Source organism: Serratia sp. DFXYC6 (assembly GCF_057196085.1).
This window is the reverse complement of the sequence record NZ_JBXUNV010000001.1, coordinates 1,069,954-1,123,728: the sequence shown is the minus strand read 5'-3', so window position 1 is coordinate 1,123,728 and position 53,775 is coordinate 1,069,954. Positions and strand designations below refer to the sequence as shown.

The following is a 53,775-nucleotide window of genomic DNA, read 5'->3' as shown; positions in this document are numbered from 1 at the left end:
CCCACGCGACGGCGGCATGGTCTTCCGCAGCGACAACCTGCCGCTGCACGAAAACGGCATGCAGATCCACGCCTTCGCCGGCGATAAAGAAGTGTACAGCAAGACCTATTACTCTATCGGCGGCGGTTTCATCGTCGACGAGGAGAATTTCGGCAAGGCCGCCGAGCAAGAACTGCAAATGCCATATCCGTTCAACTCCGCGCGCGAAATGCTCGACCACTGCCGCGAGACCGGCCTGTCGCTGTCCGGCATGGTGATGCAGAACGAACTGGCGCTGCACAGTAAGCAAGAGATCGAGACCTACTTCGGCAACGTCTGGCAAACCATGCGCGCCTGTATCGACCGCGGTCTGAACACCGAAGGCGTACTGCCGGGGCCGCTGCGCGTACCGCGCCGGGCCTCCGCGCTGCGACGCATGCTGGTGGCGTCGGACAAACTGTCCAGCGATCCGATGAACGTGATCGACTGGGTCAACATGTTCGCGCTGGCGGTTAACGAAGAAAACGCCGCCGGCGGCCGCGTGGTCACTGCGCCGACCAACGGCGCCTGCGGCATCGTGCCTGCGGTGCTGGCTTACTACGATCACTTCATCGAGTCCGTCAGCCCGGATATCTACATCCGCTACTTTATGGCGGCGGGTGCGATCGGCGCGTTGTACAAGATGAACGCCTCCATCTCCGGCGCCGAAGTCGGTTGCCAGGGTGAAGTCGGCGTTGCCTGCTCCATGGCGGCGGCCGGTCTGGCCGAACTGCTGGGCGGCAGCCCTGAGCAGGTCTGTGTGGCGGCGGAGATCGGCATGGAACACAACCTGGGTCTGACCTGTGACCCGGTCGCCGGCCAGGTGCAGGTGCCGTGCATCGAGCGCAACGCCATCGCCTCGGTCAAGGCGATCAACGCCGCCCGCATGGCCCTGCGTCGCACCAGCGAGCCGCGCGTTTCGCTGGATAAGGTGATCGAGACCATGTACGAAACCGGCAAAGACATGAACGCCAAGTACCGCGAAACGTCACGCGGCGGCCTGGCAATCAAGGTGCAATGCGACTGACAGACAACCCCGCCACCCGGCGGGGTTTTTTATGGGTAATCAATTCACTGGCCGCTTTTTGTGACAATGTCACCAGAAAAAATCCTGCATTTCTCTCATCGATCCGGTGGTTAGCCTGCAAATTGACCTTCTGTTTTGCCAAATCGAAATAATTTACTGAGTTACCATCAATCTTGTATAACCTCAGGCTAGAATTAGCCGAGCGCAACTTAAGGATCTATGACCTGACCGTGACTCGGGGCTGGATTACCGAACAAGGATTTACCGGATGTTGATGACCCACCTCGCCGCGTCCCGATATCGTTATTACCGTTGGCTGCTGGCCGGAGCGGTGGGCGCGGCTATTCTGTTGGTATCGCTGTATACCCGTTACTATCAAGAGGTCAAAAGTATCGAGCTGAGCCAACAGACATTGGCCACCCGCACCGTCGGCAAGCTCAACCAGTTGTTGACGCCGGCTCAGCTGCAGGCGGAGCGCAGCATGGACATGCTGGACCAGCCCTGCGAGAACGTTTCGTCGACCCTGCGCTTTCGCGCCGCGCAGAATCAGGCGCTACGCGCCATGTTGCTGGTAAAAAACGGCATTATTTACTGCTCCAGCCTGTTTGGTTCCCGTCATTATCAGCTGGCCGCGGTAATGCCGACCTTCGTCAACAGCAACGCCAGGCTGGCGCTGCGCCCCTCGCTGGCGGTGAGCAAAGGCCTGCCCACGCTGGTGATGTGGACGCCATCCCCCCACGATAAAACCAGCGGCGTGCTGCACGTGTTTAATATCGAGCTGCTGTCCAACTTTTTACTCGAGCCGCAGGAGCCTTACGTTCAGCGCGTGGTGCTGAACGTGGCTGACAGCAGCCTGGAATACGGCCGACGCGAAATCCTGAGCCGTGACACCCTGACCAACGATCTGCGCTACACCGCCGGCTCTGCGCTATACCCGTTCTCGATTTCGCTGTTCGGCCCGCAGATCGGCATGCTGGCGCTTTCCGCACTGCCGCGCCATATCCCGCTCGCGCTGCTGATCAGCCTGTTGGCCGCCTATGTGGTCTATCTGCTCACCGCTAACCGCATGAGCCTGTCTTATCACATCGGCCATGCCATCACCCATCGCGAGTTCCGCGTCTATTGCCAGCCCATCATCCATAGCGACACCGGGCGCTGCGCCGGCGTCGAGATGCTGCTGCGCTGGAAAAAGAAGCGGCAAGGGTGGATCTCCCCCGACGTGTTTATTCCGCTGGCCGAGCAGCATGAGCTGATCATTCCGCTGACCCGTTATCTGATGAACACCGTGACGGAAAATCTGCAGCTGTTCCCGCCGCGACCGTCGTTCTACATCAGCATCAACGTCGCCGCCGAACACTTTAAAACGCTCAACATCATCGACGATATCCGCCGGATTTGGCTACCGGCGCATCCGATGCCGTCACTGATGCTGGAGCTGACCGAACGCACCGCGCTGTCGGCGATCCAGCATGACCAGATCCGGACGCTGAAAGACATGGGGATCATGCTGGCCATCGACGATTTCGGCACCGGCCACAGCTCGCTGAGCTACCTGAAGAACCTTAGCCCGGACGTGTTAAAGATCGACCGCGGGTTTACCGCGGCCATCGGTACCGACGCGGTCAACGCCACGGTGACCGATACCATCATTACGCTGGCGCAGCGGCTGAAGCTGAAGCTGGTGGCTGAAGGAGTAGAAACGGCGGAACAGGCCGACTATCTGCGCTCGCGTGAGGTCAATGCCCTGCAGGGGTATTATTTCGCCAAGCCGATGCCGATCCACGTTTTCCCTCTGTGGTTGCAGCAGTACGAATCGCGCGTCAGGAAAACAGAAGAGAATACGCCGGAGGCCTGAGCCTCCGGCGGGTGGGTTACGAATGCGCCGGTTCGTCGAAGACGACGCGGGTGACACGCACCAACTCGATGCGATAGTCGGAGACCTCGACGATATCGAAACGCAGGTGGTTCAGTTCAATGGTGTCCCCCACCACCGGCATCTGGCCGTAGTGGGCTAACAGCAGCCCCGCCAGAGTGGCGTAGTCTGCGGTTGGGCTGACCAGGTCATCGCAGGCCAGCGCCTGTTCCAGCGAGTGCAGGTCGGTCCCGCCTTTGACCAGCCAGCCGTCGCCTTCCGCCACGATGTCCGGCGTTTCATCTTCGTCCGGGAACTCGCCGGCAATCGCTTCCAGCACATCCAGCGGCGTCACCAGCCCCTGCACCACGCCGAACTCGTTGGTGACCACCACCAGGCGCCCTTTGGCGCGGCGCAGCACCGCCAGCAGCTTGATGACATCCATGGTTTCCGGCACCACGATCGGCGGCGTGCGGGCGGCAAACTCGGCGATATCTTCCCCTTGCTCCAGCGCCACCAGCAGATCCTTGGCGCGTACCACGCCGACGATCTCATCCACAGAGTCGCGACACACCGGGAACAGGCTGTGCGGCGTATCCAGCAACTGTGCGCGCACCTCATCACGGGAGCGCTCGCAGTCGACCCAGGAGATGTCAGTGCGCGGCGTCATCACGCTGCGCAATGAGCGCGAGGCCAGCGTCAGCACGCCGCTGATCATATAACGCTCTTCCGCCGCAAAGGTTTCATCCCTCGGCAACGCCACCGCGTCGTCCGCCTGCTGCGCACGCTGCTGCCCCATCAGGCGCATGATCGCTTCCGCGGTGCGCTCGCGCATCGGGCGACGCGCCTGATGCTTGATAAAGTTGCGACGCGCGATCTGGTTGAACAATTCAATCAGGATCGAGAAGCCGATCGCGGCGTACAGATAGCCTTTAGGAATATGCAAGCCGAAGCCTTCGGCGATCAGGCTCAGACCGATCATCAACAGGAAGCTCAGGCACAGCACCACAATGGTCGGGTGCGCATTGACGAAGTTGGTCAACGGTTTGGACGCCAGCAGCATCACCGCCATCGCGATCACCACCGCCGCCATCATCACCGGCAGATCGTTCACCATGCCCACGGCGGTAATCACCGCATCGAGCGAGAACACCGCGTCAAGGATCACGATCTGCACCACCACCGCCCAGAACTTGGCGTAACCGCGGTTGGCGCCATCCTGGTGCGTCTGCCCTTCCAGCCGTTCATGCAGCTCCATGGTGGCCTTGAACAGCAGGAATACCCCGCCGAACAGCAGGATCAAATCGCGGCCGGAGAAGCTGAAATCGCCGACGCTGAACAGCGGCGTGGTCAGGGTTACCATCCAGGAGATAACAGACAGCAGGCCCAAACGCATCAGCAATGCCAGCGACAGGCCGATGATGCGCGCTTTATCGCGCTGCTTCGGCGGCAACTTGTCGGCCAAAATGGCGATGAACACCAGGTTGTCGATGCCCAGCACGATTTCCAGCACCACCAGCGTAAGCAACCCCGCCCAAATAGAGGGGTCCATTAAAAATTCCATATCAGACTCCAGAAAAAAGTGGGAATGAGCGCACGCCGCTCAGACATGACGATGCCGCCGCTGCATGGGCGCAGTCGACAATAGCAAAGTGACGGGATGGGATTACCGGGAGATGGCCGAAGGGCCGAACAGCATATGCAACGCCAGCAGGTGGCGGGTGAAACCTGGAAAAACAGTTACTTCGGTGACAGTCCATAGGGAGGGCTGAGGCCCTTCACTCCTTAGTGATGAAAGAGGAAATTACTGTATCAGGATTTTTCTGGGGGACAAAGCGGCTTTTTCAACGGCGGTTTAGGGTGACGCCACGCCATATCGTCTGCGACAGCTAAGATTTCTCCGAGCATTCAATAGCGGAGCAGCGTCACAAAAAATATTTTTTCACTCACTAAAATAAATCTCGCGTTCGTGAAGTATCACGCACAGGCATTTGATACTGCGTGAGAAATGTTAGGCGTGCGTTTCTTTTTTTCTACCATAATGTATCTGAACCGCGGAAGTGACTGCCAAGACGGCGCGGAGAAACGACACAAACCGCGCCTGGAGTTCAACGAGGAGGTAGCGAGTGGCAATAGCTATTATCATCGGCACACACGGGGCTGCAGCGGAACAACTGCTGAAAACGGCGGAGATGCTATTGGGCGAGCAGGACAACGTCGCCTTTATAGACTTCGTTCCCGGTGAGAATGCCGAAACGTTAATCGTCAAGTACAACGAAAAAATCAGTGGGTTGGATACCAGCGGCGGCGTGCTGTTCCTGGTGGATACCTGGGGCGGCAGCCCGTTCAACGCCGCCAGCCGCATTGCGGTCGACAAAGAAAACTATGAGGTCGTCACCGGGGTCAACATCCCGATGCTGGTGGAAACCTTCATGGCGCGGGACGACAACCCCGCTTTCGATGAACTGGTGGCGCTGGCGTTGGAAACCGGCCGAGAAGGCGTGAAAGCGCTGAAAAAACCGCAGGAAGAACCCGCAAAACCCGCGGCGCCCGTCGCCAAAGCCGCTGCCCCTCAGGCGCCGCTGGGGCCGAACGACCACATGAAAATCGGCCTGGCGCGCATCGATGATCGCTTAATCCACGGCCAGGTCGCCACCCGCTGGACCAAAGAGACCAACGTCAGCCGCATTATCGTCGTCAGCGACGAAGTCGCCGCCGATCATGTACGCAAAACCCTGCTGACTCAGGTTGCCCCGCCGGGCGTCACCGCCCACGTGGTGGACGTGGCGAAGGCTATCCGCGTGTGGAACAACCCCAAATACGCCAACGACCGTGTGATGCTGCTGTTTACCAACCCGACCGACGTCTGGCGTCTGGTGGAGGGCGGCGTGGATATTCAATCCGTCAATATCGGCGGCATGGCGTTCCGTCAGGGGAAAACCCAGGTGAACAACGCCGTTTCCGTTGATGAAAAAGATATCGAAGCGTTTAAGAAACTGAACGATCGCGGTATCGAGCTGGAGGTGCGTAAGGTCTCGTCCGACAGCCGGCTAAAAATGATGGACCTGATTAACAAACTCAATTAGTGGCGCCAGCCGCTGATTATTTTACTCAGAGCTTTTTTGGTCATAGGAGAAGTGCAATGGAGATCACCACTCTTCAGATTGTGCTGATATTTATCGTTGCCTGTATCGCCGGGATGGGTTCCGTCCTCGACGAGTTCCAGTTCCACCGTCCGCTGGTCGCCTGTACCCTGATCGGCTTCATTCTCGGCGATATGAAAACCGGCATCATCATCGGCGGTACGCTGGAAATGATCGCCCTCGGCTGGATGAACATCGGTGCGGCGGTCGCGCCGGATGCCGCCCTGGCGTCCATCATCTCGACCATCCTGGTCATCGCCGGCGGGCAAAGCGTCGGCGCCGGTATCGCCCTGGCCATTCCGCTGGCGGCGGCCGGCCAGGTGTTAACCATCATCGTGCGAACCCTCACCGTGGCCTTCCAGCACGCGGCGGACAGCGCGGCGGAGCGCGGCAGCCTGCGCGCCATTAGCTGGATCCATGTCGGCGCCCTGCTGCTGCAGGCAATGCGTATCGCCATCCCGGCGGTCATCGTCGCCATCTCGGTGGGCACCGCCGGGGTGCACGCCCTGCTAAACTCGATCCCGGAAGTGGTCACCAGCGGCCTGAACATCGCCGGCGGCATGATCGTGGTGGTCGGTTACGCGATGGTGATTAACATGATGCGCGCCGGCTACCTGATGCCGTTCTTCTATCTAGGTTTCGTTACCGCCGCCTTCACCAACTTCAACCTGGTGGCGCTCGGCGTCATCGGCGTGGTGATGGCCGTGCTGTATATCCAGCTCAGCCCGAAATACAACAAGTCTCAGGTTGTCCAGGCCGGCCCGGCTAACGCGAACGATCTCGATAACGAACTCGACTAGGAATAGGTGAGAGAAATGGTTGATACAACTGCTCAAAAGAAACTCACGCCGGCCGATATTCGCGGCGTATTCCTGCGCTCGAACCTGTTCCAGGGTTCATGGAACTTCGAACGCATGCAGGCGCTGGGTTTTTGCTTCTCGATGGTGCCGGTGATCCGTCGCCTGTATCCGGAAAACAATGACGACCGCAAACAGGCGATCAAGCGTCACCTGGAGTTCTTCAACACTCACCCTTACGTGGCGGCGCCGGTGCTCGGCGTGACCATGGCGATGGAAGAGCAACGCGCCAACGGCGCACCGATCGACGACGCCGCAATCAACGGCATCAAGGTTGGTTTGATGGGGCCGCTGGCGGGCGTCGGTGACCCGATCTTCTGGGGCACCGTGCGGCCGGTATTCGCCGCGCTTGGGGCGGGCATCGCCATGAGCGGCAGCCTGCTCGGACCGATCCTGTTCTTCGTGCTGTTCAACCTGGTGCGCCTGCTGACCCGCTATTACGGCGTGGCCTACGGTTACCGTAAAGGGGTGGATATCGTCAACGACATGGGCGGCGGCTTCCTGCAGAAACTGACGGAAGGAGCGTCCATTCTCGGCCTGTTTGTCATGGGCGCGTTGGTCAACAAGTGGACGCACGTGAATATCCCGCTGGTGGTGTCCAAGATCACCGACCAGACCGGGCATACCAACGTCACCACGGTGCAGACCATCCTCGACCAGCTGATGCCGGGCCTGGTGCCGCTGCTGTTGACCTTCGCCTGTATGTGGTTGCTGCGCAAGAAAGTCAACGCGCTGTGGATCATCATCGGCTTCTTCGTCATCGGTATCTTTGGCTATTGGATTGGCCTGCTGGGCCTGTAATCGTTCGAAACGGCCGGGGGGCAACCCCCGGCTTTTTTATGTGTGGAGCAAGAGATGTCACTGACCGACGCCGTACTGATGCTGTTTATCGCCCTGCTGTTGCTGTATTCGCTGTACGACGAATTCGGCATGGATCTGCTGAAAGGCAAAACGCGGCTCAAAGTGCCGCTCAAACGCCGCAACCGCCTCGACAGCCTGATTTTCGTCGGCCTGATCGCCATTCTGATTTACCGTAACGTCACCGCCAACGGCGCGCTATTAACCACTTATCTGCTTATTTCTTTGGCGCTGCTCGCCATCTATATTGCTTATATCCGCTCGCCCAAAATGGTGTTTAAAGCGCACGGTTTTTTCTTCGCCAATGTTTTTGTCGAATATAACCGCATTAAAGCCATGAATTTATCGGAGGACGGCATTCTGGCCATCGACCTGGAGCAGCGCCGGCTGTTGGTTCAGGTGACGCAATTGGATGACCTGGAGAAGATATACAATTTTTTCGTTGATAATCAATAAATAAAGTGAAATTAATTTTATTCTCGCTCAAACCTTGCGCTGTCTGTGGATAATTAATCGGCAGCGCCATTTCATTTCTGACTATTATTTCTGCAACATTGTTACCCGTGTCTACATTATATTCCCGCATGAACTCAGATTAATGAAAACGAGTCTCAATTAAGAACAAAAATCGCGCCAGAATAAAGTTGTCGGTACCGGAAATAATATGGTATGGTTGCGCCGTCATTGGGGAGTAGCCGGTTTCTGGAGAATAAAGCGCCAGAAACGCCCGTATCAACATACTCGTTTCGCCGTATGAAACGTGGTGCGGGCAGCCAGGTAAGGTTGGCGAGACCATAGACACGTAACTCCGTCGTTTGGTTGGGGGTGGGTTACGTGTATATGGAGCCACCCGGCCGAGGCTATTTCACATGAACCTTTCAGCAACGCTTATTCTCGCTTTCGGCATGTCCATGGATGCGTTCGCCGCTTCTATCGGCAAAGGCGCCAGTCTGCATCAGCCCCGTTTCCGCGAAGCGATCCGCACCGGCCTAATCTTCGGCGTGGTCGAAGCAATCACCCCGCTCATCGGTTGGGCCATCGGCCTGTTCGCCAGCCAATACATCATGGAATGGGATCACTGGGTCGCCTTCTCGCTGCTGTTCATTCTCGGCATGCGCATGATTGTCGAAGGGGTGCGCAACAGGCCCGACGAAGAAGAGAAGGTCAAACGCCACGGCTTCTGGATATTGGTGGCCACCGCTATCGCGACCAGCCTGGACGCCATGGCGATCGGCGTCGGTCTGGCCTTCCTGCAGGTGAACATCGTGCACACCGCAATGGCCATCGGCTGCGCCACCATGATCATGGCAACGTTGGGCATGATGATCGGCCGCTTTATCGGCCCGCTGCTGGGCAAACGCGCCGAAATCCTCGGCGGCGTGGTGTTGATCGGCATCGGCGTCAACATCCTGCTGGAGCACCTCGGCTACCTGGCCTGAGGCGACCGAACTGCAAAAAAAACCTGCCGCGGCAGGTTTTTTTGTTTCTGAGTTCCAGGCCCCTTAAGCGCGACGTCGGTACAACGCCAACACGAAATCCGTCTCGCACACAAACTCGCCGCCCTCGGCCAACCGCTGTTGCACCTCCGGCGTAGCGCGCCAGGCGAACGGCGTCATCTGCAGCAGATTGGCGGCCTGCGCGCCCGGTAGGGTCATCGTATAGGCCAGCGCCTCTTTGCGCTCGCAGTCGAATCCGTCGAACTGTTCATCCTGTTCGGCATGCAGCTGCACCTGCTGGTACACCTGCTCTTTCAGCTGGTACAGATGACGCGGGCCCGGCGAAACCGTCAGCACCACGCCGCACGGCTTCACTACCCGCGCCAGCTCCTCCGCCTTGCAAGGCGCATAAATGCGCAAGACCGCGTCCAACGCCCCGTCGGCGAACGGCAAACGGTGACTGGAGGCAACGCAGAACGAGACCGCCGGATAACGTTTGGCGCCATAACGGATCGCCACCTTGGCGACGTCCAGCCCATAGACCGCCATATTGCGCTCCTGAGCCAGCCGTGCGGCCACGGCGGCGGTGTAATACCCTTCCCCGCAGCCTATGTCCAATAACGCGCCTGCATCGGCCGCCAGCGCCGAATCCAGCCACTCGGCTACCTGCGCTTGCAACGGCTGATAATATCCACCGTCGAGAAACGCGCGCCGTGCCTGCATCATTTCCGCGCTGTCTCCCGGCTGCTTCGATCGTTTGTGCTGCACCGGCAGCAGATTCACGTAACCTTCTTTGGCTTGATCGAACTGATGATTGCCGTCACAACGCCAGTGTTGTGATGAAAAATGCAGCGGTTGATGACACAGGGGGCAGTGATAAGACATGAATGGGCTTCCAGAAAGACAGGGCGCGGCTAGTCTAAAGAAGGCGTCGGCTTGATGCAAGGCGCATCCCCGCTCGCTTTCGCCGCCAACAACATCTGGTCAAGCGGGGAAAAAGCTGGCTACACTGAGAGTCTGTTTTCTCATGCAGGTGAACATAACTTATGAGCGATCGTTCCGCGCTGCTCGATGCGGTGCCCCACATTCAGCACGGCTTCGGCAGCAAACTCGCGCTGCTGCCCGGGCATCTGCTGCCCTACAGCGCCACGCTGCCGGAAAAAAAACAGGTGCACGGCACCCGCATCGTCGATGTGCTGCAGCCGGCGCAGGCATGCGGCGAGGCCGATGGTTTCTATACTCGCCAGCCCGGCATTCTGCTCAGCGTACTGACGGCGGACTGTTTGCCGGTGCTGTTCAGCCGCCGTGACGGCGGCGCCATCGCTGCGGTGCACGCCGGCTGGCGCGGGCTGCTGGACGGTATTCTGGAACAGATGGCAGCACGCATTCGCCAGGACGGCGACACCGCCGATTGGGTCGTCTCCATCGGCCCTGCCGCCGGCCCGTGCTGCTACGAAGTCGATGAAGCGCTGGTGGAGAGTTTTAAACAGCGCCTGCCGCTGCCCGCCACGTTGATCAGCCCGCATTACCGGCATCTCGATTTGGCCGCAATTGCCGAATACAAGCTGGCGGCGCTCGGCTTCGCCGCCGTTGACCGCGCCGGCAGTTGCACCATCTGCACGCCGGACGTCGACCCACAGCGACCGCAGCGCTTCAAATACACCAGCTATCGCCGCAACAGCCACCGGCGCGCGCAGGATCCGACGCATCCGGGGATCAAAGGCCGCAACCAGTACGCCGGCATCATCATCGCCGCCGGATGACGGAAACGAAAAAGCCCGCGCGAAGGCGGGCTTTTTGTACAGCTGACGCTGATTAGATAGCAGTAACGTTTACTGCAGATGGGCCTTTCTGGCCATCTTGGATTTCGAACTCAACGTTCTGGCCTTCAGCCAGGGTTTTGAAGCCGTTACCCTGGATTGCAGAGAAGTGTACGAACACGTCTTTGCTGCCGTCAGCCGGGGTGATGAAACCGAAACCTTTAGACTCGTTGAACCACTTAACTTGACCTTTGATCTTTGCCATCTTGAGTATTTCCTTTGGATTGTTTAAACCGCCCGAGGGCGTTACATAGACAAACTAGAGTCGTTACTGCTTGAGGCACTAAGATAAGGATCGGCAGAGAAGCGGTATTCAACGCTAACGTCTTTACTCAGAACTTCTTTACTGAAAATGCCACACATATACAGAACTGTACCTCGTTTTACCCAGATGCGTTATCACATACTCTGTATGCGATGGCAAGCCATTTTTAATCACTGAACGACATGTCGCACATATTTGAAACGGTCGAGCGCAACATTTGCTTAAATAGGCCAAAAGATGTTGAAGCATCGGCTATTTTCTGCTTGCCAAAATCACTGCGCCAGACCCCGCATTCTGCTGGAGTTTTAACAAAACTTTCATCGTATTGACGCCTTTGCGTCTCATCATTTCCGCTTTTTTGCCGCTTATAGCGTTAAAAAATTTGAATCTTTATGGAATTTGATATGCAACATCTGAATATCGATGAACGGGGGCCAATTTATTCATCGCTCCTCCGACCATTTACCGCCGGAAAGCCCATTCCTCATCGGCTTTCCGCCCTGCCGCCAAACGGCGCGGGCGAGAACGGCGCACGGGTCGGCGGCAACGTCTCCACCCTGCACAACGGATGCATAAGCATGCAAAGCGCCGGCACATCTTCCGCTGCCTGTGGTTTCATCATAAATAATCCGAATGTCATTAACCTCAATAGCCGGAATAATCTTATCAATAACGAAAGTTCAACGTTGAATTAAATCCTGAAAATACGGGGGTTATTTGAATCACCACCCGCACTTATCAATTCTGCTAATTACAGCTGCGCTTTCAAACCATTGACTTTATTCATCCCGCTGCGCCGCCGGGTGATTAGGTAACGCAGGCGATGAGCCCTGCAACGCGATGCGCTCGCCAATCTTCAGCGGGAGGAATTGATGCTGCTCCAACCCCGCCTCGCTCAGGGCCAGGTTCAGCTGCTGCGGCGGTTCGTCCAGCGATTCATCCGCCAGTTCGAATACTCCCCAATGGATAGGAATGGCTCGCGGCTGATTCAGTTCGCGATACAGCGCCACCGACTGCTGCGGATCCATATGCTGCTCCTGCATAAACCAGCGCGGCGCATAGGCGCCGATCGGCAACGCAGCCACGTCGAACGGCCCCAGCCGTTGACCGATCTCCGCCAGCCGTTCCGAATAACCGCTGTCGCCGGAAAAATAAAACCGTAGCGCCGGATGGTGGATTACCCACCCGCACCACAGCGAGCGATTGCGATCCCACAGCGTGCGCATGCTCCAGTGCCGCGCCGGCGTGGCGTAGACCGTCAGCTCGCCCAGTGACAGGCTCTGCCACCAGTCCAGTTCATGCACCTTCAGCCGGTAGCGGCGAAACCAGCGCTTCAACCCCAACGGCACGATGAACTCGGCCTGTGGGAAACGCCGCGCCAATTGCCGCACCGTGCGCCTGTCGAGGTGGTCATAATGGTTATGGGAGATCAGCACCACATCCACCGCCGGCAGTTGCCCCACCGTCAACGGCGGCGGCGTTCTGCGCTTTGGGCCGTAAAAGCTCAGCGGCGATGCACGTTCGGACAATACCGGATCGATCAGGATATAGCGGCCACTCAATCGCAATAGCATCGAGGCATGCCCCAACCACCAGACGCTGTCGTCGCTGCCACTGAGATCGGCAGGTTGCCACCAGCGCTGGGTAAATTGCGCATAACCCTGCTGCGGCGGCCTGGGCAGCCCCTGTCGCTTGCGTTCATCTTGCCAACGCCGAAGATCGCCCTCCTGACGCCGCGAAGGTTCCAGGTTGCGAAATCCCTCCGGCGTATGATGCGCCTTGGCCGCGTCGTAATAACGGTTGATTCTTTTCATCCTGCCTTTTCTCCCGACCACAGCGCCCTGCACGGGCATGACTTTCAGTGTAACAAACCCGATGAAGCTCGCACTTTGTCAGCCGTGCGCTGCATCTCGGGACCTTTTGCCGTATGCTGTTGTCTCACTCCAGTGGAAAGCCAGGGCCGCCAAGAGCCCGTTAAGACTCTCTTAAGATCTTTGTGATTGACTTGTAGGGCATACAGAAAAGGAGAAGTTATGAGTCGTTCTACATCCCGCAAATCAGGCATCGGCCTGGGGCGTCGTATTCGCAGCGCGCTGCTCGCGCAGAAGCAATACTGGAAAATGTATTTCGCCATGAAGCTGCGCCGGCTGCGCGTGCCTGCACCGTTGGTGCTGCTGGGCGGTTCGCTGCTTGGGTTCTTCATGCTGACTCTGCTGATGCTCAGCGTAGTCGCCATCGACGTCATCAGCACCCTGCTGCTGCTGTGCCGGAAACTGCTGGGACGGGGTGACGGTGAGGGGCGCGCCTTTATGCCGCGCGGCTGACGAGAAGAGCGCGGAGGCGCAATACGCCTCCGCGCGCAGATTAACGCTTGGCGCCTTTGCGGCGCGTCAGCATGAACCCGCCCCACAGCACCGCAACCCATACCGGCATCAGCAACACCGAAATGCGGATCCCTTCGCTGAAATACATAATCACCAAAATCAGGCCGAGGAACGCCAGGCACAGATAGTTGCCGAACGGATACCACAGCGCCTTAAAGCTCGGAATGACGCCCTGACGGTTCTTGGCGGCACGGAACTTCAGGTGCGCCAGGCAGATCATCACCCAGTTGATCACCAATGTTGACACCACCAGCGCCATCAGCAGCTCAAACGCCTTGCCGGGCATCAGGTAGTTGATCAGCACGCCGATCGAAGTAATCAACGCCGACAGCGCGATGGACAGCACCGGCACGCCGCGTTTATTCACGCGCGTCAGCACCTGCGGCGCATTGCCCTGGCTGGCCAGCCCGAACAGCATGCGGCTGTTGGCATAAACGCCGCTGTTGTAAACCGACAGCGCGGCGGTCAAGACCACTACGTTGAGCACCGTTGCCACCAGATTGCTGTTCAGCGCATGGAAGATCAGCACGAACGGGCTGCCGCCCTCCACCACTTGCCCCCACGGATAGAGCGAAAGCAGCACGGTCAGCGAGCCGATATAGAAGATCAGGATGCGGTACACCACCTGATTGGTGGCTTTGGGAATGCTGCGGCGCGGATCGGCGGCTTCCGCCGCGGTGATGCCGACCATCTCCAGCCCGCCGAACGAGAACATGATCACCGCCATCGCCATTACCAGCCCGGAGAAGCCGTGCGGCATAAAGCCGCCCTGCTGCCAGAGGTTGGTGATGCTGGCCTGCGGCCCGCCGTTACCGCTGGCCAACAGCCAGGCGCCGAAGACGATCATGCCGACAATCGCCACTACCTTGATGATGGCGAACCAGAACTCGGTTTCGCCGTACAGGCGCACGTTCACCAGGTTAATCAGGTTGATCAGCACGAAAAACAGCGCGGCGGAGGCCCAGGTGGGGATCTCCGGCCACCAGTACTGAATGTAGATGCCGACGGCGGTCAATTCCGCCATGCCGACCAGAATGAACATTGCCCAGTAGTTCCAGCCGGAAAGGAAGCCGGCGAAATCGCCCCAGTATTTATAGGCAAAGTGACTGAAAGAGCCGGCGACCGGCTCCTCCACCACCATTTCACCCAGCTGGCGCATGATTAAAAACGCGATAAAACCGCCGATGGCGTAGCCCAGCAGCACGGCGGGGCCGGCCATTTTAATGGTTTGCGCAATGCCGAGAAATAAACCGGTACCGATGGCGCCCCCGAGGGCAATAAGCTGTATGTGTCTGTTTTTTAAACCGCGTTTTAGCGGAGTATCCTGATGCTGACCGCCCATCTTATCCTCATATGGCGTATACCCTTGCCGCTATCGGCCAAGATTTCACCAATCAATAAATGTATCTGCGGGCGGCTTTTTAACACTTAACCCCGTGAGCATCAAGGAGAAGCGCCCCGAGACGGCAGGCCGGAGCGCGATTTTTTTACCGCGAGAAAGCGGATAACGGCAGCGTTTAGCCAGGCATACCGCACAGTTTGGTCAGATTGCGCGCGCCGATCATCAGCGTGGCGACATAAGATTGGCTACGCGTGACCACTTCCACCGCCACGCGATCGTTTTGATATTTTATCAGGTAGGTCGAGGGCCAGCCCTGACGGCGCTGGCCGAAGCTTTCGGCATGACGATCGATCGCCGCATGGGCAATCACCAGATGAGACAAGTTTTTATCACCTTTGATAATGCGCTTCATAAACAGCCTCCGCCAACGACAGCTCTGTTATTAGAAAAAGGAGAAACTCTTACCAATCACCGGTATTGTTCGACTCAGTTAGCCTGTCGGCTCATCAGGAAGCAGATCATCGCCGCGCGCAGCGGACTGGCGCTGTCCGCCTGCCATTCACCGCCCTGAGTGCTCATGCGCGCCTGCCACTGCGGGCTGTCGCTTTGGTTATCGGGGTTCAGACTGATTTTGTTGGCGCAAATGATCGGCCAGGCATCGGAGGGATTCTTGCAGTAATCTTTACCTTTCACACCACCGTAGGGATACCACTTGTCCGGGTTCTCTCCGGTCAGCAGCGCAATGCTGCGGTTCACTTCGGCATCGCTTTCTTCGTACCATTTAATCATCGGCTTCATCCATCTTTCGTAAGGTTCGCGCTACATTACGATGCCTGTACGACAGTTTTATGACAGCGCCGCCGGTTTTCACATTATCTCTACTAATGCTTTGTCCCCTTTATCTTTCCTTAGCGTCTGCGTAAACTTTTCTCCCTGTTCAGCGCCCGGAGAACGCATGCATGTTGACCGGCCTTAACCATCTGACGCTCGCCGTCAGCAATCTCGATCGCAGCTTCGATTTTTATCGGCATCTGTTGGGATTTATCCCGCACGCCCGCTGGCAAGGCGGCGCCTATCTGTCGTTAGGGCCGTTGTGGCTATGCCTGTCGCTGGATGAAACGCGCATGCAACAACGCGAGCGCGATTACACCCATTACGCCTTCAGCGTCGCGCCGGAACACATTGAGCAGGTCAGCGAGCGGTTGCGCCAGGCCGGCGTCGAAGAGTGGAAAAGCAATCGCAGCGAAGGCGAATCACTCTATTTTCTCGATCCCGATGGGCATCAATTGGAGATCCATGCCGGCGATTTGGCCAGCCGCCTGGCGGCATGCCGGGAAAAGCCGTATCAGGGCATGGTGTTTTACTGAGGCGCCCCGGCGACGCTGCCGTCGGCCGGGGCATCATGCTCAACGTTCGGGGATGAAACCTTTGAAATCCAGCGCGGGGTTGAGATCGTCGTCAGCAGCAGCGGCGCCGTCTGCGCCGGCGCGGTGCGCCATACGCTTCAACAGCGCCGTTTGCTGGCGTTGTTGCTCGGCAATCTCCTGCAGCAGGCGAATCTGCTCATTGGCGCGCACGCTGGCGCGGTTCACCAGGAACCAGAGCCACAGCCCGGCCAGCAACGCCACGGCGGCGAGGGCCAGCGACAACAGGCCGTTCTGGCCAAAACCTAAATCGTACATGGACAACCCTATCTACTGCGAAATTCAGGCCGCCATCTTAACACTCGCGGCGGCCGTGCGAACATCCCTGCCAAAAATTGCTTACCAGGGCACGAAGCGGGTCACCGAACAGATGCCCAACGCAAAATTTCCACCATCGTCGCAATAGCTGTCCAGCGCCAGCAGGTAGAAAAACAGGCAGGCAGCGACGGCCGTCATTATCACGAGGATTTTTTTTCGCAACAAATTTAGCAGCCTCATTGTTATCTTGGTAATCTATCGCGCATGTTATCACAGCGAAGTTAAACGAAGTTTAACTTTCCGTTTAGATTTCTGGCTATCGCCCGGTTTTCAGACTGTTACCCTTGCCCTCGCATAGGCGCCGTGGCTAGATGAACCCTCAGGGATAACGAGGAAATACGATGAGCAAATTGATTAGGTGGGTATTGGTGTTGGCGGTCATTTACGGCGGCTTTTTGATCTCGGGCTACGGCGTGCTGATCGGCAGCAACAAAAACGTTGGCGGGTTAGGGTTGCAGTGCAAATACCTGACGGCGCGCAACGTGGCGATCGCCCAGTACGTGAATGGCGACAACGGTTTCATCGGCATAGCCGACTGCCCGCTGTTCAAGAAAATCGAAACGGTGGTGGATTAACCGCCACCGCCCGACGCCGCCGCTTTGCGGCGGCCCCGCCTCAGTTGCGGGTAAACTTCATCTCGATCAGCGCAATCGCCTTGTCAATCGCTCGGCGGGTCACCGGATCGGCGCCGGCAGGATGCGTGGAGAAATCGATGCTTTTGAGCTGACCCGCCATCTTGTCGCGCACTTCGGTCGGCGCAATCACGTCGATAACGTCCAGAATCTGTTTGATGACCAGTTGGCAAGCGACCAGATCGGAAGCCAGTTCCTGCTCGTTGCTCAGCATGTCAGACATAATAAATTTCCTTCTTGATTCAAACGCCGCACAGAATAGCATGGCGTCCGCGCCATTGCCCGCACTCCCCGTCTTTTTCCCCATTCTGCGCACCGGCGGGCAAAAGCCTGCGGCGGATTGGCCTATACTTGCTGCATGGCGGTGGTAAAAACCACCCGCAAGCCACAACCAACAGGAGAAAGTTATGGCGAATCACAATGTGAAATCCTGGGCGACAGTGCGTGAAACTTCGGTGGAAATCGCCGAAGCCATTTTTGAGCTGGCAGGGAACGATGAAGTGTTGGCGCAGAAAATCTGGGAAGAAGGCAGTGATGAGGCGTTGGAAAAGGCCTTTGCCAAAACCACCGCCGACCAGCTTTATTGGGGAGAGGAAACCGTCGAGCGGAAAAACGTTTGAGCGGTTACGCAACAAAAAGCCCGGGTTTCTGACCCAGGCTTTCCCGATTAGCGCTCGCCCCGCTTAGCGGCGTGCATATCTTCTTGCTCTCACGGTTCTTCACCTCCCACACCTTCCGCATTCTTCATGCTCATCACCGGCGTCGCCATAAAAGCGCCGACGCCCACGATTACAACCAGAGTAATAATCACTGTCATTAACATGCGATCACCCCATCAACGTTGAGTTGTTACGGCTGACTCTGTTTTGGCGGTTCTTGCTGCGGCTTTCTTTGCGTCCCCCACCGCGGCGGCGACAGTCTCAGATTAGCCGTTTTTCCTTTCGGCTGACAAGCGGCGGTCAAACGGTTTTTCCGAATAATTGCCCCCCGTCACCGGCGGCATTTTTGTCGACGGCGGCAAGTTGTGTATACTTCACCGCTATGTAGGTCTCACACTGACGCACTGATGATACAAGAACACCACCTCTCGTTGGTCTGCGCCCTCAGCAAATGGGTCGAAACTCACCTCGGACGAGTGATCCATCTCGAAGAGCTGGCCGAGTACTCCGGCTACTCGCTGTGGCACATGCAGAAGCTGTTCAAAGAAGCGACAGGGATTTCGCTCGGTAAATACATTCGCGAACGCCGTCTGGCCGGCGCGGTCTATCAACTGCGCAGCAGTGAAGCGTCGATCTTCGACATCGCCCTGGACTTTGGCTTCGGTTCACAGTCCCACTTCACCTACATGTTCAGAAAGCGTTTTAATATCACACCCTATGATTTCCGCCAGGATTTGAGCGTTGATCTGCACATCGATCCGCCGTTGCACGTCATTCACCAAAAATCCGCCTGAAGCCCGCCGCAAGTCGGCGGGTTAACGCGCCCCCCAGACCGCCAGCATCGCGATCGCGGCCGGCAGCGCCTGCACCCACAGAATTTTGCGGCTGGCGCTCAACCCGCCGAACACCCCGGCCGCCAGCACGCACCCGAGCAAGAACAGCTGCAGTGCCATATCCCCACGCCAGTAGCTCCATACCAACCCCAACGCCAGAAAGCCGTTGTACAACCCCTGATTGGCGGCCAACACCCGCGTGGCTGCGGCGAACTCCGCCGTTGTGCCAAATGCGCGCCTGCCGAGGGGCGTACGCCACAGGAACATTTCCAGCACCAGGATATAAAGATGGAGCGCTGCGATGAGCAGCAGCAAAATATCGGCAAAGAACTTCATGATGGTTCCAGTCGTTTATTGAAGATGCCATCAATTATAAACGCCTTCGCTCACCTCCCCATCGGCGGAGATAAAAAAACCCGCCGAAGCGGGTTTATGCAGGAGTCATTTTTTGAGGTTAGTTTAATACGGCGACCAACAATGCCGCGACAGAGACCCAAAACAGCGCCGTGGCAACCACGACATGGGACAATCTTGCACGATAAAGTACCTGGCTCATAATGACCTCACTGACATCTGACTAACGGGAGACAACCTGACTTCCTGAGGATTATCCTAAACTTCTTCTCACTGTCGTTATATGCGCCAGATCACTTTTCCGCCGAGAAACCTTATATTGTCGTAAAGCTGGAGCCGCGATCACATTAATTACGCCTTATTAGAGCGAAATAAGCCGAATAATCGCGGCGATTATATCCTAACGCTATCAAACATCGTTCCAGGGCAGGCGCGGTGCGGTCATGCGCTCACCAGAATAACCGCTAACCGGCGGGAAACGCGGCGCGCCTTGTTCCCAATCATGCTGAGCCCGAGTAATTTCAGCCTTGGTATGGCCAACGAAATTCCACCAGATAAGGATCTCTTCGTTTAATGGCGCCCCACCGATGAGTAATCCCCGGCTCCCCTTCCGTGCATTTAACCCAATAGAGTTATTCTTTATGCCCAAATAGGCGAATTCATCAGGTGAAAAGGTTTCACCATTAAGTTCAAATGCACCAATAAGGGGCAAAAAGCCGATTTCATAATCATCGTGCAACGGCAATTCGATTCTTGCCGCTTCTTCCCATTCCAGATCAATGGCGATTAATGGCGAAAGAGTGAACACCGGTGAACAATAAGCGCCAAATTCCCCAACCAACAAACGATGATTCACGCCATTATTCTGCCACTGCGGCAAATCAGGATAATGATCGAAGCGTGGTGCCATGTCGGCATGTTCGGCCGGCAGCGCGATCCATAATTGCGCAGCATGCAATCGCCGTTGCTCACCCACCGACTGTTCCGTATGCGCAATGCCGTGCCCTGCGGTCATCAGGTTAACCTGACCCGGACGAATCACCTGCTCACTGCCGAGGCTGTCTCGGTGCAGCACCTCACCTTCTATCATCCAGGTGAACGTTTGCAGCCCGGTGTGCGGATGCGGCCCCACATCCATGCCGGGCGAAGTGCCGTTGAATACCGTCGGCCCGGCGTGATCGAGAAAACACCAGGCGCCGACGGTGCGCCGCTCCCGGGTTGGCAACGCACGGTTGATCGGAATGCCCCCCACTTCGGCGTTACGCACGGCAATACGTTGTATCTGGCGCACACCGTCAACGACGGGGCACTCGCGTGAAGGTGAAGAGAGCGTAGGACGTGGCTGACTCATCGCAAAGACCTCCTGAATGGCGCCGATTCGCCAAGGGTAACCGCCCAAGCTTAACACAGGACAGCTCCTCCGCAGAGCGGCGACGTGCAGGCACGTTCGCGCGGTTCAGGGGGCTTTGATATAGCAGCTCTTGATGTCTATATCGTCATGCGCGTGCCTGAGATCGGAGAAATAGGTCACGCCAAAGAGAATTGATACCACCAGCAGCACGGACACCAACAGGCCGATGATCGCCAGCAGTTTGGTTTCATCATGGAGATTAGGCTCCATTTTATCTCCCCTAGTTAATCGCGTCAGGTCACCCACAGCGTGACCGCCAGCGTAAAGATAATCAGTGAGCAGGACGCCACCGCCAATACGACGATCGCAAATTGCGCATCACCCAAGGTTTCTCGATAGTTTTTATCCGTTGAGGCGTTACGCTCTTGTTTCACTAAATCGGTTTTCACTCGTTCAACTGCTGCATTGCTGTTTGACGGGGCAAAACATCCCCTCAGAATAAGGCGCCAACGTCGCTGACTTGGTCGCTCCGGCCTCAACCGGGGGATGACGCTATCAATTTTCCCCATCAGGGTCAACACCGCGCCTGCCGGCGAGCGAGCAAGTACACAGGGGAGATGTAACTGGCATGGAGAGCGCAAGGAAATAAGAGACGCCGATTGCAGAGGGCAAAAAAAAAGCCCGGTACGTGACCGGGCCAGGGTAGACCGACGCGTTATTGCGGGATACGCAACACCTGCCCCGGATAAATCTTGTCCGGGCTCGACAGCATCGGCTTGTTGGCTTCGAAAATCTTGTTGTACAGATTGGCGTTGCCGTACATCTCTTTAGAGATCGCGCTCAGCGTATCGCCCTTCTTCACGGTATAGAAGCGGCTCTCGGCGTCGGATTGCGCTACCGCCACCTTGTCTTCCACACCGCTGATACCTGCCACGTTGCCGATAGCCACCAGGATCTTCTCTTTTAACTCCTGGCTGACGGCGTCGCCGGTCACTACGGCTTTACCATCGACCACCTGCACATTCACTTTGTCGGTGCCCGGCAGGCCGCTCTTATCGAGATGCTCCTTGAGTTTGGCGCTTTGATCTTCGGCGGAGGCATTGCCGGTGACTGTATCCCACAGTTTTTCGCCCGCTTCTTTGACGAAGTTAAACAAGCCCATATTCACTCCTTTTGATGGTTGCAGTAATGCGTTTAAGTAAGGCTTGTTAAGCTTAGCATCGACAAAAGGATATGCCATCCGCTCACGGCGTCAGAAACGGGTAGAGTATTCCGAAAGTGTCGTCAGCGGCGTTTCCATGGCGATTAATCGTGCAATGATGCTGAAAAATCGCGCTTTTCTACCTACACTGTTGCAGACAAGGCAACTCGACGAAGGAGGCGTGCGACGATGTACGCATTGGTGATGTTTGTCTGTTATCTGGATGGCGGCTGCAGTGAAATGGTGGTCGATATATTGCGCGACGAGCCGCAATGCCTGGTCGCGATGAAGGAACAGAACTTGCGACACGCCGGCTGTTATCCCATGGAAGAGTTTATCGACGGCTTCTGGTTGCCAGCCAGCGAATATTCGGATTTTTAACCTGCTCCCCGCGCAATGCTGAGGAATTTCTGATTTCATCGGAAACTTCGTCTTCCTCTGAGGCATAAGGCCGCTGTTTTGCTAAATTGCGGCTCCCGAAGAAGAGAGAGACAGAGAAAGGTCATGCCAGCATCGGCTCATTCCAACGAGCAATATGAAACTCTGCTGCGCGACGTCAGCCTGGCGTTAGGCGACGCAGTGTTGCAGTTAATCCAAAAACATAAAAAGGTATCCGGCGGCAATATTCTTTCACAGCTGGTGGACGAAATAGAGCGTGAGCAGGATCAGCAACGTTTCGTCGCACTGCGTTCCGCCATTGAACTGGTCGGGCTGGCGCCCAAAGGCTGAGATCCCGATAAAACAAAGGCAGGGCTTGCGCCCTGCCTGATTACCAATCCCGACACAGGATGAAGGTAATGAAATTGCAGATTAGAAACGATACGTCAGGCTGACGGCCACGATATCATCGTTGGCCAGTTTCAGTTTGTTATCGTCGCTCAGCTGGTTGATTTGATAATCGACGTAGGTGTACATATTTTTGTTGAAGTAGTAAGTCGCCCCCACTTCCACGTATTTCACCAGGTCGGCATCACCGATCCCTTCGATATCCTTGCCTTTGGACTGCACGTAGGCCACGGAAGGACGCAGGCCGTTCTCGAATTGATACTGAGCCACCACTTCGAAGTTTTGCGTTTTATTGGCGAAGCCGGAAGTGCCGTTGACGCTGATCGGCGTCATGTTACGGGTTTCGGCATACATCGCAGCCAAGTAAACCTGGTTGGCGTCGTATTTCACCGCGGTGGTCCAGGCGGTAGCGCTGTCACCCTTGCCATACTGCAGCGCTTTCTGAGCGCTGGTGCGGTTGGAATCGGAGAACGCCGCCGCTACGCCGATGCCGGAACCGCCGATATCCTGGTAGTCCAGAGACAGGCCGTAACCGTCGCCGTTTTGCTTGGTCACGCTGCGGCCGTCACCGTCGTTTTTACCCTGATACTGCACCGCCAGGTTCAGGCCTTCCACCAAACCGAAGAAATCACGGTTGCGGTAGGTGGCCAAACCGTTGGAACGGGCGGTCATAAAGTTATCGGTATAGCTGTAGGAGTCGCCGCCGAATTCCGGCAGCATGTCGGTGTAAGCCTCGGCGTCATACACCACGCCGTAGTTACGGCCGTAGTCGAAAGAACCGTAGTTGCCGAATTTCAGGCCGGCGAAGCCCAGACGCGTTTTGGTGCCGGCGGTGCCCTGCGCTTCGTCGTGATTGGCCTGGACGTTGTATTCCCACTGGCCGTAGCCGGTCAACTGGTCATTGATTTGCGTTTCGCCTTTGAAGCCCAGACGAACATAGGTCATATCACCGTCGTTGGACTTACTGTCGCTGAAATAATGCTTGGCGTTAACGCGGCCGTACAGGTCGAGTTTATTGCCATCCTTATTGTAGATTTCAGCCGCGTTGGCGAAGGAGGTGATCGCCCCGAGGGCGACAGCTAAGGCTAATACACTGCGTTTCATCATTTATTTTCCTAGATATTATAATTAGAACCCTGCCCGTCACGCCCAATTTATAATTTGGGCTGTGATTTTATCTTTTGGTATTTTATGAGCTCCCCTAATGCCGGGGTGATGTGACATTAGCATCATGAATCAAAACTTAAAATCAAAAAGTTCATGAAACAACGAGGAGAAAGCATGTTTATGTGTAACTAAATATTACAAAAAAGAAATCACTCAACCCATTGAATATAAGAATTTTTTATCACATAAGTTATAACCAAAACGGTGCAATGCACCATTATAGTGCAATTCAGTTTCGTTTTGAGTGCTTTCTGCGCGATTCAAAAGTAACAACAAGATTAGCATGGTTATTAAAAACGTTACTTATTTCACATTTTTATCTTAACAAACTCACCAGGCAATTAAGGCTTTCAGATAACGACCTGACACTGCCTTCTATTCATTCGTATAAAGACGCGGATTAGTAACGAATAAAATTCGCCTTACGGGAATAAAAATAGCGGGAAATAGCAGATTAAAATAATGAAAGGAATAACGGCGGCGCGCTGACGGCGCCACCGTGGATAAATCAATACAGCGTAGAGCGGGAAACTTCGCTCAACAACATGCCGGCACGCAGGCCCAACGCCACGCTGGGGTTAGGGAACAGTATCCACGCCCCCTCCTGGCCCACGCGATAGTCCTCCTGCGGTTGCTCGCACAGCAACATACCCGGTTGCAGTTCGGTGAAGTTGGCCGTGTCATCGTCCAGATGCAGTTTGAAATCTTCGCTGTGCTTGATCAACGAGTGCATCACACGAAAAACCCGAATCTCGGCGCCCGCACGCGCCGGCAGCGCCCCTTCGCTGACCGCCGCCCGCAGAGCGCGATCGATGGCGGCAAACTGCTGCAGATCGTTGCTGCCGAACGGCCGCGCCTTGCCCAGCTCGAGCGTACAGCTCGCCGCATTGAGATGTTCGCTGGAGTAATGGCTAAAAGTCCCGCCCGGCGCACTGTGTACCACCAACGCATCCAGATCGGCGGCATCCAGCAGCTTCAACATCGGCTCACTGTACGGGCGTTTCTGAAAGGGCAGAATGCCGAAACGTGGCAAACGCGATTCACGGATGGCGGTGTGCAAATCGTAATGGAAACGCGCCGCCTGCTCCCCATCGAAAAAGGCGGCGAGCGCACGCTCCAACTGCTGCGCGCGCACGGTTTCGCCACTGGCGGCGAAGTTGCGGTAGCGGCCGCCGAACATGCGGTTCATGTCGCTGTGCAGATAACGCTTGCCGGCCCGCATCGCCGCCGGGTTGCCCAGCACTACCAACAGTCGCACCGTCAGCGGCAACCGGCCGGCAAGGAGATCGCCGACCAGCTGATTGAGCAGTTCAATCGGCGCGGTTTCATTGCCGTGCACGCCCGCCGACATCACCATCGCCTGGCGGTAAGGCTGTCGTGGCGTAAGCTCCAGCACCCCTTCCCCCTGCCAGCGCCACCGCAGCTGCGGTGTTTCACCTTGCCATTCGACGGGTTCGTTCCCTTCCAGCGTCAGGGGCAGTAGATCGATCATGCTGCCTCCCTTAGCGTTGGAACGGATAAATGGCGCCGAGACCGAGGATCGACGTCAGCGCATCCAGCGCCTCGCGCCCTTCGCGCAGCAGCAGCGGATCGGCCAGGTCATCCTGCGTCAGGCGGTCGCGGTAATGACGATCGACCCACTCGTTCAACGTTGCGAACAGCCGATCGTTCATCATCACGCGCGGATTGACCGCTCTCAACTCTTGTTCGTTGAGCGCCACCCGCAACCGCAGGCAGGCAGGGCCGCCGCCGTTGCGCATGCTTTCACGCAGGTCGAACACGCGGATTTCATCGATAGGGCCGCCGCTGCCGACCATGTCGTTGAGGTAACGCCACACGCCGGCGTGCTGACGCGACTCCTCCGGCACGACGATCATCATCTTGCCGTTCGGTTTGGTAAGAATTTGGCTGTTGAACAGATAGGTCGCCACCGCGTCCGCTACCGAGACGCGCTCTGTCGGCACTTCGATCGCCACCAGCTCGCTGTCCAGCGTCGCCATCTTGCGGCGCACTTCATCCAGCGCCTGTTGCTGGCGGTAAAACGCCTGCTGATGATGGAACAGCACGTTCTGGTTGCTGACCGCAATCACGTCGTTATGGAACACGCCCTGATCGATCACCGCCGGGTTTTGCTGCACGAAGACCGTATGCTGTTCATCCAACTGGTGCAGGCGAGCGATCGCCTCGCCGGCTTCGCGCGTCTGGCGCGCCGGATAACGCGCCGGCGCCGTTTCGCCACCGAACTCCTGACGACCATAGACGAACACCTGCACGCTGCGCCTGGCGTAGTCGCCGCCCAAACGGTTATGGTTGGCCGCCCCTTCGTCGCCGAACAACGCCACCTGCGGCAGCGCCTCGTGGTGGGCGAAATGCCGATCGTCGCTGAACATCGCCCGCAATACGGCGGTGGTGGTTTCCGCTTCGATGGCGCGGTGGAATTTGTTGTTCAGGTTGGCGGCGGTGAAGTGCACCTTGCCGTCGGCGCTGTCCGCCGAAGGCGACACGGTGGCCGCATTGGCGGTCCACATGCACGACGCCGAGCTGAGCGCCGACAGCAGGCGCGGCGACTGACGCATCGCCTGCGCCAGCACCGCCTCATCGCTGCCGCTGAAACCCAGGCGACGCAGCATCGGCAAATGCGGCCGCTCCTGCGGCGGCAAGACCCCTTGCTGGAAACCGAGATCGGCCAGCGCCTTCATTTTCAGCAAACCTTGTTTCGCCGCCAGCTTCGGGTTCGATACGCTGTTTTGATGCTGCGTCGACGCCTCGTTGCCGAACGACAGCCCGGCATAGTGGTGCGTCGGCCCCACCAAACCGTCGAAATTGACTTCATATCCTGACATGTTCATCCCCTGGGGATAGCGTGCGGCAGCGCCATTGCGCCGCCGCAGACGATTAACGGAACGACAAGCCCGGCGAGAGCGTGGCCGGCAGCGACAGGCTTTCGCTTTCCAGCGAAGCCATCGGCCAGGCACAATAGTCCGCCGCATAGAAGGCGCTTGGGCGATGGTTGCCGGAGGCCCCCACGCCACCGAACGGCGCCGCGCTGGACGCCCCGGTCAGCGGCTTATTCCAGTTGACGATGCCGGCGCGCGCTTCCAGCAACAGCCGCTCGAACAGCTCGCGCTGCGGCGAGACCAGCCCCACCGACAGGCCGTAGCGCGTCTGATTGGCGAGCCGCAGAGCCTCGTCGAAATCGCGGTAACGCACGATGGTGGTCAACGGCCCGAAGTACTCTTCGTCCGGCACGCCGGCCACGCCGGTCAGCTCGATGATGCCCGGGCTGAGCAGCGAACTGCCCGGCTCCAGCAGACGCATGGCCAGCAGCGATTTGCCGCCCAGCGTCAGCAAGCGCTGCTGCGCTTTCAGCATGTTTTCCGCCGCGGCAGCCGACACCACCCCGCCCATGAACGGCTGCGGTTCGGCATCCCAACGGCCGACGCGCAGTTCGCCCGCCACCTGAACCAAACGCGCGATAAAGGCATCGCCTTCCGCCCCTTGCTTCACCAGAATGCGACGCGAACAGGTACAGCGTTGACCGGCGGAGATAAATGCCGACTGGATAGCCAGGTTGACCGCCGCGTCGCGATCCTCGAAACCGTCGACGATCAGCGCATTGTTGCCGCCCATCTCCAGCGCCAGGATCTTCTCCGGCTGCCCCGCCAATTGGCGGTGCAGATGGTAGCCAGTCCCGGCGCTACCGGTGAACAATAGCCCGTCGATATCCGCACTGGCCGCCAGCGCCTCGCCGGTTTCCCGGCCGCCCTGCACCAGATTGATCACCCCGTCCGGCAGACCGGCCTGCAGCCACAGTTTCAGGGTCTCCTCGGCGGTCAACGGCGTCAGCTCGCTCGGTTTGAATACCACGCAGTTACCGGCCAACAGCGCTGGCACGATATGGCCATTGGGCAGATGGCCGGGGAAGTTGTAAGGCCCGAATACCGCCAGCACGCCGTGCGGACGATGGCGCAACACCGACGCGCCGTCGGCCATCGCCGTCTGGCTAAAACCGGTGCGCGTCTGATAGGCCTGCAGTGAAATGCCAACCTTGCCGATCATCGCCTGAATTTCGGTCAGCGTTTCCCAGCGCGGTTTACCGGTCTCGCGGCTGATGGTTTCCGCCAGCGACTGTTTGTGTTCTTCCAGCAAGGTGGCGAAGCGTTTCACCAGCTGTTCACGCTGCTCGAACGGCGTGCGCGCCCAGGCGGGGAAAGCGGCGCGCGCAGCTTCGCAGGCGGCGGCGACGTCATCGGCGTCAGCGGCGTTGGCGCGCCACAGCGGCTGATTGCCGACCGGGTCGGTCTTGCCAAACTCGGCGCCGCGGCCCTGCCGCCAGACGCCATTAACCAACAGAGCAGGATGGGACATCATGCTTTCTCCTGTGCAATAAGGGGGAGCACCCGCACCGGGCTGCCCTGTTCGACGCCCAGCGCCGCGGCGGTGGCGGCGTTGATATGCAGGCGGTCGTCATACAGATCGGCATTGACCAACAGTGCGCGGTAATTCTGATAGTTGTCGTTGGCCACCAGATGCACCGGCGCATCGGCGCGCATCGGCGTGTCATCCAGCACCACTTTCACCAGGCGGCTCTGCTTCACCGCGCGGATATGGTCGATCTCCGCTTCCAGCGTCGGGCCGCCGTCGAAGATATCGACGTAGCCCTGATAACTCAGGCCTTCCGCCTCCAGTAGGCGGCGCGCCGGCAGGGTTTGCGGGTGCACTTCGCCAATCACTTTCTGCGCATCTTCGGCCAGGAAATCGACATACAACGGGTGTTTCGGCATCAGCTCGGCGATAAACGCCTTTTGCCCGGTGCCGCTCAGGTAGTCCGCCTTGGCGAACTCGATGGAGAAGAAACGGTGACCGACGCTCTCCCAGAACGGCGAACGGCCGTTTTCATCGGAGAAACCGCGCATCTCGGCGATCAGACGCCGGGAGAAGCGTTCACGGAACGCGGCGATAAACAGGAAACGCACCTTCGACAGCAGCTTGCCGTTCTCGCCGTGGCGATAATCCGGATCGAGGAACAACGTACACAGCTCCGAATGGCCGGTATGGTCGTTGCTGAGGAACAGCGTCGGCACCGATTTATAGACGTTCAGCTGTTTGGAGGCGTGCACCTGCGTGCCAACGCGGAAGCTGTACCAGGGTTCCGCCAGGCCGACGGCCACTTCAATTGCGCAGACCCCCACCGCCTGCCGGCGCTCGCTGTCTTCCAACACGAACAAATAACACTGGTCACTTTGCGGAAGTTCGCCTTGCCAGGTTTTTAACGCCCGCTCAATGCGCGCCGACAAGGTATCTTCATTCTGCGGCAGTGAAGTGAGACCGATGCCGGATTTACCGGCAAGCGTCAGTAAATCCGCCAGATCGCGACGCTCTATAGGGCGAATAATCATCATAATGCGAACCTCTTCTGAATCAGGCTGCGCCGGTGAAGGCGCAGCCCGCTGATTAGCTGCAAATGCGCGCCACGGCGCGCGCGAATCGCGCCAGCCCCTCTTTCACATCCTGCTCAGGGATGATCAGCGACGGCGTGAAACGCACCACGTCCGGACCGGCGATCAGCGCGATAACGCCTTCTTCGTTGGCCAGTTGGGTGATCTGCTTCGCTTTGCCGGCATAGTCTTTCTTCAGTTGGCAGCCGATCAGCAAACCGCCGCCGCGGATCTCGGCGAAGATCGGGTACTGACGGTTGATATCGTTCAACCCGTCGATGAACCACTGGTGACGTTGTTTGACGCCTTCCAGCACTTCCGGCGTGTTGATGATGGAGAACACTTCCCCCGCCACCGCCGTCGCCAGCGGGTTGCCGCCGTAGGTGGTGCCGTGGGTGCCGACGCCCAGCGTTTTCGCCAGCGCATCGGTGGTCAGCATCGCGCCGATCGGGAAGCCGCCGCCCAGCGCTTTGGCGGTGGTCAGCACGTCCGGCACCACGCCGTACTGCATGTAGGCATACAGATGGCCGGTGCGGCCGACGCCGGTCTGCACTTCGTCGAAGATCAGCAGCGCGTTATGACGATCGCACAGTTCACGCAGCCCCTGCAGGAAACTGGCCTCCGCCGGCAGCACGCCGCCCTCGCCCTGAATAGGCTCGACGATCACCGCGCAGGTGCGATCGTTGATAAGCTCGGCCGCTGCGGCCAGATCGTTATACGGCGTATGGGTGATGCCGCCCGGCAGCGGCGCAAAATCCTGCGAATATTTCGGCTGGCCGCCGGCGGAGACGGTGAACAGCGTGCGGCCGTGGAACGCGTTGTTGAACGCCACAATCTGATCTTTACCGGCGCCGTGCTGGTCGTGCGCGTGTTTACGCGCCAGTTTCAGCGCCGCCTCGTTGGCTTCTGCACCCGAGTTACAGAAAAACACCTTGTCGGCGAAGGTGGCGTCGATCAGTTTTTTGGCCAGACGCAGCACCGGTTCGTTGGTATAGCCATTGCCCAGATGCCACAGTTTGCCCGCTTGCTCCACCAGCGCCGCCTTGACCGCCGGGTGCGCATGGCCCAGCGCGTTAACCGCGATGCCGCCGGCGAAATCGATGTAAGACTTACCCTGCTGATCCCACACCTGCGATCCTTCGCCACGCACCAGAATAAAATCGGCAGGGGCATAAACCGGGACCATCCAGTCATCGAAAGACTGGCGGGTAACTGCGATTGGCTGTTCCATAGTGACCTCATAATCTCAGCAAAGGCTGAATTTTGACTGTAAGGGCCGCTCAAGCCCGGTTAGACCGCCACAATGCAAAAAAACCGTTGTTCAAAACCGACTTTCGCGGCGGAGAAAATGCTGTCCCTTACCGCTGATTTAGAAACAAATCTGTTACATAAAATCGGTTTTTCACTATTTATGGCGTATATCCGGTCCCTGAGCGGGGAGTAAATGTTAACGAGCAGTTAAAATACATGTCGTTTGATAAAGAGTGTAGAGCAGCTATCGTGCCAAAACGGGATTTTTGCCGGATTTGGCTATTTTTTACGTTAAAACAACGGCTTATAATGAATATTTATTCATTTTCTATGCATTGGTAATGCATAAATTAAAAAATAAGGCCTAAAATCATCATTGCGTGCGAAATCCTATTCAATTACGAAAAACTTCAGGATTTCTGATCGGGCTCGCAAAAATAATTTCCCCCAATTTGCTCGCTATCACACTTTTTGCCCCCATCGGGTGCAGCGGCGCGCCAGCATGGTGCAACGCGGCAGCGACGCAGAGGCGCCACCCGCCATACTCGCGAAAAAGGAGCCGCGCTGACCGCGGTTCCTGCTTTGTACGCCAGCGACTACACTGTGATCCTGACCGCCCCTTCTCTTCTGCGCACAAGGAGCCACCATGCCCAAGAAAACCGTCGATCTCAGCCAGCCGCACGCCCAACACGACATCCGCGCGTTTCTCGACGCGCTGAATGCCGGTGGCGGTAAACCCATGGAGCAGATGAAGCCCAAAGAGGCGCGCAGAGTTTTGGAAGCGGCGCAGCGCAGCGTAGACGTGCCGCTGCGCGAGGTGGAGATCAGCGAGAAAACCATCCACGTTGAGGGCCAGGATATTCTGCTGCAGTTGGTGCGGCCGGCCAGGGTCAAGGAGGCGTTGCCGGTATTCATGTTCTTTCACGGCGGCGGCTGGGTGCTGGGCGATTTTCCCACTCATGAGCGGCTGGTGCGCGATCTGGTTTACAGCTCCGGCGCGGCGGCGGTATTCGTCAACTACCCACGCTCCCCGGAAGCGCATTATCCTCAGGCGATCAATCTGGCCTACGCCGCCACGGAATGGGTGGCCGAGTACGGCGAAAAAATCAATGTCGATGGGTCACGGCTGGCGGTGGTCGGCAACAGCGTCGGCGGCAATATGGCGGCGGTGGTCAGCCTGATGGCCAAAGAGAAAGGCATACCGGCGCTGCGTTGCCAGATCCTGCTGTGGCCCGTCACGCACGCCCACTTTGATACCGATTCCTATCATCAGTTCGCCGAAGGCCATTTCCTGACCCGCAACATGATGAAGTGGTTTTGGGACAGCTATGCGCCCGATAAGGCGCAGCGCAAAGAGATCTACGCCTCGCCGCTCAACGCCACGCCGGAACAGCTGCGGGGCTTGCCGCCGGCGCTGGTGCAGACCGCCGAGCTGGACGTGTTGCGCGATGAGGGGGAAGCTTACGCGCGTCTGCTTGACGCCGCCGGCGTCGAGGTCACCGCCACCCGCTACAACGGCCTGATCCACGATTACGGCCTGTTGAATCCGCTCGCCCACGTCCCGGCGGTGCATTCGGCGATCCACCAGGCCGGGCGCGCGTTGAAGCACTACCTGTCCTGACGCTAGCCAACCACGTGGCAAGCCACCTGATGGCCGGGCGCCACGCTGCGCAGATGCGGCGCCTGTTCACGGCATTGCGCCGTGGCCAGCGGACAGCGGGGATGGAAACGGCAGCCGCGCGGCGGGTTGGCGGGATTGGGCGCTTCGCCCCCGGCCACCCACGCCGGCGAACGGTGCGCATCCAGCGTCGGCACCGCCGCCAACAAGGCCTGCGTGTAGGGATGCAGCGGTTGGCGAAACAGCGAATCGCGGTCGGCGCTCTCGACGATCTGCCCCAGATACATCACCGCCACGTCCTGGCACAGATGCTCCACCACGCCGAGATCGTGCGAAATAAACAGCAGCGTCACCCCCTGCCTTTCCTGCAAATCGGAAAACAGATTGATGATCTGCGCCTGAATCGACACGTCGAGCGCCGATATCGGTTCATCGGCGACGATAAATTCCGGTTGCAGGATCAGCGCGCGCGCGATGCCGACGCGCTGCCGCTGGCCGCCGGAAAACTCATGGGGAAACCGCCCGTAATGCTGCGGCGACAGCCCGCAGATCGCCAGGGTATCGAGCACCCGTTCGCGCAGTTCCGCCTTGCTTGCCAGGCCATGCTGCAACAGCGCTTCGCCGATGGCGTCGCCCACGCGCAGACGCGGATTCAGCGAGCTGTACGGATCCTGAAACACCAGCTGCATTTTCGGCCGCAGGGCGCGCAGCGCGTCTTTGCTGAGGCTATCCAGCGCCTGCCCTTTGAACATCACCTCACCGGCGGTTTTATCGTGCAGGCCGAGCAGCGTGCGGCCGACGGTGGTTTTGCCACTGCCGGACTCGCCCACCAGCCCGAAAACGCGGCCCTTGCGAATGCTGAAGCTGACGTCGTCCACCGCCTTCAGTTGGCCGGTGGTTCGCCCGAACAGCCCGTCGCGCAGCGGGAAATATTTCTTTAATCCTTTCACTTCCACCAAGGGTTCAGTCGACATGCAGGCGCCCTCCGGCGTTGAGGAAGCAGGCGGATTGGCGCTGCTGAGTCCCGTACAACGGCGGGATGCCGTCGCGGCAGCGCGCGGTGGCCTGCGCGCAGCGCTCGGCAAACGCACAGTGTTCAGGCAGCCGCGCCAGATCCGGCACCTGGCCGGGAATGGAGTACAAACGGCGACGCCGCTGCCCCGGCACCGGCCGCGAGGCGATCAGCCCCTGAGTATAAGGGTGCCGCGGTTCGGCCAGCACTTCCCGCGTCGTTCCCTGCTCGACGACACGCCCGGCGTACATCACCGCCAGCCGATCCGCCATTTGTGCGATCACCCCAAGATCGTGGGTGATTAAGATCATCGCCATATTGTGTCGCCGGCTCTGCTCGCGCAGCAACGCCAGGATTTGCGCCTGTACCGTGACGTCGAGCGCCGTGGTCGGTTCATCGGCGATCAGCAGCGCCGGCCGGCACCCTATCGCCATGGCGATCATCACGCGCTGCAGCATGCCGCCGGAAAGCTGGTGCGGGTAGCAGCGCATCAGCGCCTCCGCGCGCGCCAACCCCACTTCCTCCAGCAGTTGCACCGCCTGACGCCAGGCCGCTTTCGGCGACAGGGCCAGATGACGAATCAGCGGCTCCAGCAGCTGTTCGCCGAGCGTCAGCACCGGATTGAGCGCGCTCATCGGCTCCTGAAAGATCATCGCCAGCCGGTTGCCGCGCAAATCAGCCATCTGCGCCGCCCGCAGCGACAGCAGGTTTTGTCCTTCAAAACGAATCTCGCCGCCGTCTACCTGCGCCAGCGGCTGCGGCAACAGCCCCATCAGCGCCATGGCGGTCACGCTTTTGCCGCAGCCCGATTCGCCAACGATCCCCAGCGTTTGCCCGGCCTGCAGTTCCAGGCTGACCTGCTGCACCGCCCGCACCGGCCCCTGCTCGCCCTGAAACGACACCGACAGTCGGTCGAACGCCACCAGCGGTTGACTCATCGTGTTACTCCATTCATTTTCGGATCGAGCGCGTCCCGCAGGCCGTCGCCCAGGATATTGATCGCCACCACGGTGACGAAGATCGCCAGCCCGGGCGGCATCCACAGCCAGGGCCGGCGCTGAAAGTCGATCAGGCTGTTGGCGGCGTCCATCATGTTGCCCCACGACGGCGTCGGCGGCACCACGCCCAGCCCGAGGTAACTCAGCGCCGATTCGCTGAGAATGGCGTTGGCCACCGCCATGGTGGCCACCACCACCAGAATCGGTACGGTGTTGGGCAGCAGATGGCCGAAGAGGCGTCGCCGGGTGGAGAGACCCAGCACCTCGGTGGCCAGCATGAAATCCCGCTCGCGCAGCGACAGGATCTGGCCGCGCACCAGCCGCGCCAATGACGGCCAGCCCAGCAGGCTCAGCATGATCATCACCATGTAGATGCGGTAGTCCGGCGACACGTCGAGTTCGGTCAGCATCGCGCCCATGATGATCAACAGCGGCAGGCCGGGAATGGTCATCAGCAGATCGGCGAAGCGCATGATCAGCCGGTCCGCCACGCCGCCCAGATAACCGGAAAGCGCCCCCAGCACGTAGCCCAGCGTCACCGACAGCAACATCGACACCAGGCCGATGGTCAGCGATATCCGCCCCGCCAGCAGCAGCCGGGTGCAGATATCGCGGCCGAGAAAGTCGGTGCCCAACCAGTGCGCGCCGCTCGGCGCCTGATTGATATTCAGCACATCGCCGGCATCGTCGCGCCACGGCGACAACGACGGCCCAATCAGGCACAGCAACGCCAACAGCACCAGCAACGCCAGCGAAATCATCGCAGGCCGGTGGCGACGCAGCCGTCGCCAGGCCTGCGCCGCGGGCGGTGGCGACAGTTGCGCCAGCGCCGGCAGTTGCGCCTGGCGCCAGCGGCGACGGCGGCCGAAAAACAACGTAGCCAACATCGTGTTACCTCAAGCGAATGCGTGGATCGGCGTAGGCGTACAGAATGTCCGCCAGCAGATTGCCGAGAATGGTCAAGGCGGCCAGAAACAGCGTGAACCCCATCAATACCGGGTAATCACGCGCCGCCAGCGAATCGATATGGATGTGTCCGGCGCCCGGCCAGTTGAAGATTTTTTCGGTGATCAGTGCGCCGGAGAACAATCCCGGCAGCTCGAACCCCAGCAGGGTGATGATCGGCAATAGCGCATTGCGCAGCGCGTGTTTGAGGATCACCGTTTTCTCCCTGAGCCCTTTGGCGCGCGCGGTGCGAATATAGTCCATGCGGATCACCTCCAGCATGCTGGCGCGGAAATAGCGCGTCAGGCTGCCGGCCTGCAGCATCACCAGCGCCAGCACCGGCAACAGCAGGTGCGCCGCCACCTCCAGCGCCCAGGCCAGCCCGCTCGCCTCGCTGCCGGTGCGCAGCATGCCGCCCGCCGGCAGCCAGTGCAGATCGACGGCGAACCATTTGATCAGCAACAGGCACAGGAAGAACGTCGGAAACGACATGGCGGCGAACACCGCCACGGTGATCAGATGATCGAACAGCGAATAGGGTTTCATCGCCGAGATCACTCCCACCGCCAGCGCGATACCCCAATACAACACCATCGCCACCGCCGCCAGCAGGAACGAATTCCAGATGTATTGGTTCAGCAGCGTGCTGACCGGGATCTGGTACTGCAGTGAAAAGCCGAGGTCGCCCTGCAGCAGCCGGCCAAGCCAGTGCAGATAGCGGCTGAACAACGGCTGATCCAGCCCGTACAGCGCCCGCAGCTCGGCGGCGCGTTGCGCGGTCAGATTGATGTTGCCGTCGATAAAATCGCCGGGCGCCAGGGCGAAAATGCAAAAAATCAGCAAGGAAGCCAACAGCAGCATCGGGATCGTCTGCAGCAGACGGCGCAGGATAAAATTTCTCATCGCGGGTTCCATCGCCGCCGCCCGGAATGGCGCGGCGGCGTCAGGGCGTTACGGCGCCGGTTTGACGTTCGGCAGGCTGCCGACCAATCCGTTGTAGATATCCGGTTTAAAGCCGGTGACGCGCGCGCTGCTGGCGCTCAAAATCTCGCGGTTGCCGAGCAGGATCACCGGCGGATCGTCGGACAGCGCCTGGTACAGCTGGTGGTACAGCGGCTTGCGCTGCGCGATATCCAGCGTGGCATTGGCTTTGGCGATCAGCGCGTCCACCTGCGGGTTGTGATAGCCGGTCTCGCTCTCGCGGCTGATGAAGTCGCGTACGCCGTCGTGCGGATCGTTCAGCGTGCTGGTGCTGAGGGACGCCAGGTCGTAATTGCCCGCCTTGCGCTGCGCCAGCAGCGCGTTGAAATCCAATACCTGCGGTTTCAGCACCACGCCGAGCCGGCGGTAGTTATCCTTGGCGATCGGCACCAGCGCGTCGTTGATCAGCTTTTTGGTCACCAGCAGCGTCAGCTCCAGCTTTTTACCGTCTTTCTGCCGGATGCCGTCAGCGCCCACCTGCCAGCCCGCCTCGTCCAACAGCTTTTTGGCCTTATCGAGATCGTAAGCGTAAGGATTGATGCCATTCGCGTCATAGGCCCAGGAGATAGGCGAAATCGGCTGGTTGGCGACCTTGCCGTACCCCTGGTACACCACGGCGATCAGCTTTTGCCGATCCAGGCCGTAAATCATCGCCTGGCGCACCCGCTTGTCCTGCAGCGCCGGACGCTTGAGGTTGAAGTCGATGCGGCTGTAATCGCTTGAGCTGTAAAGGTTGATATTGGCGAAGCCGAGCAGCTTGAGCTGTTCGATATCGTCCGGCTTGGCGGTAAAGGCGTCGTAGTCGGTCTCACCGGTCTGGAACAGCTGGAAGTTGGTGGCCGGGTTGGTGACGCGGTAGATAAAGCGCGCCATCGGCGGCGTACCGAGGTAGAAGTTCGGATTGGCGTGGAAGCGGATCTCCTGCCCCGGCACGTACTTGTCGTAAATATAGGGGCCGTTGCCGAGCGGTTTGCCGTTCAAGGCGCGCACGCCGTCGAGCTTGCCCCGCTGATAGTCTTTGCCGTAGTAAGCCCGCGACAGCACCGGGCCGCCGATCAGTTGCAGCGTGGTAGCGCCCGGTTGCGTGGTGACGATCTGAATGGTGCGATCGTCGATCACCTTCAGGCCGCTGATGCCGGCGGCGGTGCCGTTTTTATACTCGGCGCCGCCCTGAATGTGCGCCGGCGTGATGTCAGTGTCGCCGTCATAGGCCGGATCGTGCAACAGCGTCAGGGTAAAGGCGATATCGTCGGCCTTCAGCGGCGAGCCGTCGCTGTAGACCAGATTCGGCCGCAGCTTGATGGTGTAGGTCAGATTATCGGGACTGACCTGCCAGGACTCCGCCAGGCGTCCTTCCGGCTTGCCCTGGCTGTCCAGGCCGATCAGGCGGCTGAAGATCACGTCGGTGACGTTCTCGTCCCAGCCGTTGGTGAACAGATACGGGTTGAAAATCCCCTGCGGTTCCGAGATGCCCGCCACCACGGTGTCTTTGCGCAGCTTGGCGGCGGCCGGCACCCGGCTGACGTCGCTGGCCGGCGTGATGCCTTCGGCCAGCGTTTCCGCCTGCGCGCCGGCGCTCAATCCCAGCGCGCAGATCAACGCCAGCGGCGTCAACCGATAACGCAACAGTTTGTTTAGCTTGTTTTTTATTCTACTCACCCACTGCCCCTCGTCTACCCGTTGATAAAAATGTGACAAAATTTATCGCAGAGTAATGGGCGGCTGGAGGGCTGTCTAACAACGAAACCGGCATTCCATTGCCGAAAAAAGCATTATGAATTTTTCTGGGGCGAAGCGGCGTGAAAAACGCGGCTCAACCGGCCGCCGCCAGCCCCCGGATAAGTTTGGCTAAGGTTTTGATCGCCTCTTCAAAGCGGTCATTCCATTCAAAAGAGGCGTTGAGACGGAAGCAGTGGTTGAAATGGTCGCCGGTGGTGAACATGCGCCCCGGCGCGATGCTGATACCCCGGGAAAGGGCCCGCCGGTACAACTCCATCGACGACAGCGCCGGATCCAGCTCCAGCCACAGGAAGTAACCGCCGTCGGGCTGGCTGACCTTTACCGTCGGCGGGAAATGGTGGGCAATCGCCTGACGCATCGCGCTTTGGCGCTGGGCCAGCAGGCGGCGCAACCGCCGCAGGTGAGTGTCGTAGCCGCCGTGCAGCAGATAATCCGCCAGCGCCATCTGGGTCGGCACGCTGGTGGAAACGGTGCTCATCAGCTGCAAACGCTGGATCTGCTGCGCATAACGCCCCGCCGCCACCCAGCCGACGCGAAAACCCGGCGCCAGGCATTTGGAAAACGACGAGCAGTGCAGGATTTGGCCGCCGCTGTCGAGCGCCTTGGCCGGCAGCGGCCGTTCGGCGCTGAAGTACAGCTCGCCGTAGACATCGTCTTCGATCAGCGAGATCTGCCGCTCGCGCAACAGCGCCACCAGACGCTGTTTGTTGGCCTCCGGCAGGGTGGCACCCTGCGGGTTCTGGAAGTGGGTCATCAGCCAGCAGGCTTTGATCGGATACTGCTCCACCGCCTGTTGCAACGCGTCCAGATCGATGCCGTCCTGCGGATGGGTGGCGATCGCCACCGCCTTCAGCCGCAGCCGTTCCAGCGCCTGCAGCGCGCCGTAAAACGCCGGCGACTCGATCGCCACATAGTCGCCCGGTTGGGTCACCGCCTGCAGGCTGAGGCTGAGCGACTCCATCGCCCCGGCGGTGATAACGATTTCGTCCGGCGCAACCTGCATGCCGCTCAGCGCATAACGTTGGGCAATGTGCCGCCGCAGCGCGTCGTTGCCCGGCGGCAGGTTGGCCAGCGAACTGTGCGGCGTGAACTTGCGCGCTACGCTGCTCAGCGCCCGCGCCAGCTTCGGCTGGGCGAACAGCGTGGCGTCGGGAAAGGCCGAACCGAAAGGCACGATGTCCGAATCCTTGCAGGCCTGCAGCACGTCAAAAATAAAGGCGTTGATGTCCACCTGCTCGCTCAGCAACAGTTTCTCGCCGCGCGAAGGCTGAGGCAGTGGCTGCGGGCGCGCCGCCACGTAGTAACCCGACTGCGGCCGGGCGACGATCCACCCCTGGCTCTCCAGCAGTTGGTAAGACTGCACCACCGTCATCAAGCTTAATCCGGCGCGTTTGCCGCTCTCGCGCAGCGAAGGCAGCTTGTCGCCTGCCCGCCACACCCGGTTCTGGATCTGTTCTCTAATCTGTTGCGCAAGCTGCTCGTATCGGGTCATAACCATTAACTGTTATATGAAAAAGTAAAATAACTGTCACTATTATAGTCACTGTACTTCGTGATTAACTTCACGCCAAGCTTTTCACATAAAAATGACAGCTATACTCAAGAGGTTAATTTATGTTCAACCCTAGGAGGCGCCATGCTGGGTCTTGATGCACTGGAACTCGCCAGAATACAGTTCGCCTTCACCGTGTCTTTCCATATCATCTTCCCCGCCATCACCATCGGCTTAGCCAGCTATCTGGCGGTGCTGGAGGGATTATGGTTGAAAACGCACAATGAAGCCTATCGTGAGCTTTACCATTTCTGGTCAAAGATTTTCGCCGTTAACTTCGGCATGGGCGTGGTTTCCGGGTTGGTGATGGCCTACCAGTTCGGCACCAACTGGAGCTTCTTCTCCGAGTTCGCCGGCAGCATTACCGGGCCGCTGCTGACTTATGAAGTGCTGACCGCCTTCTTCCTCGAAGCCGGTTTCCTCGGCGTGATGCTGTTCGGCTGGAACCGCGTCGGCCCAGGGCTGCACTTCTTCGCCACCTGCATGGTGGCGCTCGGCACGCTGATCTCCACCTTCTGGATCCTGGCCTCCAACAGCTGGATGCAGACCCCGCAGGGACACGAAATCATCAACGGCCAGGTGGTGCCGGTCGACTGGCTGAAGGTGATCTTCAACCCGTCCTTCCCGTATCGCCTGCTGCACATGTCCACCGCAGCCTTCCTCTCCTCGGCGTTCTTCGTCGGCGCTTCCGCCGCCTGGCACCTGCTGCGCGGCCGCGATACGCCGGCGATGCGCAAGATGCTGTCGATGGCGATGTGGATGGCGCTGATCGTCGCGCCGGTGCAGGCGCTGATCGGCGATGCGCACGGCCTGAATACGCTGAAACATCAGCCGGCGAAGATCGCCGCCATCGAGGGCCACTGGGAAAACCCGCCGGGCGAAGCCACGCCGCTGATCCTGGTCGGTTGGCCGGACATGCAGCGTGAAGAGACCCGCTTCAAGCTGGAAGTGCCCTACCTCGGCAGCCTGATCCTGACGCACAGCCTGACCGAGCAGGTGCCGGCGCTCAAATCCTTCCCGCCGGAAGATCGCCCCAACTCCACCGTGGTGTTCTGGTCGTTCCGCATCATGGTCGGGCTGGGCATGCTGATGATCCTGGCCGGGGTGTGGAGCCTGTGGCTGCGCTGGCGCGGCGGGCTGTATCAGTCGCGCCCGTTCCTGTACTTCATTCTGTGGATGGGCCCATCCGGACTGCTGGCGCTGCTGGCGGGCTGGTTCACCACCGAGATCGGCCGCCAGCCGTGGGTGGTGTATGGCCTGCTGCGCACCAAGGATGCGGTCTCCGCGCACGGCGATCTGCACATGAGCATCAGCCTGCTGGCGTTTATCATCGTCTATTGCTCGGTATTCGGCGTGGGCTACTCCTACATGATGCGCCTGATCCGCAAAGGGCCGCAGCCGCATGAGCACCAAGAAGACAATACCGAGGGCCGCCCGGCGCGTCCGCTGTCCGCGGTCAACGACACTCTGGACGACAGGAGCTGAACATGGGTATCGATCTTCCGCTGATTTGGTTTGTGATCATCGTGTTCAGCACCATGATGTATGTGGTGATGGACGGTTTCGATTTGGGCATCGGCATCCTGTTTCCGTGGGTGAAAGAGAGCGGCGATCGCGATCTGATGATGAACACCGTCGCCCCGGTGTGGGACGGCAATGAGACCTGGCTGGTGCTGGGCGGTGCGGCGCTGTTCGGCGCCTTCCCGCTGGCCTACTCGGTGATCCTCGACGCGCTGGCGATCCCGCTGACGCTGATGCTGATCGGGCTGATTTTCCGCGGCGTGGCCTTCGAGTTTCGCTTCAAGGCGACACCGCAGAAGCGCCATATCTGGGATAAAGCGTTCATCTGGGGCTCTCTCTTCGCCACCTTCAGCCAGGGGGTAGTGGTGGGCGCCGTGATCAACGGTTTCCCGGTCGAAGGCCGCACCTACGCCGGCGGCGCGCTGGACTGGCTGACGCCGTTCGCGCTGTTCTGCGGGCTGGGGCTGGTGGTAACCTACGCCCTGCTCGGTTGCACCTGGTTGGTGATGAAAACCGCCGGCGATCTGCAGGCGCGCATGTATTACCTGGCGACGCCGCTGCTGGCGATCCTGTTGCTGGTGCTGGCCGCAGTCAGTATCTGGACGCCGATCGCGCATCCGGAAATCGCCGCCCGCTGGTTTACGCTGCCGAACCTGTTCTGGCTGCTGCCGGTGCCGCTGCTGGTGCTGCTCAGCGCCTGGGGTATTCACCGCGGGGTAAAACGCGGCGCGCACTACTCGCCGTTCATGCTGACGCTGTTGCTGGTGTTCCTCGGCCTGAGCGGGCTTGGCATCAGCATCTGGCCGCACCTGATCCCGCCGGCCATCAGCCTGTGGGACGCCGCCGCGCCGCCGCAGAGCCTCGGCTTTATGCTGGTGGGCGCGCTGTTCATCATCCCGATCATCCTGGTCTACACCTTCTGGAGCTACTACGTGTTCCGCGGCAAGATCAGCCATGAGCACGGCTATCACTGAGGAGGGAGGACGCTATGCAAGATAAAACGGCAGCCGCCGCTCCGGCGCCCTGGTGGAAACGCATCGGTTGGCTGGTGATCATCTGGAGCGCCAGCGTACTGGGGCTGTTCGTGGTCGCCTCGCTGTTCCGCCTGCTGATGACTGCGGCGGGCATGAAGTCGCATTAACGCGGCGCCTTATCTGGACGCGCTGTTGGGAAAGTAAAAAGAGACCACCAGCGTGACCAGCGGCAAGGCGCCGATCTTCACCAGCTCGAACACTTGACCGAGCGCTTCGTTTTTGTCCCAATATGCGTGGGCGGCGAATACGCCCACGCTGACCGCAAATATCCCGCACAATACCTGGCGCGCCAGGCGCAGCCGCTCCATTTCGTCGAAGACCAGCGAAGGATCCAAATACAACCTTTCAGCATCGAGCTGCGGGCGCTCATGTTGCGGCTTCATGGAAAAATCCCCACCACCACGGCGACTGCCTCCAGCCCCTCGTCGCTTTCACGCACGATACCGAGGCGGGAACCATCCTGTTTCATCCACTCACGGTCGGCAATCGTCATCAAAGCAAACGCCAGGCGTATGACGTCGGTTTTGGCCATCCCGTGACGCCGGGCAATATCGTTCAAACTGTCGTCGATTTCATTGGATAACCGAATCGGTAAACTCCGCATACTCCACCTCCTGTGGCCATTGATTCACCGGGAGAAAGTCTACTGGAAGGGTAAATATCGTTCAATTAGTGAACTGCGTAACGCCTCGCATAACCCGCATGCAACGCTAGTGCGGCTTGCGCCCCATCGCGCTGAGGAAGCGCTGCTGCAGGCGCAACAGCTCCTCTAGCTCAAGCAGCCGGTAGTCGATGCCGAAACGCGGCGCCACCTCGCCGTTAATGCGGCTCAGCGCCGGGTAATGGCGGTGGCTCCAGTGCGGGAACAGATGATGCGTCAAATGCAGGTTCGCCCCGCCGAGCCAGTACCCCAGCCAGCGCGGCCGGGTCAGCCAGTCGAAGGTAGTGGCGAACACATGATGATACCAGCCGTGCGGCATTGCGCCTTGTTCTGGCGCCTGGTAGAAGTTGGCCTTGGCCCAGTGGGTGCCGATGATGAGCATCACGAACAGCAGTGAAGAAAGCATCTGGCTCAGCAAATAGACCAGCAGGATTTGCCCGATGCCGATAGCCGGCGGCAGCAGCCAGAACGGGATCGCCAGCGCCAGCAGCAGGTGCGCCGCCTTCCCCGCCAGAAACCCGATCCAGCCGCGCACGCCCTGCTGCGCCATGCGCGCCGCCACGCGGGTGCGGCCCGCCCTGTCCAACCAATCGAACAGCCAGATGTAGTACGGAAAAGTCAGCGCCGCCACCAGCGGCCAATAGTAACGCTGCGCGCGCATAAAGGGCCGCCAGCGCTGGAACGGCGTTTGCCGCAGCACGCCGTTGGCGTCGATGTCGGGATCGTAATGTTCGATATTGTTATGGGCATGATGGAACAGCACGTGCCGCACGCGCCAGCAGTCGGGATCCAACCCCAGCGGCACGCTCACCAGGGCGTTCAACCCGCGGTTGGCCCAGGGGCGACGGAAAAATGCGTTGTGCGAGGCGTCGTGCACCACGTTCACCGTCAGGAACATGCCGATAAAGATAAAACCGAAATAGCAGGCGAAAAACGCCCAGCCGTTCTGCTGTTGCAGGCTCAGCCCGTAACACAGGCCGCACAGCGCCAGCAGCAGCGCGACCTTCGCCAGCATGCCGCCGTCGGCGAAACGGTGATCGCCGTTGGCCGCCAGATAATGCTGGGCGGCCTGCATCAGCGCGCGGTGCAACCCGCTGTCGTCGCGCCGATAGGCTAACGGACGCAGCGGTTTCACGGCTGCCCCATAAGGCGCAAGAAGCGCTGTTGCTGCGCCAGCAATTCGCGATAGCCGATGCAGCGGTACGCCATGCCGTGCCGCTGCGCCACCTCTGCCAGCGCCGCGGCCAACGCCGGGTAGTGGCGATGATTCCAGCCGGGGAACAGGTGATGCGTCAGGTGATAGTTCAGCCCGCCGGTCAGGTGCTCCAGCCAGCGCGGCTCAGGTTGCCAGTCGCAGGCGGTGGCGAAATTGTGCCGGTACCAGCCTTGCGGCATGCTGTCACCTGCCGGCGCCGGGTAAAACTCGGCCTGCGCCCAGTGGGTGCCCAGCAGCAGGAACACCACCAGCAGCGAGGCGCACATCTGACCGACCGCATAAGCCAGCAATACCCAGCCCCAGCCGATGCCGTGCAGGTGGCCCACGACCAGCGGCGCCACCAGCACCAGCGCCAGATGCGCGAGCTTGCTCAGCACGAACAGCGCCCAACCGCCGCATCCCGCCAGCACGCATTTTTCCCGCAGCGGCGTTTTATCGAGCCGATCGGACCAATCGAAAATCCACGCGATGTAGGGCAAGGAGAGCGCGGCGATCAGCGGCCAGTACAGATGCTGATAACGCATATGCGGTCGCCAGCGCTGGAACGGCGTCTGGCGGAAAAAACCGTTCTCTTCGGTGTCCAGATCGTAGTGTTCGACGTTGGCGTAAACGTGGTGGTAATCCACATGCCGCGTGCGCCAGTAGTCCGGATCGACGCCCAGCGGCAGCGTCACCAGTCGCCCCACCAGGCGATTCGCCCAGGGCGCGCGCAAGAAGGCGTTATGCGAAGCATCATGGTTGACGTTGACGTTAAGCAGCATGCCCATGGCCACGAACAGGAAATAGCAGAGGAAAAACGCCCAGGGCTGGTGCTGCAGCAGACTCAGCGCGTAAAACCCGGCGCACAGCGCCAGCAACAGCGCAGCCTTGGCCAATCGCGCAGCATCGGCATAGCGATGATCGCCCGCCAGGCAGGCGTGCGCCGCGCGCTTAAGATCGCGGTGGAATGCCTGTTCGCCATCGGCGGGAAAACGCAGCGGCGGCAATGATTCAGCCATGCGTTTCCTCCACGGCGGCCGGTGCGGCTACTCTTCCCCAGCCCAATGCGACGCACAGGGCATGCAACGCCACGGCGGCCATGGCGATATGCCAATAGCGCTGCGGCCAACCTAGATAGCCGATAAACAGCAGCGGCATGCCCAGCGCGACCAGCAACCAGACGGCGCTCGCCCAAGGTCGCCCTTCCGTCATGCCGCCCAGCGCCACCGAGCCCAACGCCAGCAGCGCCAGCAGCGCCATTTGCGGCCAGCTGATGTCGCCGTAGCCGTAACCGTATTGGTAGACGTAACCGACCACCAGCGAGAACAACAGCATGGCGCCGCTGAAAACGCTGAGCGCCGAACGGCGGTCGCGCGGCCGGCCCGGCGCCGGGCGCCAGGCCAAACGGAAATAGCGCAGGAACGGCAGATTGCTCGCCCAGAACGGGTTGGCGGACGGCCTGTCGCCGCTGACGCCGTAGCTGAACGGCGTGGTCGGCAATGCCGGGCAGAAGGTGCCGAACAGTTTGTCCCAGAAGATAAAGCTGCCGCCGAAGTTCTTATTGGAATAGGCCATGTCCTTGACGTGATGCACCCGGTGATGCGCCGGCGTGACCAGGATTTTTTCCAGCACGCCAAGCTTCGGCGTCAGCGCATTGTGGTTAAACAGTTGAATGCTGTAGTGAAAAATCGAGACCGCGACGAACACCGACAATGGCACGCCCGCCAGCGCCAGCAGCAAAAAGAACGGGATCGACGTCAGCGACGAATACCAGGAGTTGCGCACCCCCAGCGACAGATTGAAATGCTCGCCCTGATGGTGCACCACATGCACCGCCCACAGCAGGCGGAAACGATGATGCAGACGGTGCAGCCAGTAGAAACCGAAGTCCCACGCCAGCAAAGCGAACAGCCACATCAACAACGGCGGCCAGGCGTCCACCAGCCCCAGGCTGAAATGCGCGGCCACGTAGCCGTAACAGGTGATCTCCAACCCGCGGAACAGCCACAACATGATATGGCCGGAGTTCAGGTTGAACACCAGATCGTGCCAGTTGACCGGCTCGCGACGCCCCCACTGCAGCGCCACCGCCTCGGCCACCACGATGAACAGCATGAACACTATCGGCAACGCCAGATCGCTCATCCCATTTCTCCTTTAACCACGCGCCGGCGCAGGGTGTTCATACGCAGGGCCAGCCAGCCGGCGAACAGCGCCAGCAGCGCGCCGCCGGCCAAATCGACAAACAAATGGCGGCGCAGTTGCAGAATCGAGAACGCGATCGCCGTGCCCCACAGCATCCACAACGCCGTGCGCACTTTGCGCTCGCCGTCGCTCAGCGCCCACACCGCCAGCACCGTCAGCGCCATATGCAACGAAGGCAGGCAGTTCTGCGGCGAATCCACCTGGGTTAACGCCGCCAGCAGCTGCGCGCTGATCCCGACGCCATCGTTCTGCGGATAGGCCATGGTGGTCGGCCACAGCAGGTAAACCGCCCCGGCGCCCAGCGCGGTGAGCTGCATCGCCCGCGTCAGCCATGTGATCCGCTGCAGCGGCGCCAGCAGATAGCCCGCCGGGACGATGAGGAAGAACGACAGGTAGAGCCATATGGCCGCCGGGTTGAACGGGATCGCCCGGTCAAGCGCCGACGGCGGCAACAGGGTTCCCGCCCCCTGCAGGCGATCGGTCAGACTATACACCACCCCGACCGTCCCCCAGCCGAGCAACATGTGCCCTAGTCTGAACAGCGTATTTTTCATGCCTCCTCCGCCTGGCGCACGATGCGCCGCCGCTTGCGATCGAACTGCGGCAGCACCGCCTGCGCCGTCAACCGCCATTCGAGGCGCTCGGTGGCGATGCCCTGGCGAGCGAACAGCGCCATCAGCTGCGCCTGGCAGTGCGCCAATTCAGACTGGCTGCAATCGGCAATCAATTCCAACCGCCGTTCACCGCGCTGGATCAGGCGATAATCGCTGCTCAGCGGCAACGCATTGGCGATCGTTCGGCTGCAGGCATCGGCGAACACCGCCTGCGGTTGCCGCCGCGCATCGGGCAGCATCAGTTGATCGTCGCGCCGCCCCTCGATACGGGCGATCGCCCGCGTCGGCTGCCCGCACGGGCAGGGTTCCTTGCGCAACACCAGTACATCGTCCAGCCGATAACGCACGATCGGCTGCGTACTGCGGGTAAAGTCGGTGATCAACGGCGTAAAACGCAGTTCGTCGATCCACTGCGGTTCGATATGCAAAAACTCTTCGTTCAGATGCAGCGTACCGTGCGCGCAGGTCGCGGCAAGAAATCCTTCGGTGGCCTGATACACTTCGCCGACCGCCGGAAATACCTGCAGCAGCAGGCGGCGGTCCTGCTCTTCCAGCACCTCGGCCACCGAGATCGCTTTTTTGACCGGCAACTTCACCTGTCCGGCCAGCACCGCCAGCGCCAAGGCGCGCAGCACCTGCGCCGGGGCCACGATGATGCTGGGCGCCTGCCGTTCCAATGCGGGCAAATGCTCGCTGAACGGTGCAAGCAGATCGTAAAACGCCAGGCTCAGCCAACGGTTGTTCACGCTGTGATAGAGATTATTGTCCGCCCGCAGAAACAGCGCAACGCGCTCGCCGGCCAACAGACCGTCCGGCAGCATCTTCGCCAGCATGCCGCCGGCCCACACCTGCTGTTCGCGCGGGCTGACGACAAACACGCCGCGCTGCCCGGAGGTGCCGGACGACAATCCGACGCTGTAGCGCCCGATCTTCGGCGTGAAATCGCGATCCGCCTCGCTGCGCTGCGCGCAGGCCAGCACCGCATCGCGCTGCAGCCCGGCGGTGTTCATCCGGTCGAACTGCGCCATCATCAGCGCCTTGTTCATCTGCGGCCATTCGGCGAACGGCCGGCGACTGAAGCGTTGAAAATAGGGGCTCTTGCTCAGCACCCGACGGGCGAAGCCCGCGAGCTGCCGGGCCTGATGCGCCTCCAGCGCCGCACGATCGCCAAAGCGCAGGCGCCGGGCGCGGAAATAGTGCCAAAGGGTCATGAACGGGATCACGGGTCCCCCTCGTGGCACAGCAAAATGTTGACCTGGCCGCCCGCCCACAGCTGGTTGAGCCGCTCCAGCGTGCGGATGTACGCCGCCGCGTCGTCCATCACCAGATTGGCCAGGCGCGAAGGCCCGCGCAGCGTCTGGTAACTCTGCGGAGACCAGGCGGCGTCGCTGGCCAACAGCGTCCAGCCGGCGTCGGTGAGAATAAAGGCGCCGATATGGCCGGCCGCATGCCCCGGCAGCGGCACCAGCACGATCTGCCCTTCGCTGCCCGGCAGCGCATAGCCGCGCTCGAACGGCGCCAGCAGCGCAGGCAACGCCACCGAGGGAAAAGCTTCCATAAACTGCAGGTTGCTCTCGAAATCCGCCGGGATCAGGCCGGGAATAAAGGCGCGCTTCAGCGCCGCGAAACCGCGCAGCCCGCGGGTTTGCTGCCAGCCTTCGCCGGAGCAAATAAAGTCGAGTTGGCTGAAATCCTGCAGCCCGGCGATGTGATCGGCGTGAAAATGCGAGACGATGAGCGCCTGAATATCCCCTTTGGCGTAACCGGCTTCGCGCAGCTGATGCGCCAACGACTCGGCGGGATCGAAATAGACCGGCGTCATCCGGCGATACAGGCTGAACACCCCCGACTGCGTGTGCTGCTGAAAATAACGCGCGTAGCCGGTATCCCACAGCCAGCGGCGCTCCCCCACCTCCAGCAGATAGGCGCGCGCCGGGAATTTGCACACCCGGAACCCGGCGCCGCGCAGCGCCATGCAGCCGATATGCGTGCAATAGCCCACTTCAAAAACGGTAACCTTAGCCATGCTGTATGCCTCCTTGCCGCCGCAGCCACTCGCCGGTCAGACGAATGCCCTCTTCCATCGAATAACGCGGCTGATAGCCCAGCTCTTCGATCGCACGGGTCTGGCTCAGCGTCATGTCAAAATGCACCGCCGCCACGCTGTAGCGCGTCAGCAGCGGTTCCTTGCCGCTCAGCGTCGCCCACAGCTCCATGCCGCCGGCCAGCGTATGCAGCAACGGATAGGGCACGGCCTGCAGCCGGTAGTGCAGCCCCAGTTCCTGACGCAGCAGCGCATCCAGCATCTCCGCCAGCCGCTGCGGCTGGTGGTTGGTGATGTTGTAAACGGCGCCGGACGGCAACCCGCGCTGCCGACTGGCCAACTCCATGGCGTGCACCACGTTGGGGGCGAAGGTCAGGTCCAGCAGCGCTTGCCCACCGCCGGGCAGCCGCAGCACGCCGCGATCGCGTTCGAGCTGCTGCAACAGCCGCGGCACGATCACCCGATCGTGCGGGCCAAACAGGCCGCGCGGCCGCAGCATAATGTAGGTGGTTTGCGGGTAGATCTTCGCCTGCGCCAACAGGCGTTGTTCGGCCGCATACTTGCTGGCGGCATAGTGATTGGCGAAGCGACGGGCACGATAACCTTCGTCAAGATCGTAATGCGGCTGAAAATCGAAGTAGATTGCCGGCGTGGAGATATGCACAAAGCGCCGCACGCCGCAGCGCCCCGCCGCCTCCGCCAGCCTCTCCGTCGCCGCGGCGTTGATGCGGTGAAACTCCGCTTTGCCGCCCCAGGGTGAAGACTTGGCCGCACAGTGCCACACCCACTCGCAGTCGGTGACGAGCTGCCGACACTGCTGCGGCGTGGCCTGCGCCAGATCGAGCGCGCAAAACTCGGCGCCCAGCTGACGCAACGCTGCGCCGGCCCGTTCATCGCGGCCGGTGGCGCGCACCTGATGTCCGGCCTCCAGCAGCCACTGCGCCGCGTTGCGCCCCAGCCCGCTGGTCGCCCCGGTCACCAGCACCCTCATGGCAACAACACCATGCCAGCCAGCGCCAGCCCGGCGGCGGTGCCGATCAGCATCACCGGCTGGCCGGGGTTGAAGCGCCCGGTGGTCACGGCGGCATGCAGCGCCGTCGGGATGGACGCCGCCACCTGGTTGCCGTGGTGGCGATAGATATCCACCAGCGCCTCGCTGGAAACATGCAGCCGCTTGCGCATATGTTCGAGCGACAAATGGCTGGCCTGATGCGGCACCACGGTGGCGATCTGCGCCAGGGTCAGGCCGCTGGCGCTCAACAGCCGATCGAGGTAACCCTCAATCAGCGCCGACGCCTGGCGGAACAGCGGCTTGCCCTGCATATGAAACAGGAAGTCTTGCTCGCACATGCCGGCGCGCGGGTTGCGCCGCGTGCCGCCGGCGCGGATTTCGCACAGTTCGCTGCCGGCGGGATAGGTCTCCACCAGGCTGGCGAGGATGCCGCTGGCGCCGTCGCCGCGCTCCACGATGGCGCAGGCGGCGCCGTCGCCGAAGATCAGCGACGACTCTTCGTGCTGCCAGTCGATGCCACGTGAAGCGAGATCGGCCGAGACGATGGCGATGCGTCGGTACGTCCCGGCGTTCAGCAGCCCCGCCGCCACCTGCAGCGCAGAGATAAAGCTGACGCAGCTGCTGTTGATGTCGAAGCCCGGCGTGCCCGGCGCCAGCCCCGCCACCTTGAGAATGTGCGCGGCGGTGCACGGCAGCGCCTGCACCGAAATCGCCGAGGCAGAGATCAGCAGATCGATAGAGGCTGCCGGAAGGGCGCTGCGAGCCAGCGCGTCTTGCAGCGCGGCGGCGGCGAGTTCGGCCTGGCTGGCATCGTCGGCGGCGTGATAGCGGTAAACGATGCCCGAGCGTTTTTCAACGTAGCCGGCCGGTTTCCCCAGCCGAGCGTCGAGCGCAGAGGACGCCACGCGGTTAGACGGCAACGCGGCTCCGGTGGCGATGATTTTCAGAGGCAGCAGCTCGGGTGAGCGTAATTGTGTGGTCATTATTGTTATTGATTAACCTGACTATCCATAAAGCGATTCTCCCGTACGGCGCGAAGGCCACACGGATCATCCCCGGTTTTTATGTCCCAAAATGCCTTTCATCAAGGCGGTATCTCTTGTTATCGGCTACCACAGGCCGACGTCCGTCGGCGGAAGCATAAACGTAACATAACTGAGATAGTGAGTTTACGACAAGGTGACGAGAATGGGCAGACGGCGGGGGAATTATCGGAATAGCGCCGCCGCTGGCGATCGGCGGCGGCGGGGTCAGGCTCAGCGGCGGTTGCGCACCAGCTGGTAACGGCGGGTCAGGTACTCTACCGGCGCACTCCAGATATGCACCAGGCGGCAGAACGGGAACAGCACGAACAGCGTCATGCCCAGCACCATGTGCAGCTTGAAGATAAGCGCCACCCCTTCCAGGTGCGCAGAAGCGCCGGCGTGGAAGGTCACCACCGCCTGCGCCCAGGCCACCAGCTTCATCATTTCGCTGCCGTCCATATGCTGGGCGGAGAACGGAATGGTCAGCAGGCCGAGACACACCTGCACCACCAGCAACGTCAGGATCAGGATGTCGGCGAAGCTGCTGGTGGCGCGCACCCGCGGGTTGGCCAACCGGCGTTTGAGCAACAGCGCGCCGCCGATCAGCGTCATCAGGCCGCAGGCGCCGCCGGCGATCATCGCCAGCTTCTGCTTCACGTCGATCGGCAGAAAGGCCTCATACATCCAGTGCGGCGTCAGCATGCCGAGGAAATGGCCCGCGAAGATGCCGATAATGCCGATGTGGAACAGGTTGGACGCCAGCCGCATGCCTTTTTTATCCAGCATCTGGCTGGAGCCGGCGCGCCAGCTGTATTGCCCGTAGTCGTAGCGCAGCCAGCTGCCGATCAGGAACACCGCGCCGGCCAGATAAGGGTAGATGTCGAAGAAGAACTGATTCAAAAATTGCATGATTAGCGTCCTTTGGTTCCGGTTAACGCATCCGTCAGGTCCAGATACTGTGGCGCCACCGCGCCGGCGAAGCGCCGCTGGTGCACCGTCTGCTGGGCGGAGGCGCAGCCCTGCTCGCCGAGAAATTTGACCTGCTCCTCTTCCCATACCGCATCCAGCGCCTGCGGCGTATCGTCGCGCGCCTCTTGCGCCACCTGCGTCTTCAGCGCCTGCGCCTGCGCATCGCTGCCGGACAGCGCCAACAGCAGATCGAACAGCACCGCATACGGGCTTTCGCGCTGCTGCAAGCGCGCGCCCAACAGCGCCAGGATCGGCGCAATGTCCTGCAGCCCTTCCCGCGCCTGCGCCGCGCTGCGGCTGGCCAGATACTCCAGATACAGTGGCAGGAAATCCGGCAGCTCGCGGCTGTCGATCTCCAGCCCGGCGGCGCGGTACTGCGCCATCAGGTCAACCATCGCCTGGCCGCGATCGCGCGATTCGCCGTGCACGTGTTCAAACAGCAGCAGCGAAGTGGCGCGGCCGCGATCGAACAGTTCGCAATAATCGGCCTGCGCGTCCAGCAACGGGCGCGCACACAGGCGGCGGATAAACAGAATCAGCTGCGCGCTGTGGCGCAGATCCAGCTCGCTGGCCGGCTCCAATGCTTCGATCAGCGCCTGCTGATGGTCAAACAGCGCCTGCTCCGGGTAATCCAGCAGGCGGGCGATCACTTTCAGGCTGATCATGAGGCATCCTCCGGCCGCGCGGTTTTCGCGGTCACGTCAATGGCGTCGATACGGCGGCTGTTGAACAGATTGAACTTGCCGTCGCTGCCGTGGCAGCCGTCGCCGAAGCTGAAACCGCAGCCTTTGCTTTCGGGGAAGGCTTCGCGCGCCAGTTCGCGGTGGCTCGACGGCACCACAAAGCGATCTTCATAGTTGGCGATCGCCAGGTAGCGATACATCTCCTGTGCCTGCGCTTCGCTCAGACCGACCTGCTCCAGCGCGCTGGTGTCCACCACGCCGTCGACGGTTTCCGCCCGTTTGTAGTGGCGCATCGCCAGCATGCGCTTCAGCGCCAACAGTACCGGTTCGGTATCGCCGGCGGTCAGCAGATTCGCCAGATACTGCACCGGGATGCGCAGGCTCTCGACGTCCGGCAATACGCCGCTGTGCGCCAGTTCGCCGGCGTCGGCGGCGGACTGAATCGGCGACAATGGCGGCACGTACCACACCATCGGCAGCGTGCGGTATTCCGGATGCAGCGGCAGCGCCAGCTTCCAGTCCATCGCCATTTTGTACACCGGCGACTGCTGAGCGGCTTCAATGACGCCCTGCGGCACGCCGTCCGCCAGCGCCTGGGCAATCACCTTCGGATCATGCGGATCGAGGAAGATATCGAGCTGGCTCTGGTACAGATCCTTGTCGCTCTCCACCGCCGCCGCCTGCTCGATGCGATCGGCGTCGTACAGCAGCACGCCGAGGTAACGAATGCGGCCGACGCAGGTCTCCGAACACACCGTCGGCTGCCCGGCTTCGATGCGCGGGTAGCAGAAGATGCACTTCTCGGACTTGCCGCTCTTCCAGTTGAAGTAGATTTTCTTGTACGGGCAGCCGGTCAGGCACATGCGCCAGCCGCGGCACTTGTCCTGGTCGATCAGAACAATGCCGTCTTCGCCGCGCTTGTAGATCGCCCCGCTCGGGCAGGTGGCGACGCAGGCCGGGTTGAGGCAGTGCTCGCACAGGCGCGGCAGGTACATCATGAAGGTGTTTTCGAACTGGCCGTACATCGCCTTCTGCAGGTTGTCGAAATTTTTATCCTGCGAGCGTTTTTCGAATTCCCCGCCGAGGATCTCCTCCCAGTTCGGGCCGCTTTCGATCTTGTTCATGCGCTGGCCGGTGATCAGCGAGCGCGGGCGCGCCACCGGCTGGTGCTTGCCCTGTTTGGCGGTGTGCAGATGCTGATAGTCGTAATCGAACGGCTCGTAGTAGTCGTCCAGCGCCGGCACGTCCGGGTTGGCGAAGATTTTCGCCAGCACGCCGACGCGGCTGCCCATGCGCGGCTCCAGCTTGCCGTTGATTTTACGGATCCAACCGCCCTTCCACTTCTCCTGATCTTCCCAGGCGTGCGGATAGCCGACGCCGGGTTTGCTTTCCACGTTGTTGAACCAGGCGTATTCCATGCCTTCGCGGCTGGTCCAGACGTTCTTGCAGGTGACCGAACAGGTGTGGCAACCGATGCACTTGTCCAGATTCAGCACCATGCCGACTTGCGAACGAATTTTCATTTGTGGTTCTCCTGCTGACTGCCCTGC

62 protein-coding genes and 1 riboswitch (2 of these 63 cut by a window edge) are annotated in these 53,775 nt (G+C 60.0%); of the genes, 20 read left to right on the top strand and 42 right to left on the bottom strand.

Translation table 11 applies throughout. From position 1 onward, the window contains the following. Positions 1-1,045, top strand: partial view of an L-serine ammonia-lyase gene (gene sdaA / locus AC2CGQ_RS05520; protein ID WP_380691737.1) — the 3' portion only. The gene continues 320 nt to the left of window position 1, outside the view; 1,045 of the gene's 1,365 nt are visible here — the last part of the coding sequence; its start codon lies beyond the left edge, outside the window; it ends in the stop codon at positions 1,043-1,045. Positions 1,046-1,313: 268 nt separating this feature from the next. Continuing rightward, positions 1,314-2,900: an EAL domain-containing protein gene (locus AC2CGQ_RS05515; RefSeq protein ID WP_004927593.1), complete on the top strand. Its 1,587-nt coding sequence runs from the start codon at positions 1,314-1,316 to the stop codon at positions 2,898-2,900. A gap of 16 nt (positions 2,901-2,916) precedes the next feature. On the opposite strand, the gene AC2CGQ_RS05510 is transcribed toward AC2CGQ_RS05515, so the two are convergent. After that, positions 2,917-4,461: a TerC family protein gene (locus tag AC2CGQ_RS05510; protein ID WP_088381674.1), complete on the bottom strand. Its 1,545-nt coding sequence runs from the start codon at positions 4,459-4,461 to the stop codon at positions 2,917-2,919. Between the two features lie 562 nt (positions 4,462-5,023). Between AC2CGQ_RS05510 and manX the strand changes: the two genes are divergently transcribed. The 5 genes from manX to mntP all read left to right on the top strand — a co-directional run bounded on the left by manX (position 5,024) and on the right by mntP (position 9,194). Then, positions 5,024-5,983: a PTS mannose transporter subunit IIAB gene (gene manX / locus AC2CGQ_RS05505; protein ID WP_004927601.1), complete on the top strand. Its 960-nt coding sequence runs from the start codon at positions 5,024-5,026 to the stop codon at positions 5,981-5,983. 56 nt (positions 5,984-6,039) lie between these two features. Then, positions 6,040-6,840, top strand: coding sequence for a PTS mannose/fructose/sorbose transporter subunit IIC (locus tag AC2CGQ_RS05500; RefSeq protein WP_015378156.1), 801 nt, complete (start codon positions 6,040-6,042; stop codon positions 6,838-6,840). A gap of 15 nt (positions 6,841-6,855) precedes the next feature. Next, positions 6,856-7,698 carry a PTS mannose transporter subunit IID gene (locus AC2CGQ_RS05495; RefSeq protein WP_015378157.1) on the top strand — a complete coding sequence of 281 codons (843 nt, stop codon included), beginning with the start codon at positions 6,856-6,858 and terminating at the stop codon, positions 7,696-7,698. Positions 7,699-7,752: 54 nt separating this feature from the next. Further along, a complete protein-coding gene (locus AC2CGQ_RS05490) occupies positions 7,753-8,211 on the top strand; it encodes a DUF986 family protein (RefSeq protein WP_060559774.1) in 459 nt (152 codons plus the stop codon). A 218-nt stretch (positions 8,212-8,429) separates the two neighbouring features. After that, positions 8,430-8,613, top strand: a riboswitch (yybP-ykoY riboswitch). 11 nt (positions 8,614-8,624) lie between these two features. Beyond that, positions 8,625-9,194, top strand: a complete 570-nt coding sequence (mntP, locus tag AC2CGQ_RS05485; protein WP_004927615.1) for a manganese efflux pump MntP — start codon at positions 8,625-8,627, stop codon at positions 9,192-9,194. 63 nt (positions 9,195-9,257) lie between these two features. Here the strand turns inward: mntP and rlmA are convergent, their stop codons facing one another. Further along, positions 9,258-10,076 (bottom strand): 23S rRNA (guanine(745)-N(1))-methyltransferase, encoded by an 819-nt coding sequence (gene rlmA / locus AC2CGQ_RS05480; RefSeq protein ID WP_484593511.1) that lies wholly within the window; start codon positions 10,074-10,076, stop codon positions 9,258-9,260. A 161-nt stretch (positions 10,077-10,237) separates the two neighbouring features. On the opposite strand from rlmA, the gene pgeF reads away from it, so the two are divergent. Beyond that, entirely contained in the window at positions 10,238-10,954 is a 717-nt protein-coding gene (pgeF, locus tag AC2CGQ_RS05475) for a peptidoglycan editing factor PgeF (RefSeq protein WP_004927619.1), read from the top strand. A 52-nt stretch (positions 10,955-11,006) separates the two neighbouring features. On the opposite strand, the gene cspE is transcribed toward pgeF, so the two are convergent. Then, positions 11,007-11,216, bottom strand: coding sequence for a transcription antiterminator/RNA stability regulator CspE (gene cspE / locus AC2CGQ_RS05470; protein ID WP_002221949.1), 210 nt, complete (start codon positions 11,214-11,216; stop codon positions 11,007-11,009). 41 nt (positions 11,217-11,257) lie between these two features. Further along, the gene (locus AC2CGQ_RS05465) at positions 11,258-11,374 is read right to left on the bottom strand and encodes a DUF2627 domain-containing protein (RefSeq protein ID WP_002211058.1); all 117 of its coding nucleotides are present in this window, start codon (positions 11,372-11,374) and stop codon (positions 11,258-11,260) included. A 306-nt stretch (positions 11,375-11,680) separates the two neighbouring features. Here AC2CGQ_RS05465 and AC2CGQ_RS05460 point away from each other — a divergent pair, with 306 nt between their 5' ends. Beyond that, a complete protein-coding gene (locus AC2CGQ_RS05460) occupies positions 11,681-11,971 on the top strand; it encodes a hypothetical protein (RefSeq protein WP_130054767.1) in 291 nt (96 codons plus the stop codon). Positions 11,972-12,055: 84 nt separating this feature from the next. On the opposite strand, the gene AC2CGQ_RS05455 is transcribed toward AC2CGQ_RS05460, so the two are convergent. Next, a complete protein-coding gene (locus tag AC2CGQ_RS05455; RefSeq protein WP_015378161.1) occupies positions 12,056-13,090 on the bottom strand; it encodes an MBL fold metallo-hydrolase in 1,035 nt (344 codons plus the stop codon). 219 nt (positions 13,091-13,309) lie between these two features. Here AC2CGQ_RS05455 and AC2CGQ_RS05450 point away from each other — a divergent pair, with 219 nt between their 5' ends. Further along, positions 13,310-13,600: a hypothetical protein gene (locus AC2CGQ_RS05450; RefSeq protein WP_015378162.1), complete on the top strand. Its 291-nt coding sequence runs from the start codon at positions 13,310-13,312 to the stop codon at positions 13,598-13,600. 40 nt (positions 13,601-13,640) lie between these two features. Here the strand turns inward: AC2CGQ_RS05450 and AC2CGQ_RS05445 are convergent, their stop codons facing one another. The 3 genes from AC2CGQ_RS05445 to AC2CGQ_RS05435 all read right to left on the bottom strand — a co-directional run bounded on the left by AC2CGQ_RS05445 (position 13,641) and on the right by AC2CGQ_RS05435 (position 15,791). Continuing rightward, positions 13,641-15,002: an amino acid permease gene (locus AC2CGQ_RS05445; RefSeq protein WP_015378163.1), complete on the bottom strand. Its 1,362-nt coding sequence runs from the start codon at positions 15,000-15,002 to the stop codon at positions 13,641-13,643. A 175-nt stretch (positions 15,003-15,177) separates the two neighbouring features. Next, complete coding sequence (locus AC2CGQ_RS05440; protein ID WP_004927680.1) at positions 15,178-15,414, bottom strand: DUF4060 family protein; 237 nt, start codon at positions 15,412-15,414, stop codon at positions 15,178-15,180. 74 nt (positions 15,415-15,488) lie between these two features. Next, complete coding sequence (locus AC2CGQ_RS05435) at positions 15,489-15,791, bottom strand: phage protein NinX family protein (protein WP_004927682.1); 303 nt, start codon at positions 15,789-15,791, stop codon at positions 15,489-15,491. 170 nt (positions 15,792-15,961) lie between these two features. Between AC2CGQ_RS05435 and fos the strand changes: the two genes are divergently transcribed. Beyond that, a complete protein-coding gene (fos, locus tag AC2CGQ_RS05430) occupies positions 15,962-16,369 on the top strand; it encodes a fosfomycin resistance glutathione transferase (RefSeq protein ID WP_015378164.1) in 408 nt (135 codons plus the stop codon). Between the two features lie 39 nt (positions 16,370-16,408). Here fos and AC2CGQ_RS05425 read toward each other — a convergent pair whose 3' ends face one another. Both AC2CGQ_RS05425 and mgrB read right to left on the bottom strand, forming a co-directional pair. Further along, complete coding sequence (locus tag AC2CGQ_RS05425; protein WP_015378165.1) at positions 16,409-16,684, bottom strand: YebO family protein; 276 nt, start codon at positions 16,682-16,684, stop codon at positions 16,409-16,411. A gap of 81 nt (positions 16,685-16,765) precedes the next feature. Continuing rightward, positions 16,766-16,909: a PhoP/PhoQ regulatory lipoprotein MgrB gene (gene mgrB / locus AC2CGQ_RS05420; RefSeq protein WP_016927395.1), complete on the bottom strand. Its 144-nt coding sequence runs from the start codon at positions 16,907-16,909 to the stop codon at positions 16,766-16,768. A 176-nt stretch (positions 16,910-17,085) separates the two neighbouring features. Here mgrB and AC2CGQ_RS05415 point away from each other — a divergent pair, with 176 nt between their 5' ends. Further along, positions 17,086-17,319, top strand: a complete 234-nt coding sequence (locus AC2CGQ_RS05415; protein ID WP_015378166.1) for a YobH family protein — start codon at positions 17,086-17,088, stop codon at positions 17,317-17,319. 40 nt (positions 17,320-17,359) lie between these two features. Here the strand turns inward: AC2CGQ_RS05415 and AC2CGQ_RS05410 are convergent, their stop codons facing one another. Then, the gene (locus AC2CGQ_RS05410) at positions 17,360-17,599 is read right to left on the bottom strand and encodes a DUF2766 family protein (protein ID WP_004927692.1); all 240 of its coding nucleotides are present in this window, start codon (positions 17,597-17,599) and stop codon (positions 17,360-17,362) included. Positions 17,600-17,783: 184 nt separating this feature from the next. Here AC2CGQ_RS05410 and AC2CGQ_RS05405 point away from each other — a divergent pair, with 184 nt between their 5' ends. Both AC2CGQ_RS05405 and AC2CGQ_RS05400 read left to right on the top strand, forming a co-directional pair. Continuing rightward, entirely contained in the window at positions 17,784-17,996 is a 213-nt protein-coding gene (locus tag AC2CGQ_RS05405; RefSeq protein WP_004927694.1) for a YccJ family protein, read from the top strand. 446 nt (positions 17,997-18,442) lie between these two features. Next, positions 18,443-18,829: a helix-turn-helix domain-containing protein gene (locus AC2CGQ_RS05400; RefSeq protein WP_004927697.1), complete on the top strand. Its 387-nt coding sequence runs from the start codon at positions 18,443-18,445 to the stop codon at positions 18,827-18,829. Positions 18,830-18,850: 21 nt separating this feature from the next. Here AC2CGQ_RS05400 and AC2CGQ_RS05395 read toward each other — a convergent pair whose 3' ends face one another. From AC2CGQ_RS05395 to lysM, 5 genes are all read right to left on the bottom strand, one after another. Beyond that, positions 18,851-19,204 (bottom strand): DUF1304 domain-containing protein, encoded by a 354-nt coding sequence (locus tag AC2CGQ_RS05395; protein ID WP_015378167.1) that lies wholly within the window; start codon positions 19,202-19,204, stop codon positions 18,851-18,853. 427 nt (positions 19,205-19,631) lie between these two features. Then, a complete protein-coding gene (locus AC2CGQ_RS05390; protein ID WP_076740748.1) occupies positions 19,632-20,573 on the bottom strand; it encodes a pirin family protein in 942 nt (313 codons plus the stop codon). A gap of 105 nt (positions 20,574-20,678) precedes the next feature. After that, positions 20,679-20,843: a hypothetical protein gene (locus AC2CGQ_RS05385; RefSeq protein WP_004934557.1), complete on the bottom strand. Its 165-nt coding sequence runs from the start codon at positions 20,841-20,843 to the stop codon at positions 20,679-20,681. 23 nt (positions 20,844-20,866) lie between these two features. Next, complete coding sequence (locus AC2CGQ_RS05380; protein WP_004934560.1) at positions 20,867-21,022, bottom strand: hypothetical protein; 156 nt, start codon at positions 21,020-21,022, stop codon at positions 20,867-20,869. A gap of 266 nt (positions 21,023-21,288) precedes the next feature. After that, on the bottom strand, positions 21,289-21,735 hold the full coding sequence (gene lysM, locus AC2CGQ_RS05375) for a peptidoglycan-binding protein LysM (protein WP_015378169.1): 447 nt from the start codon (positions 21,733-21,735) through the stop codon (positions 21,289-21,291). Positions 21,736-21,963: 228 nt separating this feature from the next. Between lysM and AC2CGQ_RS05370 the strand changes: the two genes are divergently transcribed. Beyond that, positions 21,964-22,155, top strand: coding sequence for a YdfD/YebW family protein (locus tag AC2CGQ_RS05370; RefSeq protein WP_004934567.1), 192 nt, complete (start codon positions 21,964-21,966; stop codon positions 22,153-22,155). 123 nt (positions 22,156-22,278) lie between these two features. Then, the gene (locus AC2CGQ_RS05365) at positions 22,279-22,503 is read left to right on the top strand and encodes a biofilm development regulator YmgB/AriR family protein (RefSeq protein WP_004934572.1); all 225 of its coding nucleotides are present in this window, start codon (positions 22,279-22,281) and stop codon (positions 22,501-22,503) included. Positions 22,504-22,584: 81 nt separating this feature from the next. On the opposite strand, the gene AC2CGQ_RS05360 is transcribed toward AC2CGQ_RS05365, so the two are convergent. The 6 genes from AC2CGQ_RS05360 to AC2CGQ_RS05335 all read right to left on the bottom strand — a co-directional run bounded on the left by AC2CGQ_RS05360 (position 22,585) and on the right by AC2CGQ_RS05335 (position 30,396). Then, complete coding sequence (locus AC2CGQ_RS05360; RefSeq protein WP_015378171.1) at positions 22,585-23,667, bottom strand: porin OmpC; 1,083 nt, start codon at positions 23,665-23,667, stop codon at positions 22,585-22,587. Between the two features lie 568 nt (positions 23,668-24,235). Beyond that, positions 24,236-25,219 (bottom strand): succinylglutamate desuccinylase, encoded by a 984-nt coding sequence (astE, locus tag AC2CGQ_RS05355; protein WP_075684709.1) that lies wholly within the window; start codon positions 25,217-25,219, stop codon positions 24,236-24,238. A 10-nt stretch (positions 25,220-25,229) separates the two neighbouring features. Further along, the gene (astB, locus tag AC2CGQ_RS05350; protein ID WP_015378173.1) at positions 25,230-26,570 is read right to left on the bottom strand and encodes an N-succinylarginine dihydrolase; all 1,341 of its coding nucleotides are present in this window, start codon (positions 26,568-26,570) and stop codon (positions 25,230-25,232) included. Between the two features lie 52 nt (positions 26,571-26,622). Next, positions 26,623-28,095 (bottom strand): succinylglutamate-semialdehyde dehydrogenase, encoded by a 1,473-nt coding sequence (gene astD / locus AC2CGQ_RS05345; RefSeq protein WP_131164794.1) that lies wholly within the window; start codon positions 28,093-28,095, stop codon positions 26,623-26,625. Beyond that, complete coding sequence (gene astA / locus AC2CGQ_RS05340) at positions 28,095-29,129, bottom strand: arginine N-succinyltransferase (protein ID WP_004934585.1); 1,035 nt, start codon at positions 29,127-29,129, stop codon at positions 28,095-28,097. Before astA ends, astD begins: the two co-directional genes overlap by 1 nt. Before the next feature lie 52 nt (positions 29,130-29,181). Continuing rightward, the gene (locus tag AC2CGQ_RS05335; RefSeq protein ID WP_015378175.1) at positions 29,182-30,396 is read right to left on the bottom strand and encodes an aspartate aminotransferase family protein; all 1,215 of its coding nucleotides are present in this window, start codon (positions 30,394-30,396) and stop codon (positions 29,182-29,184) included. A 666-nt stretch (positions 30,397-31,062) separates the two neighbouring features. Here AC2CGQ_RS05335 and AC2CGQ_RS05330 point away from each other — a divergent pair. Further along, positions 31,063-32,037 (top strand): alpha/beta hydrolase, encoded by a 975-nt coding sequence (locus AC2CGQ_RS05330; protein ID WP_021503907.1) that lies wholly within the window; start codon positions 31,063-31,065, stop codon positions 32,035-32,037. Positions 32,038-32,039: 2 nt separating this feature from the next. On the opposite strand, the gene AC2CGQ_RS05325 is transcribed toward AC2CGQ_RS05330, so the two are convergent. From AC2CGQ_RS05325 to AC2CGQ_RS05300, 6 genes are all read right to left on the bottom strand, one after another. Then, the gene (locus AC2CGQ_RS05325; RefSeq protein ID WP_015378177.1) at positions 32,040-33,008 is read right to left on the bottom strand and encodes an ABC transporter ATP-binding protein; all 969 of its coding nucleotides are present in this window, start codon (positions 33,006-33,008) and stop codon (positions 32,040-32,042) included. Then, positions 32,998-33,984: an ABC transporter ATP-binding protein gene (locus AC2CGQ_RS05320; RefSeq protein WP_033632808.1), complete on the bottom strand. Its 987-nt coding sequence runs from the start codon at positions 33,982-33,984 to the stop codon at positions 32,998-33,000. Before AC2CGQ_RS05320 ends, AC2CGQ_RS05325 begins: the two co-directional genes overlap by 11 nt. Beyond that, positions 33,981-34,931 (bottom strand): oligopeptide ABC transporter permease, encoded by a 951-nt coding sequence (opp4C, locus tag AC2CGQ_RS05315; RefSeq protein ID WP_004934600.1) that lies wholly within the window; start codon positions 34,929-34,931, stop codon positions 33,981-33,983. The genes AC2CGQ_RS05320 and opp4C overlap by 4 nt, the downstream gene beginning before the upstream one ends. Positions 34,932-34,935: 4 nt before the next feature. Next, complete coding sequence (locus AC2CGQ_RS05310) at positions 34,936-35,892, bottom strand: ABC transporter permease (RefSeq protein WP_004934604.1); 957 nt, start codon at positions 35,890-35,892, stop codon at positions 34,936-34,938. A gap of 48 nt (positions 35,893-35,940) precedes the next feature. Next, positions 35,941-37,596, bottom strand: a complete 1,656-nt coding sequence (locus AC2CGQ_RS05305; protein ID WP_166445530.1) for an ABC transporter substrate-binding protein — start codon at positions 37,594-37,596, stop codon at positions 35,941-35,943. A 187-nt stretch (positions 37,597-37,783) separates the two neighbouring features. Next, on the bottom strand, positions 37,784-39,202 hold the full coding sequence (locus tag AC2CGQ_RS05300; RefSeq protein ID WP_088381679.1) for an aminotransferase-like domain-containing protein: 1,419 nt from the start codon (positions 39,200-39,202) through the stop codon (positions 37,784-37,786). Positions 39,203-39,346: 144 nt separating this feature from the next. On the opposite strand from AC2CGQ_RS05300, the gene AC2CGQ_RS05295 reads away from it, so the two are divergent. The 3 genes from AC2CGQ_RS05295 to AC2CGQ_RS05285 are packed head-to-tail and all read left to right on the top strand — an operon-like array spanning position 39,347 to position 41,924. Then, positions 39,347-40,747 carry a cytochrome ubiquinol oxidase subunit I gene (locus tag AC2CGQ_RS05295; RefSeq protein WP_004934615.1) on the top strand — a complete coding sequence of 467 codons (1,401 nt, stop codon included), beginning with the start codon at positions 39,347-39,349 and terminating at the stop codon, positions 40,745-40,747. A 2-nt stretch (positions 40,748-40,749) separates the two neighbouring features. Beyond that, a complete protein-coding gene (gene cydB, locus AC2CGQ_RS05290; RefSeq protein ID WP_033632805.1) occupies positions 40,750-41,757 on the top strand; it encodes a cytochrome d ubiquinol oxidase subunit II in 1,008 nt (335 codons plus the stop codon). A 14-nt stretch (positions 41,758-41,771) separates the two neighbouring features. Then, positions 41,772-41,924 (top strand): DUF2474 domain-containing protein, encoded by a 153-nt coding sequence (locus AC2CGQ_RS05285; RefSeq protein ID WP_004934619.1) that lies wholly within the window; start codon positions 41,772-41,774, stop codon positions 41,922-41,924. 9 nt (positions 41,925-41,933) lie between these two features. Here AC2CGQ_RS05285 and AC2CGQ_RS05280 read toward each other — a convergent pair whose 3' ends face one another. The 14 genes from AC2CGQ_RS05280 to AC2CGQ_RS05215 all read right to left on the bottom strand — a co-directional run. Further along, positions 41,934-42,200, bottom strand: coding sequence for a hypothetical protein (locus AC2CGQ_RS05280; protein ID WP_033632804.1), 267 nt, complete (start codon positions 42,198-42,200; stop codon positions 41,934-41,936). Then, a complete protein-coding gene (locus AC2CGQ_RS05275) occupies positions 42,197-42,421 on the bottom strand; it encodes a hypothetical protein (protein ID WP_004934623.1) in 225 nt (74 codons plus the stop codon). Before AC2CGQ_RS05275 ends, AC2CGQ_RS05280 begins: the two co-directional genes overlap by 4 nt. 106 nt (positions 42,422-42,527) lie before the next feature. Beyond that, a complete protein-coding gene (locus tag AC2CGQ_RS05270; RefSeq protein WP_484593510.1) occupies positions 42,528-43,613 on the bottom strand; it encodes an acyl-CoA desaturase in 1,086 nt (361 codons plus the stop codon). Continuing rightward, positions 43,610-44,692, bottom strand: a complete 1,083-nt coding sequence (locus AC2CGQ_RS05265) for a fatty acid desaturase family protein (RefSeq protein ID WP_085336676.1) — start codon at positions 44,690-44,692, stop codon at positions 43,610-43,612. Before AC2CGQ_RS05265 ends, AC2CGQ_RS05270 begins: the two co-directional genes overlap by 4 nt. Next, positions 44,685-45,818 carry a sterol desaturase family protein gene (locus tag AC2CGQ_RS05260; protein ID WP_166445192.1) on the bottom strand — a complete coding sequence of 378 codons (1,134 nt, stop codon included), beginning with the start codon at positions 45,816-45,818 and terminating at the stop codon, positions 44,685-44,687. The genes AC2CGQ_RS05265 and AC2CGQ_RS05260 overlap by 8 nt, the downstream gene beginning before the upstream one ends. Beyond that, positions 45,815-46,432, bottom strand: a complete 618-nt coding sequence (locus AC2CGQ_RS05255) for a phosphatase PAP2 family protein (RefSeq protein ID WP_048323926.1) — start codon at positions 46,430-46,432, stop codon at positions 45,815-45,817. Before AC2CGQ_RS05255 ends, AC2CGQ_RS05260 begins: the two co-directional genes overlap by 4 nt. Beyond that, complete coding sequence (locus AC2CGQ_RS05250) at positions 46,429-47,715, bottom strand: F390 synthetase-related protein (protein ID WP_166445193.1); 1,287 nt, start codon at positions 47,713-47,715, stop codon at positions 46,429-46,431. Before AC2CGQ_RS05250 ends, AC2CGQ_RS05255 begins: the two co-directional genes overlap by 4 nt. Continuing rightward, the gene (locus AC2CGQ_RS05245) at positions 47,712-48,518 is read right to left on the bottom strand and encodes an MBL fold metallo-hydrolase (RefSeq protein WP_484593509.1); all 807 of its coding nucleotides are present in this window, start codon (positions 48,516-48,518) and stop codon (positions 47,712-47,714) included. Before AC2CGQ_RS05245 ends, AC2CGQ_RS05250 begins: the two co-directional genes overlap by 4 nt. Next, positions 48,511-49,527, bottom strand: a complete 1,017-nt coding sequence (locus AC2CGQ_RS05240) for an NAD-dependent epimerase/dehydratase family protein (RefSeq protein ID WP_049277985.1) — start codon at positions 49,525-49,527, stop codon at positions 48,511-48,513. Before AC2CGQ_RS05240 ends, AC2CGQ_RS05245 begins: the two co-directional genes overlap by 8 nt. Continuing rightward, positions 49,524-50,531: a 3-oxoacyl-[acyl-carrier-protein] synthase III C-terminal domain-containing protein gene (locus tag AC2CGQ_RS05235; protein WP_033632796.1), complete on the bottom strand. Its 1,008-nt coding sequence runs from the start codon at positions 50,529-50,531 to the stop codon at positions 49,524-49,526. The genes AC2CGQ_RS05240 and AC2CGQ_RS05235 overlap by 4 nt, the downstream gene beginning before the upstream one ends. A 273-nt stretch (positions 50,532-50,804) precedes the next feature. Next, positions 50,805-51,482, bottom strand: coding sequence for a respiratory nitrate reductase subunit gamma (narI, locus tag AC2CGQ_RS05230; RefSeq protein ID WP_015378190.1), 678 nt, complete (start codon positions 51,480-51,482; stop codon positions 50,805-50,807). A 2-nt stretch (positions 51,483-51,484) separates the two neighbouring features. Then, entirely contained in the window at positions 51,485-52,207 is a 723-nt protein-coding gene (gene narJ, locus AC2CGQ_RS05225) for a nitrate reductase molybdenum cofactor assembly chaperone (RefSeq protein ID WP_015378191.1), read from the bottom strand. After that, on the bottom strand, positions 52,204-53,748 hold the full coding sequence (gene narH, locus AC2CGQ_RS05220) for a nitrate reductase subunit beta (protein ID WP_015378192.1): 1,545 nt from the start codon (positions 53,746-53,748) through the stop codon (positions 52,204-52,206). The genes narJ and narH overlap by 4 nt, the downstream gene beginning before the upstream one ends. Next, a protein-coding gene (locus AC2CGQ_RS05215) for a nitrate reductase subunit alpha (RefSeq protein ID WP_484593508.1) crosses the window boundary here: on the bottom strand, positions 53,745-53,775 show its final stretch. 3,731 nt of this gene lie beyond the right edge of the window; only the last 31 of its 3,762 coding nucleotides appear in the window; the start codon falls outside the window, past its right edge; the stop codon is at positions 53,745-53,747. The genes narH and AC2CGQ_RS05215 overlap by 4 nt, the downstream gene beginning before the upstream one ends.

Excerpts from the sequence above, each read along its gene's own strand:
- narJ (WP_015378191.1), bottom strand. The coding sequence starts at position 52,207 with ATGATCAGCCTGAAAGTGATCGCCCGCCTGCTGGATTACCCGGAGCAG.
- AC2CGQ_RS05440 (WP_004927680.1), bottom strand. The coding sequence starts at position 15,414 with ATGAAGCGCATTATCAAAGGTGATAAAAACTTGTCTCATCTGGTGATT.
- narH (WP_015378192.1), bottom strand. The coding sequence starts at position 53,748 with ATGAAAATTCGTTCGCAAGTCGGCATGGTGCTGAATCTGGACAAGTGC.
- AC2CGQ_RS05240 (WP_049277985.1), bottom strand. The coding sequence starts at position 49,527 with ATGAGGGTGCTGGTGACCGGGGCGACCAGCGGGCTGGGGCGCAACGCG.
- AC2CGQ_RS05435 (WP_004927682.1), bottom strand. The coding sequence starts at position 15,791 with ATGATTAAATGGTACGAAGAAAGCGATGCCGAAGTGAACCGCAGCATT.
- AC2CGQ_RS05500 (WP_015378156.1), top strand. The coding sequence starts at position 6,040 with ATGGAGATCACCACTCTTCAGATTGTGCTGATATTTATCGTTGCCTGT.
- AC2CGQ_RS05335 (WP_015378175.1), bottom strand. The coding sequence starts at position 30,396 with ATGGAACAGCCAATCGCAGTTACCCGCCAGTCTTTCGATGACTGGATG.
- rlmA (WP_484593511.1), bottom strand. The coding sequence starts at position 10,076 with ATGTCTTATCACTGCCCCCTGTGTCATCAACCGCTGCATTTTTCATCA.
- AC2CGQ_RS05455 (WP_015378161.1), bottom strand. The coding sequence starts at position 13,090 with ATGAAAAGAATCAACCGTTATTACGACGCGGCCAAGGCGCATCATACG.
- AC2CGQ_RS05245 (WP_484593509.1), bottom strand. The coding sequence starts at position 48,518 with ATGGCTAAGGTTACCGTTTTTGAAGTGGGCTATTGCACGCATATCGGC.
- mntP (WP_004927615.1), top strand. The coding sequence starts at position 8,625 with ATGAACCTTTCAGCAACGCTTATTCTCGCTTTCGGCATGTCCATGGAT.
- AC2CGQ_RS05265 (WP_085336676.1), bottom strand. The coding sequence starts at position 44,692 with ATGGCTGAATCATTGCCGCCGCTGCGTTTTCCCGCCGATGGCGAACAG.
- cydB (WP_033632805.1), top strand. The coding sequence starts at position 40,750 with ATGGGTATCGATCTTCCGCTGATTTGGTTTGTGATCATCGTGTTCAGC.
- astE (WP_075684709.1), bottom strand. The coding sequence starts at position 25,219 with ATGATCGATCTACTGCCCCTGACGCTGGAAGGGAACGAACCCGTCGAA.
- AC2CGQ_RS05490 (WP_060559774.1), top strand. The coding sequence starts at position 7,753 with ATGTCACTGACCGACGCCGTACTGATGCTGTTTATCGCCCTGCTGTTG.
- AC2CGQ_RS05410 (WP_004927692.1), bottom strand. The coding sequence starts at position 17,599 with ATGTCTGACATGCTGAGCAACGAGCAGGAACTGGCTTCCGATCTGGTC.
- AC2CGQ_RS05385 (WP_004934557.1), bottom strand. The coding sequence starts at position 20,843 with ATGGAGCCTAATCTCCATGATGAAACCAAACTGCTGGCGATCATCGGC.
- AC2CGQ_RS05515 (WP_004927593.1), top strand. The coding sequence starts at position 1,314 with ATGTTGATGACCCACCTCGCCGCGTCCCGATATCGTTATTACCGTTGG.
- AC2CGQ_RS05450 (WP_015378162.1), top strand. The coding sequence starts at position 13,310 with ATGAGTCGTTCTACATCCCGCAAATCAGGCATCGGCCTGGGGCGTCGT.
- AC2CGQ_RS05360 (WP_015378171.1), bottom strand. The coding sequence starts at position 23,667 with ATGATGAAACGCAGTGTATTAGCCTTAGCTGTCGCCCTCGGGGCGATC.
- astA (WP_004934585.1), bottom strand. The coding sequence starts at position 29,129 with ATGATGATTATTCGCCCTATAGAGCGTCGCGATCTGGCGGATTTACTG.
- AC2CGQ_RS05320 (WP_033632808.1), bottom strand. The coding sequence starts at position 33,984 with ATGAGTCAACCGCTGGTGGCGTTCGACCGACTGTCGGTGTCGTTTCAG.
- AC2CGQ_RS05370 (WP_004934567.1), top strand. The coding sequence starts at position 21,964 with ATGTACGCATTGGTGATGTTTGTCTGTTATCTGGATGGCGGCTGCAGT.
- AC2CGQ_RS05325 (WP_015378177.1), bottom strand. The coding sequence starts at position 33,008 with ATGTCGACTGAACCCTTGGTGGAAGTGAAAGGATTAAAGAAATATTTC.
- AC2CGQ_RS05255 (WP_048323926.1), bottom strand. The coding sequence starts at position 46,432 with ATGAAAAATACGCTGTTCAGACTAGGGCACATGTTGCTCGGCTGGGGG.
- AC2CGQ_RS05330 (WP_021503907.1), top strand. The coding sequence starts at position 31,063 with ATGCCCAAGAAAACCGTCGATCTCAGCCAGCCGCACGCCCAACACGAC.
- lysM (WP_015378169.1), bottom strand. The coding sequence starts at position 21,735 with ATGGGCTTGTTTAACTTCGTCAAAGAAGCGGGCGAAAAACTGTGGGAT.
- AC2CGQ_RS05465 (WP_002211058.1), bottom strand. The coding sequence starts at position 11,374 with ATGTGTGGCATTTTCAGTAAAGAAGTTCTGAGTAAAGACGTTAGCGTT.
- AC2CGQ_RS05280 (WP_033632804.1), bottom strand. The coding sequence starts at position 42,200 with ATGAAGCCGCAACATGAGCGCCCGCAGCTCGATGCTGAAAGGTTGTAT.
- AC2CGQ_RS05295 (WP_004934615.1), top strand. The coding sequence starts at position 39,347 with ATGCTGGGTCTTGATGCACTGGAACTCGCCAGAATACAGTTCGCCTTC.
- narI (WP_015378190.1), bottom strand. The coding sequence starts at position 51,482 with ATGCAATTTTTGAATCAGTTCTTCTTCGACATCTACCCTTATCTGGCC.
- AC2CGQ_RS05390 (WP_076740748.1), bottom strand. The coding sequence starts at position 20,573 with ATGAGTCAGCCACGTCCTACGCTCTCTTCACCTTCACGCGAGTGCCCC.
- pgeF (WP_004927619.1), top strand. The coding sequence starts at position 10,238 with ATGAGCGATCGTTCCGCGCTGCTCGATGCGGTGCCCCACATTCAGCAC.
- astD (WP_131164794.1), bottom strand. The coding sequence starts at position 28,095 with ATGTCCCATCCTGCTCTGTTGGTTAATGGCGTCTGGCGGCAGGGCCGC.
- AC2CGQ_RS05445 (WP_015378163.1), bottom strand. The coding sequence starts at position 15,002 with ATGGGCGGTCAGCATCAGGATACTCCGCTAAAACGCGGTTTAAAAAAC.
- AC2CGQ_RS05395 (WP_015378167.1), bottom strand. The coding sequence starts at position 19,204 with ATGAAGTTCTTTGCCGATATTTTGCTGCTGCTCATCGCAGCGCTCCAT.
- AC2CGQ_RS05400 (WP_004927697.1), top strand. The coding sequence starts at position 18,443 with ATGATACAAGAACACCACCTCTCGTTGGTCTGCGCCCTCAGCAAATGG.
- AC2CGQ_RS05310 (WP_004934604.1), bottom strand. The coding sequence starts at position 35,892 with ATGAGAAATTTTATCCTGCGCCGTCTGCTGCAGACGATCCCGATGCTG.
- AC2CGQ_RS05285 (WP_004934619.1), top strand. The coding sequence starts at position 41,772 with ATGCAAGATAAAACGGCAGCCGCCGCTCCGGCGCCCTGGTGGAAACGC.
- AC2CGQ_RS05460 (WP_130054767.1), top strand. The coding sequence starts at position 11,681 with ATGCAACATCTGAATATCGATGAACGGGGGCCAATTTATTCATCGCTC.
- fos (WP_015378164.1), top strand. The coding sequence starts at position 15,962 with ATGTTGACCGGCCTTAACCATCTGACGCTCGCCGTCAGCAATCTCGAT.
- opp4C (WP_004934600.1), bottom strand. The coding sequence starts at position 34,931 with ATGTTGGCTACGTTGTTTTTCGGCCGCCGTCGCCGCTGGCGCCAGGCG.
- AC2CGQ_RS05495 (WP_015378157.1), top strand. The coding sequence starts at position 6,856 with ATGGTTGATACAACTGCTCAAAAGAAACTCACGCCGGCCGATATTCGC.
- AC2CGQ_RS05425 (WP_015378165.1), bottom strand. The coding sequence starts at position 16,684 with ATGTACGATTTAGGTTTTGGCCAGAACGGCCTGTTGTCGCTGGCCCTC.
- AC2CGQ_RS05275 (WP_004934623.1), bottom strand. The coding sequence starts at position 42,421 with ATGCGGAGTTTACCGATTCGGTTATCCAATGAAATCGACGACAGTTTG.
- AC2CGQ_RS05405 (WP_004927694.1), top strand. The coding sequence starts at position 17,784 with ATGGCGAATCACAATGTGAAATCCTGGGCGACAGTGCGTGAAACTTCG.
- cspE (WP_002221949.1), bottom strand. The coding sequence starts at position 11,216 with ATGGCAAAGATCAAAGGTCAAGTTAAGTGGTTCAACGAGTCTAAAGGT.
- AC2CGQ_RS05260 (WP_166445192.1), bottom strand. The coding sequence starts at position 45,818 with ATGAGCGATCTGGCGTTGCCGATAGTGTTCATGCTGTTCATCGTGGTG.
- AC2CGQ_RS05365 (WP_004934572.1), top strand. The coding sequence starts at position 22,279 with ATGCCAGCATCGGCTCATTCCAACGAGCAATATGAAACTCTGCTGCGC.
- astB (WP_015378173.1), bottom strand. The coding sequence starts at position 26,570 with ATGTCAGGATATGAAGTCAATTTCGACGGTTTGGTGGGGCCGACGCAC.
- AC2CGQ_RS05235 (WP_033632796.1), bottom strand. The coding sequence starts at position 50,531 with ATGACCACACAATTACGCTCACCCGAGCTGCTGCCTCTGAAAATCATC.
- AC2CGQ_RS05510 (WP_088381674.1), bottom strand. The coding sequence starts at position 4,461 with ATGGAATTTTTAATGGACCCCTCTATTTGGGCGGGGTTGCTTACGCTG.
- AC2CGQ_RS05300 (WP_088381679.1), bottom strand. The coding sequence starts at position 39,202 with ATGACCCGATACGAGCAGCTTGCGCAACAGATTAGAGAACAGATCCAG.
- AC2CGQ_RS05415 (WP_015378166.1), top strand. The coding sequence starts at position 17,086 with ATGAGCAAATTGATTAGGTGGGTATTGGTGTTGGCGGTCATTTACGGC.